The 43,675-nt window shown below is 66.0% G+C and carries 42 protein-coding genes; 27 read left to right on the top strand and 15 right to left on the bottom strand.

The annotated features are described in order from the left end of the window. Nucleotides 1-388: 388 nt before the first annotated feature. The 5 genes from O0J15_RS11130 to O0J15_RS11110 form a co-directional block, all read right to left on the bottom strand. Nucleotides 389-592 carry a hypothetical protein gene (locus O0J15_RS11130; protein WP_019659410.1) on the bottom strand — a complete coding sequence of 68 codons (204 nt, stop codon included), beginning with the start codon at nucleotides 590-592 and terminating at the stop codon, nucleotides 389-391. A gap of 963 nt (nucleotides 593-1,555) precedes the next feature. Next, the gene (locus O0J15_RS11125) at nucleotides 1,556-2,011 is read right to left on the bottom strand and encodes a hypothetical protein (protein WP_134732263.1); all 456 of its coding nucleotides are present in this window, start codon (nucleotides 2,009-2,011) and stop codon (nucleotides 1,556-1,558) included. Further along, complete coding sequence (locus O0J15_RS11120; RefSeq protein ID WP_308305654.1) at nucleotides 1,998-2,921, bottom strand: RHS repeat-associated core domain-containing protein; 924 nt, start codon at nucleotides 2,919-2,921, stop codon at nucleotides 1,998-2,000. The genes O0J15_RS11125 and O0J15_RS11120 overlap by 14 nt, the downstream gene beginning before the upstream one ends. Nucleotides 2,922-3,679: 758 nt before the next feature. Further along, nucleotides 3,680-4,633 (bottom strand): RHS repeat-associated core domain-containing protein, encoded by a 954-nt coding sequence (locus tag O0J15_RS11115; protein WP_308305653.1) that lies wholly within the window; start codon nucleotides 4,631-4,633, stop codon nucleotides 3,680-3,682. A 3-nt stretch (nucleotides 4,634-4,636) separates the two neighbouring features. Next, nucleotides 4,637-9,967, bottom strand: a complete 5,331-nt coding sequence (locus tag O0J15_RS11110; RefSeq protein ID WP_308305652.1) for a wall-associated protein — start codon at nucleotides 9,965-9,967, stop codon at nucleotides 4,637-4,639. A 241-nt stretch (nucleotides 9,968-10,208) separates the two neighbouring features. Here O0J15_RS11110 and O0J15_RS11105 point away from each other — a divergent pair, with 241 nt between their 5' ends. From O0J15_RS11105 to O0J15_RS11045, 13 genes are all read left to right on the top strand, one after another. Then, nucleotides 10,209-10,748 (top strand): GNAT family N-acetyltransferase, encoded by a 540-nt coding sequence (locus tag O0J15_RS11105; RefSeq protein WP_021202565.1) that lies wholly within the window; start codon nucleotides 10,209-10,211, stop codon nucleotides 10,746-10,748. After that, nucleotides 10,745-11,077 (top strand): non-heme iron oxygenase ferredoxin subunit, encoded by a 333-nt coding sequence (locus O0J15_RS11100; protein WP_010483575.1) that lies wholly within the window; start codon nucleotides 10,745-10,747, stop codon nucleotides 11,075-11,077. Before O0J15_RS11105 ends, O0J15_RS11100 begins: the two co-directional genes overlap by 4 nt. A 204-nt stretch (nucleotides 11,078-11,281) precedes the next feature. Further along, nucleotides 11,282-11,686, top strand: a complete 405-nt coding sequence (locus O0J15_RS11095) for a hypothetical protein (RefSeq protein WP_308305651.1) — start codon at nucleotides 11,282-11,284, stop codon at nucleotides 11,684-11,686. A gap of 148 nt (nucleotides 11,687-11,834) precedes the next feature. Further along, nucleotides 11,835-14,141, top strand: coding sequence for a TonB-dependent receptor (locus O0J15_RS11090; RefSeq protein WP_308305650.1), 2,307 nt, complete (start codon nucleotides 11,835-11,837; stop codon nucleotides 14,139-14,141). Between the two features lie 68 nt (nucleotides 14,142-14,209). Further along, entirely contained in the window at nucleotides 14,210-14,929 is a 720-nt protein-coding gene (locus tag O0J15_RS11085; RefSeq protein WP_134732251.1) for a tetratricopeptide repeat protein, read from the top strand. Nucleotides 14,930-14,939: 10 nt separating this feature from the next. Beyond that, nucleotides 14,940-15,617 carry a Fe2+-dependent dioxygenase gene (locus O0J15_RS11080; RefSeq protein WP_019336499.1) on the top strand — a complete coding sequence of 226 codons (678 nt, stop codon included), beginning with the start codon at nucleotides 14,940-14,942 and terminating at the stop codon, nucleotides 15,615-15,617. A gap of 164 nt (nucleotides 15,618-15,781) precedes the next feature. Beyond that, nucleotides 15,782-16,183 carry a hypothetical protein gene (locus tag O0J15_RS11075; RefSeq protein WP_308305649.1) on the top strand — a complete coding sequence of 134 codons (402 nt, stop codon included), beginning with the start codon at nucleotides 15,782-15,784 and terminating at the stop codon, nucleotides 16,181-16,183. Between the two features lie 146 nt (nucleotides 16,184-16,329). Then, nucleotides 16,330-18,750 carry a TonB-dependent receptor gene (locus tag O0J15_RS11070; RefSeq protein WP_308305648.1) on the top strand — a complete coding sequence of 807 codons (2,421 nt, stop codon included), beginning with the start codon at nucleotides 16,330-16,332 and terminating at the stop codon, nucleotides 18,748-18,750. Between the two features lie 176 nt (nucleotides 18,751-18,926). Further along, nucleotides 18,927-19,565 carry a PepSY-associated TM helix domain-containing protein gene (locus O0J15_RS11065; protein ID WP_224329088.1) on the top strand — a complete coding sequence of 213 codons (639 nt, stop codon included), beginning with the start codon at nucleotides 18,927-18,929 and terminating at the stop codon, nucleotides 19,563-19,565. Between the two features lie 26 nt (nucleotides 19,566-19,591). Then, nucleotides 19,592-20,110, top strand: coding sequence for a DUF2271 domain-containing protein (locus tag O0J15_RS11060; RefSeq protein WP_021202573.1), 519 nt, complete (start codon nucleotides 19,592-19,594; stop codon nucleotides 20,108-20,110). A 74-nt stretch (nucleotides 20,111-20,184) separates the two neighbouring features. Continuing rightward, nucleotides 20,185-20,988 (top strand): DUF4198 domain-containing protein, encoded by an 804-nt coding sequence (locus tag O0J15_RS11055; RefSeq protein WP_134735825.1) that lies wholly within the window; start codon nucleotides 20,185-20,187, stop codon nucleotides 20,986-20,988. Between the two features lie 51 nt (nucleotides 20,989-21,039). Continuing rightward, the gene (locus O0J15_RS11050; protein WP_134735826.1) at nucleotides 21,040-22,011 is read left to right on the top strand and encodes an FAD:protein FMN transferase; all 972 of its coding nucleotides are present in this window, start codon (nucleotides 21,040-21,042) and stop codon (nucleotides 22,009-22,011) included. Then, on the top strand, nucleotides 22,008-23,612 hold the full coding sequence (locus O0J15_RS11045) for a sulfite reductase subunit alpha (RefSeq protein WP_308305647.1): 1,605 nt from the start codon (nucleotides 22,008-22,010) through the stop codon (nucleotides 23,610-23,612). Before O0J15_RS11050 ends, O0J15_RS11045 begins: the two co-directional genes overlap by 4 nt. A gap of 213 nt (nucleotides 23,613-23,825) precedes the next feature. On the opposite strand, the gene O0J15_RS11040 is transcribed toward O0J15_RS11045, so the two are convergent. From O0J15_RS11040 to O0J15_RS11025, 4 genes are all read right to left on the bottom strand, one after another. Beyond that, the gene (locus O0J15_RS11040; RefSeq protein WP_308305646.1) at nucleotides 23,826-24,434 is read right to left on the bottom strand and encodes a HutD family protein; all 609 of its coding nucleotides are present in this window, start codon (nucleotides 24,432-24,434) and stop codon (nucleotides 23,826-23,828) included. A gap of 34 nt (nucleotides 24,435-24,468) precedes the next feature. Beyond that, a complete protein-coding gene (locus O0J15_RS11035; protein WP_019659426.1) occupies nucleotides 24,469-25,194 on the bottom strand; it encodes a murein L,D-transpeptidase catalytic domain family protein in 726 nt (241 codons plus the stop codon). A gap of 17 nt (nucleotides 25,195-25,211) precedes the next feature. Then, nucleotides 25,212-26,297, bottom strand: a complete 1,086-nt coding sequence (locus O0J15_RS11030; RefSeq protein ID WP_111098213.1) for a L,D-transpeptidase — start codon at nucleotides 26,295-26,297, stop codon at nucleotides 25,212-25,214. 351 nt (nucleotides 26,298-26,648) lie between these two features. Next, the gene (locus tag O0J15_RS11025) at nucleotides 26,649-26,975 is read right to left on the bottom strand and encodes a helix-hairpin-helix domain-containing protein (RefSeq protein WP_227844087.1); all 327 of its coding nucleotides are present in this window, start codon (nucleotides 26,973-26,975) and stop codon (nucleotides 26,649-26,651) included. Nucleotides 26,976-27,174: 199 nt separating this feature from the next. Here O0J15_RS11025 and O0J15_RS11020 point away from each other — a divergent pair, with 199 nt between their 5' ends. The 4 genes from O0J15_RS11020 (at nucleotide 27,175) to murU (ending at nucleotide 30,804) form a co-directional block, all read left to right on the top strand. Then, a complete protein-coding gene (locus tag O0J15_RS11020; protein WP_021202579.1) occupies nucleotides 27,175-28,668 on the top strand; it encodes a M20 family metallopeptidase in 1,494 nt (497 codons plus the stop codon). Nucleotides 28,669-28,738: 70 nt separating this feature from the next. Continuing rightward, the gene (locus O0J15_RS11015) at nucleotides 28,739-29,008 is read left to right on the top strand and encodes a GlsB/YeaQ/YmgE family stress response membrane protein (protein WP_019659430.1); all 270 of its coding nucleotides are present in this window, start codon (nucleotides 28,739-28,741) and stop codon (nucleotides 29,006-29,008) included. Between the two features lie 63 nt (nucleotides 29,009-29,071). After that, the gene (locus O0J15_RS11010; RefSeq protein WP_308305645.1) at nucleotides 29,072-30,097 is read left to right on the top strand and encodes a phosphotransferase; all 1,026 of its coding nucleotides are present in this window, start codon (nucleotides 29,072-29,074) and stop codon (nucleotides 30,095-30,097) included. Then, on the top strand, nucleotides 30,094-30,804 hold the full coding sequence (gene murU / locus O0J15_RS11005) for an N-acetylmuramate alpha-1-phosphate uridylyltransferase MurU (protein WP_021202581.1): 711 nt from the start codon (nucleotides 30,094-30,096) through the stop codon (nucleotides 30,802-30,804). The genes O0J15_RS11010 and murU overlap by 4 nt, the downstream gene beginning before the upstream one ends. A gap of 586 nt (nucleotides 30,805-31,390) precedes the next feature. On the opposite strand, the gene hda is transcribed toward murU, so the two are convergent. The 3 genes from hda to O0J15_RS10990 are packed head-to-tail and all read right to left on the bottom strand — an operon-like array spanning nucleotide 31,391 to nucleotide 34,403. Beyond that, complete coding sequence (gene hda, locus O0J15_RS11000; RefSeq protein ID WP_021202582.1) at nucleotides 31,391-32,098, bottom strand: DnaA regulatory inactivator Hda; 708 nt, start codon at nucleotides 32,096-32,098, stop codon at nucleotides 31,391-31,393. Beyond that, on the bottom strand, nucleotides 32,098-33,267 hold the full coding sequence (locus O0J15_RS10995; protein ID WP_111099197.1) for an AI-2E family transporter: 1,170 nt from the start codon (nucleotides 33,265-33,267) through the stop codon (nucleotides 32,098-32,100). The genes hda and O0J15_RS10995 overlap by 1 nt, the downstream gene beginning before the upstream one ends. Then, complete coding sequence (locus O0J15_RS10990; protein ID WP_019659435.1) at nucleotides 33,264-34,403, bottom strand: DUF2066 domain-containing protein; 1,140 nt, start codon at nucleotides 34,401-34,403, stop codon at nucleotides 33,264-33,266. Before O0J15_RS10990 ends, O0J15_RS10995 begins: the two co-directional genes overlap by 4 nt. A 99-nt stretch (nucleotides 34,404-34,502) precedes the next feature. Here O0J15_RS10990 and purM point away from each other — a divergent pair, with 99 nt between their 5' ends. The 7 genes from purM (at nucleotide 34,503) to O0J15_RS10955 (ending at nucleotide 39,419) form a co-directional block, all read left to right on the top strand. Next, nucleotides 34,503-35,561: a phosphoribosylformylglycinamidine cyclo-ligase gene (purM, locus tag O0J15_RS10985; RefSeq protein WP_188250362.1), complete on the top strand. Its 1,059-nt coding sequence runs from the start codon at nucleotides 34,503-34,505 to the stop codon at nucleotides 35,559-35,561. 21 nt (nucleotides 35,562-35,582) lie between these two features. After that, nucleotides 35,583-36,071, top strand: coding sequence for a hypothetical protein (locus O0J15_RS10980; RefSeq protein WP_019659437.1), 489 nt, complete (start codon nucleotides 35,583-35,585; stop codon nucleotides 36,069-36,071). Further along, a complete protein-coding gene (locus O0J15_RS10975; protein WP_155029072.1) occupies nucleotides 36,068-36,490 on the top strand; it encodes a hypothetical protein in 423 nt (140 codons plus the stop codon). The genes O0J15_RS10980 and O0J15_RS10975 overlap by 4 nt, the downstream gene beginning before the upstream one ends. Nucleotides 36,491-36,530: 40 nt before the next feature. Next, a complete protein-coding gene (locus O0J15_RS10970; protein ID WP_155029071.1) occupies nucleotides 36,531-37,190 on the top strand; it encodes a DUF2238 domain-containing protein in 660 nt (219 codons plus the stop codon). Beyond that, nucleotides 37,187-37,846 (top strand): phosphoribosylglycinamide formyltransferase, encoded by a 660-nt coding sequence (purN, locus tag O0J15_RS10965; RefSeq protein WP_021202586.1) that lies wholly within the window; start codon nucleotides 37,187-37,189, stop codon nucleotides 37,844-37,846. Before O0J15_RS10970 ends, purN begins: the two co-directional genes overlap by 4 nt. A 68-nt stretch (nucleotides 37,847-37,914) precedes the next feature. Continuing rightward, nucleotides 37,915-38,733: a DUF3108 domain-containing protein gene (locus tag O0J15_RS10960; protein WP_155029070.1), complete on the top strand. Its 819-nt coding sequence runs from the start codon at nucleotides 37,915-37,917 to the stop codon at nucleotides 38,731-38,733. 2 nt (nucleotides 38,734-38,735) lie between these two features. Then, entirely contained in the window at nucleotides 38,736-39,419 is a 684-nt protein-coding gene (locus O0J15_RS10955) for a DUF3108 domain-containing protein (protein WP_171952374.1), read from the top strand. 114 nt (nucleotides 39,420-39,533) lie between these two features. Here the strand turns inward: O0J15_RS10955 and O0J15_RS10950 are convergent, their stop codons facing one another. From O0J15_RS10950 to O0J15_RS10940, 3 genes are read right to left on the bottom strand one after another with little or no spacing between them, the layout of a single operon-like run. Next, the gene (locus tag O0J15_RS10950) at nucleotides 39,534-39,851 is read right to left on the bottom strand and encodes an EF-hand domain-containing protein (protein ID WP_155029068.1); all 318 of its coding nucleotides are present in this window, start codon (nucleotides 39,849-39,851) and stop codon (nucleotides 39,534-39,536) included. Further along, nucleotides 39,848-41,119 carry a UDP-N-acetylglucosamine 1-carboxyvinyltransferase gene (gene murA, locus O0J15_RS10945; RefSeq protein ID WP_155029067.1) on the bottom strand — a complete coding sequence of 424 codons (1,272 nt, stop codon included), beginning with the start codon at nucleotides 41,117-41,119 and terminating at the stop codon, nucleotides 39,848-39,850. The genes O0J15_RS10950 and murA overlap by 4 nt, the downstream gene beginning before the upstream one ends. A gap of 21 nt (nucleotides 41,120-41,140) precedes the next feature. Next, entirely contained in the window at nucleotides 41,141-41,371 is a 231-nt protein-coding gene (locus O0J15_RS10940) for a BolA family protein (RefSeq protein WP_005408396.1), read from the bottom strand. A gap of 54 nt (nucleotides 41,372-41,425) precedes the next feature. On the opposite strand from O0J15_RS10940, the gene O0J15_RS10935 reads away from it, so the two are divergent. The 3 genes from O0J15_RS10935 to lptC all read left to right on the top strand — a co-directional run bounded on the left by O0J15_RS10935 (nucleotide 41,426) and on the right by lptC (nucleotide 43,614). Continuing rightward, on the top strand, nucleotides 41,426-42,427 hold the full coding sequence (locus O0J15_RS10935) for a KpsF/GutQ family sugar-phosphate isomerase (RefSeq protein ID WP_308305644.1): 1,002 nt from the start codon (nucleotides 41,426-41,428) through the stop codon (nucleotides 42,425-42,427). Between the two features lie 66 nt (nucleotides 42,428-42,493). Continuing rightward, nucleotides 42,494-43,042: an HAD family hydrolase gene (locus tag O0J15_RS10930; protein ID WP_019659446.1), complete on the top strand. Its 549-nt coding sequence runs from the start codon at nucleotides 42,494-42,496 to the stop codon at nucleotides 43,040-43,042. Further along, nucleotides 43,039-43,614 carry an LPS export ABC transporter periplasmic protein LptC gene (lptC, locus tag O0J15_RS10925; protein WP_019659447.1) on the top strand — a complete coding sequence of 192 codons (576 nt, stop codon included), beginning with the start codon at nucleotides 43,039-43,041 and terminating at the stop codon, nucleotides 43,612-43,614. Before O0J15_RS10930 ends, lptC begins: the two co-directional genes overlap by 4 nt. Nucleotides 43,615-43,675 lie beyond the last annotated feature (61 nt).

Raw genomic sequence — 43,675 nt, 5'->3', positions numbered from 1 at the left:
CCCCCTAATTGGGCAACCCCACCCCGCAAGGCGCAATCCCGACCCGTTCATGCCGCAATCCAGGCGCCATACAGGCCACCAGCGCCACTATCGCAAGCACCACTCGAATCAACAACAAAGAGAGTCCATTCATGGCTTAGTCCCAGTTCGGCACACTCTGGGCGACAGGATGGTTGCTCGACCACGGCAAGTAATCTCCTGCATTGCAGGCACGCGCGCGATACTCACGCGCGCGATAGGTCCCGCCACTCGACTGCACGTAGGCCTTGTGGCGAAAAAATGCCGATCACGCCGTCTCCCGTTGCAACTGGCGCTTCAGCAGCCTGCCAGATAGCTACGCTAAAGAAGAGGCCCCATTCGGCGGACGTATCGCGTCCGCGCAAGGCTGCTACGAACTCTTCCCGCGTAGCAAGCCAACGTAAAGAGGCATGTAACCCACCGTGAACGCCGCCAGAAGTATGAGCGCCCATTCAATGAATGAAATCCCTGTATGCCCGTACACGAGACGCAACAATCCATAGCTGGCGATCGTGAAAACAGCAGCTTTCGCGTAATACACGGCGACGCCCTTCAGGATCAATTTGATCTTCATATCCTACTTCGACGTATCGTTCACAAGTGGTTCGAGATCGCCTGATGAACTGACCGCCGCACCGGCGGCATTGGCCGCTGCTTGGGTGGGATTGGAGTATTTAAACCCAGGAGCGGCTTCCTTTATACCCTGCATCATATTTCCTGCCGCAGCTCGCTCAGCCTGTGTCAGATCAGCACTCGCACTTCTAGCCGCAACACTAGGCGCAGTAGAAACAGCTGCCCCTAAGCCAGCCGTTACTCCGCTGAAGGCTGCGCCCTTCGCAACCTCGGATATAGAAGCGGCCTTACCTTCAAGTTGTGCATTTGCTTGGACTGAAAATGCACCGACGGCTGCATATCCAACCACGTTTGCAGCAATGGTTCCACAGGTAGTGGCAGCTGTGCTTGCAACGGCACTTACTCCACCACTTAGCGCGCCAGCCGCTGTTGCGGCAGCAACTTGCCCCATTTTACTTGGGAGAATCTTTCGCCCATCGACCCTTCAGCCATAGCCATCTGAACACCGATTTTCACAACTACGCCTATTGGCGCACCCCACAAGCACCGGGGGCAGCGCCCGGCCGGATCTTTGAACACGACTCCCGAGTACGGACTCGCCCCCGCGAAATTGCACGCCCTTACCCGATACACATAGCTACCCTTATCACGGCTGGCACCAAAGCTGCTCCCGCCGCCGTTATGCAGCACCGTCCAGGCACCACCGTTGGCACTCTCCTCGCTCGAATCAGCAGGAAAGGTTCCAGCTCAGCACGCTACGATTGAAGGCCTGCAAAATCACCAGCGCGGCAGACATCGCAGCTGGAGCCGACATAGGCCTGAACCGGAATGCCCCCTCCGCCATCGGCACCGTTCTCCAGTAGGAAGGGAGTGGCATAACCGTCCCTAACAGTTGATCGACGAACGAGCCTCAACCACCATCATGAGACACTGCCTTCTCAATGCGAAAAACGACATGCGGGCGTCAAGAAACGAATGATGAATCAACAGATACATCATCGTAATCGAGAGATGCAAAATCAGAAACCGACATCTTCCCTTGAATGCGCAGCAAGCCAATGTAGGCTGACTTAGCCAGGAGTGACTCATAATCATTAGAAAGGAGCACCGCCCTGAGCCACTCCTCGATTGAAGCTGCTTCAAGCTTCCCCCGAAGCACTGCAGAAACAAGCGATTCAATCATAAGCCTACGATTATCATCAACAGGTTCCTGCCCCATCGTAACAATTCCAATAAAACAACCAAGAATCAACGGATCTGCCCAACGTAACCCGCCGATGAAAATAGCCCTCTCTCGGATCTCCGGATCACGATGAAACAACGACCTCGACACCAACATGTAGCTTGAGGAATCGGGGTCATCTGTGAGAATACCCGAGATCTTGTAAAGCCTATCAAGCAGCAAGCTATCTTCCACCACCAAGCGCCTCCTTCGTCTTCGCTATGTTTTCATCCGCCTTGTCAAGCGTTCGCTGGATCCTAACACGCTGCCCTCTAGAAAGACTCGGATTATTCAAGCTCCCCCTCAAACTTTTTGCGGCAGAGCTCAGCCCCTTCAGTGAATTTTGCATCTCTGTCACATGATCAAAGCCGGTCTCAATTCCGCGAAGCTCTTTAGCAACTCCGTCAAAGTCGTGAGGCTTTGCATTATTGTCAACAATGTTATTTATTTTCTTAATTGCCTGCTGCTGAGATCGAGTGAGCGACGCAACGCGACTGGCAATATTGATAAATGCACTCTTCGCACCACCGATGACAGCTGCAGTCGCTGCCGGAATACGACTGGCAGCTAGAACTGAAACACCCGCAACGGCTCCGGCCGCTCTTGCCTCCTGGCGAGACCGGCGCTCATCCAACCCCATCTCGCCGTTTATGACAGCCAGATCATCTCTCATCATCTGGCACGTGGATACGCTCTCACAACGGCCGTCAGGGTCTACATGACCGTAGGGATTTCCAAGGGCATATTTATAGCGATTGAAGTTGGATGACGTATGCCCATTGGCCTCAACCGGATCCGCACTTATGAAAGATCCAATAGCCGGATCATAATACCGCTGCTGCATGTAACTCAGCCCGGTCCCGGAGTCCGTCACATGCCCCGTATATCCCGGCCCATCCTTCAACGGCCGGTTGACCACCGCCCCATACGGCTCATACACCGTACGCTCGATGACATTTCCGCTGGCATCGGTGATCGCCACCGGTGAACCCAGTGCATCAGTGTGGATGTACTCGACGACTTCCTGTGCGACCGCCGGAGCCACACAGGCCGCCAGCACCACCACCGCGAGTACCGCCCGAATCAACAGCGAACAGAGTCCATTCATGGCTTAGTCCCAATTCAATACGCCGCGGGTGACGGGGAAGTCTGCGGACCATGCCGAACAGCCACCGGCGTTGCAGGCCCTGACAATGTAGAGACTGGCGCAGTAGGTCCCGCCGCTCGACTGCACGTAGGTATTGGGGCCGGTGTACAGGCGCCGTCCAGTATGCAGTGACCTGTCGGCACCCGCCTCGGATACCATCAGAAAATCCCTGTTATCACGAACCGCTTCATGGGAGCCGCGATTGATACTTGAAACTCACTTCAGATCTTCGAGATCAACGGACACGTCTCCGAAAGTCGCTCTTGGAATCGGACCTGGGACTCTCAACGACTGAACGTCAAGTGGGGCATGCATTTCGCCGAGAAGAAGATCATCCGTCGACCCGTCCGTCCTCCTAAGCCTGAACTCCCCAGTCACTGATACCCACGAATAGGCATACCGATTAAAAACGTCACGCTGGAGATCTATTGGGCCCCTGATGCGAACTTGGGTCTCATCAGTCACTCCAGCTTCGAACAGCTCCTTGCTGGAGTTCAATACAAAGAGCCCTCGACTAACTCCGAGATAGCCTTCCACGCGTATCGATTTCCCATCGAATAGACGGGGGGTCGCAGCCAGCGCCCGGAAGCCGACTCGGCAAGCTGGATTCTGACCGATCCCACAATCCTTTGCGGGCGGCGTCTGCCGTCCTTCCTGATCACCGCAACCGACCACGGAAATCGCCAAGAAGAAGGTCACGAAAAGCTGATAATTTATTCTCATTTCACAACCTCCGACACACCATCCTTGTTCAGCCTATAGACCCCCGACGGATCCGAAACGTAATTAATCGAATTTGTTTTCTTGTACGTTTCAACATCCCAATATGAGAATGGCGAGTAGGCACGATTGTATCCGTCCAATGCTGGATGCGTGTGGATATTGATCCCCCCTACGAGAGGCCTACCGGCAGTCCCACCCAGCCAGTCCACGTCACGAACCTGACTGGATATCCCAATATCGGAAAAGTGAAAGGCACCGCTATTCTTCATCACGATTTCCGCACTCACTTCCCATCCGAATCTAACAGAGTACTTCTGATAAACCTTTGAAAAAATCTTGGCAGCGCTGTCTGAATTCGCGTTCGGAATTGACTCCATCTTTACCTTCGTAGCATCAACAACACCCTTCATGGCATCATATCGAGCCTGTGCATTTTCCTTTGTAAAGCCAGACGGGAGAGCCCCTCCGATTGCCGCCACTCTTACCCCGGCCGCAATGCCATTGTTTTTTATTTTGCTCCCAGTAATAGCCTGCCGAGCATCCTTGGGCTGCCTTCCATCCGGATCAAGGAACCGATACGGGTTCCCCAGCGCATACGCGTAGCGCCCAAAAGCAGCCACTGATGAAGCTATTGGATCGGCGGATAGAAATGCCCCAGTCTCCACATCATAGTACCGCTGCTGCATGTAACTCAGCCCGGTCCCGGAGTCCGTCACATGCCCCGTATATCCCGGCCCATCCTTCAACGGCCGATTGACCACGGCCCCATACGGCTCATACACCGTACGCTCGATGACATTTCCGCTGGCATCGGTGATCGCCACCGGTGAACCCAGTGCATCAGTGTGGATGTACTCGACCACTTCCTGTGCGACTGCCGGAGCCATACAGGCCGCCAGCACCACCACCGCGAGTACCGCCCGAATCAACAGCAAAGAGAGTCCATTCATGGCTTAGTCCCAGCTCAGTACGCCTCGGGTGACGGGATGGTCGGCCGACCACGGTGAGCAACCACCTGCATTGCAGGCACGCACGCGATAGTCACCAGCACAGTAGGCATTGCCGCCTGCACTCACATAAGCGTTCGGCCCGGTATACAGGCGCTTTCCACCGCCACCACTCTCAAGCTGGTACTCGGTCGCATCGGCCACTTGGCTCCAGCCCACCGAGCACTGCACCTGATACGGCGCCTTGCGGGTGGTCAACCATTCGGCAAGGTAGAAGCTGGGCGTGCCAGGCGGAAGTGCGACCACAACCGTCGCAATGCCCGAGTACGGACTGCACCCCGCGAAATTGCACGCCCTCACGCGATAGGCGTAGCTGCCTTTGCCACGGCTGGCACCAAAGCTGTTCCCGCCGCCGTTATGCACCACCGTCCAGCCACCACCGTTGGCACTCTCCTCCAGCACGAAACTCTCGCTGTTGGCCGGCACCGACCAGCTCAGGCTGTACTGCGGCACGTTCACCAGGCCCGGCGCGTTGATCACCGGCTCGATCGTCGGCGGCCCGATCACCGCTACCGTCGCCGTGGCCGACCACGGTCCGCAGCCTGCGCCATTGCAGGCGGCAACCCGATAGCCATAGCTGCCGACCCCGCGCGCAGCGGTGGCATAGGAACCCGCGTTGCCGTCGAACAGCGTGACCCATCCGCCACCATTGCTGCTTTCCTGCAAGGTGTAACGCGTGGCACCAGCCACCCCGTTCCAGCCAATGCCGATACTGCCCGGCGCAGCGCGTGCCGGCGCAGAGAGACCTGGCGCAGTGGCGGGCGGATACACCACCGTCACCGCAGCCGTGGCGCTGTATCCCGTGCATCCCACCGGATTGCATGCGCGAACCCGGTAGTTGTAGCTTCCCGCTGCCTTGCCACTGAAGGCCTTGGATTGACTGATGGCGTTGTGCACCTGGGCCCATGCGCCGCCATTGGCGCTTTCCTCCAGCTCATAGCGCTCGGCACCAGAGGCCGCAGACCATGCCACGCTGAAACTGCCATTGAAGGCCGTGGCAGGCACGTTCAAGGTCGGCACAGTGGATGGCGCCAATGCCACGGCCACTGATGCGACATTGCTCCATCCGCCGCACACCGCCCGGCAGCCGCGCACGCGGAACTGATAGGTTCCCGTGACCAGGCCGGTGCTGGTGAACGATTGCGCCGCGCCATCAAAGACCGTGCTCCAGGTGCCCGCAAGGGCACGCTGCAGCTCATAGCGGTTGGCACCACCGGCCGGGCTCCAGGTCAGGTTCACGCTGCCCTGGGTGATGTAGCCCGGCGCACTCAGCGCGGGAACGCTGGGTGCGGCTTCGCCATGCACCTGGGACACCAGGCTGCCTGACAGGTAGAGATAGTCGGTCTGTTTGCCGGTACGTTCGTTGCGCTGGAATCGCAGCACACCGCCGTTGTCGTAGAACGAGTAGATTGCCCCCTTGCCACTGGCACTGGCCTTCACCCGGCGCCCGTGGGCATCATACTCGTAGCTCTCTGCTGTACCCGCCGCACGCAGCCGGTTGCCGTAGTCAAACGCGAAAGCCTGGCCATTGCGCACCGAAAGATTGCCCTGCACGTCATAGCCAAGACCGGTCACGGTTGCCCCGGTTCCGGTTTCGATCACGTTGACCAACCGATTCGTCGGATCGAAATAGTGCGTACGATCGCGGCTGCCGACCTTCGCACGGCGCAGGTTGTCCAGCGCGTCATACTCATACAAGGCGTTGCCGAAGCCCGGTGCAGTGACCGTCCGCAACCGGTCCAGGCCGTCATAGGTCATGTCCCGGTTACCGGGCGCCCCGGGCAGGCCATCGGAAATGGCCATCACATTGCCGCCGGCATCGTAGTCGTAGCTGTCATCCAGCACTGCGGCCGCTGCAGTGGCATCGCGGCTGCGGTCAGGCAGTCCGCGGGCATTCTGGGTCAACGTGTGCACGATCCCGTTGCCATAGACAAAGCGGGCCAACGCGCCATTGGCAAAGTAACTGGCCTCCTTTGCATAGCCGCCGACCGTCGTCGCCCGACCCAGTGCATCCGGCGCATAGCTGACGACACGCCCCCCCGGATAGGTATTGCTGGCCAGTGTGCCGTTGGCATCGTAGCCATAGGCCAGGCTCAGATTACCCAGATCCGGATGCTGCAGGGTTTCGCCGCTGAGTAGGCGGCGGCGGTTGTATTGGTAGCGGTTGACGACCATCGGCCGGGCCGGATCGTTCTGCGTACTGATCTCGGCAGGCAGACCATCAGGCGCGTAGGACCAGTTCTGATTTCCGCGCCCATCCGGGAAGATCAGGGTCGACAAGCGGTTGGCAGCATCGTAACTGCGCTTCACCGCACGTCCACTGGCCAGCGCTTCATTGCGATTGCAGTCGGTCGCACTGGTCAACCCCGTGCCGGCCGCCGACCACAGCACGTTGCCTGCCGCGTCGTAGTCCTGCACGGTCGCGCCGGTTTCCGGTTCGATGGTCTTGCACAGCTGCTGGTAGCCGTCATAGACGTAGCGGCGGGTCAGCGACTGGCTGCCGTCTGCACTGCGGCGGGTGATCGCCAGCGGCTTGCCCAACGTGTCTCGCTGGATCTCGGTCACTACGCCTTCCGGGTGCTGCAGCGTCAGCGGCATGTCGTAGCTGGGCTGGTCGTAGGCAAGATGACGGGTCGTCGTGGCCTGCCCGCGGGGGTTGGTCACCTTCACCGACAGGTTGCCCACGTACTCGGTGCGGGTAACCAGTGCCCCAAGCTCGGACGATTGACTGACCACGGTGGGGCGGCCCAACGCGTCGTACTGCGTCGTGGTGCCGGTCAGGGTGGCATTGATATCGGAGAACTGCCGGGTGGGATACGAGGCAAACACGGTCTTGCCGCTGGTGTCGTAACGGGTCACCACGGCGCTGTCCAGGACGTTGTTGGCGTTTTCGGTCACCAGCACCGGGCGGAACATCGCATCCAGGTAGGTATCCGTGCGCCGCCCGCCCTGCGTGCGGGAGTGCTTCCACGCACCGGCGGGCACCCCCAGCTGCGCGCCACCCAGCCGCTGCAGGTCCATGGTCACGCCATTCCAGTTAACGCTGTCGCCGCTAGGGAACTGCTGGCTGCGCAGCCTGCCCATGCTGTCGTAGCTGAAGCTGGTGGTTGCGCCGGTTTCGTCGGTCAGCGAGGTGATCCAACCGTTGTCGTCGACGGCAACCGTGCGCACCGCGCCATTGGGCGCTTCGGGCGTGGCCGGCATGCGCAGCTGCTGCGGAACGCCACGCTTCCATCCCGACAGATGGCTGGTATTGCCGCGGCCATCGGCCACCGAGGCAACCGTGCCGTCGGCTGCGTAGGTCACCTGCTGCGCCAGGCGGCCGAATGCATAGGCGCGTAACGGCAGTGCTTTGGCCGTATCGAATTCGGTGCGCGACTGCTCGATGCCATTGAGCACACTGCGCGCCACCTGGCCGTTCACCCATAGCGCGGGATTGTCGTAGTAGCTGGTGCTGCTGGTGCGACTCTGGCCGGCGGAATTCGCTTCGACAACGGAAACTTCGCGGACGAAGGCATCAAAGGCCTGCACCGTACGGGTGAACTGCACGCCGTCCTGATTGATGATCGTGCTCTGCACTGGGCGGTTCAGATGCTCTCCCAGCTCCGTGGCCCCGTACTTGAGATTCCGACCCGCCTCGCGCGGGAACGGTGCGCTGGCAAGCTGCGCGTCCGGGTAGTAGTTACTGCGCTCGGTTCGAACCACCGCGCCACCAGAGCTGGTTGTCGTCGACAGCAGCAGACCGTCGTTATAGCCAACTTCCTTTCCGAATTCGTATGTCCGGATCGTGCCATCCGGCAGGGTTTCAATCGTTATCTTGGGCTCTGCCTGCCCCACCGGGATCGCCGGCCACCCAGCCTGGTCGACTCTCCTGTCGTACTCCCACCCCAGATTGGTGTACTGATAGCTCCACTCCGCCGTGGGCATCCCCGGGCCACTTATCCGCTTTGCCACCAGCGACATCGCGTCCCGATAGATAGGCGTGAGATTCCATCCGTCGGCCAGCAACTGGTCGTCGCCGGAAGTCTGGCAGTTGAACGGAACATTCTTGCGGCCATGCCGGAAGGGTCGGAACACGAAGGTTCCCACCGCGCCTGATGGGTGCGTGATGGAGGCTGCAACCTCGGTCTGCACAATCTTGTTCGTCTTCGCGCAAAGAGCCGGGACCTCCATATAGGCCCAAACGTCCTGCCCGGTGTACTCCTGGTACTTCTTCGTCACATTGACAGGCGGCAGGTTGTAGCTCCACGCCGTCCCGTCCGGCAGCGTCACCGACTGCAACACACCGGCCGGGTTGTAGCCATAGGTCCAGGTTCGACCCGCTGCCGTCGCCGTTGCGATACGGCCCAGGGAGTCATAGGCAAGGCTGATGCTGCGCCCATCGTTGGCAATGATTCGATCCAGCCGCCCGCCGCTCCATTCGTAGCGGACCCAATTGCCGAAACGATCGACAACCTGTGATGGATAAAGGAAGACCTTTTTCCGTTTCAGCGTGGCATGGGTGATGGTGTCGTAGGGCTGGAGAACGGCAGACTCGTTCTCGCGCGCCACCATCCAGTCGAAGTAGTACTTGGTTCCGTCTGGCGCGTGGCCCAGGAAACCCTCGCCCGGCTGGCCGCTCTTGAGTGCACTGAGGCAGGAGAAGAACCATCCCCCTTTTGTGTTCCAGGGCGTTGGCGTGCCAACCTGGGGCGTTGGCTGGCGCGCGTCCCCGCTGCCCGCCAGGACGGTTTCACCGCCTCCACCCGGCAATGAAAGCCTCACCCCCTCCCAATAGGTGTACGGAGCAAAACTGATGGTCTGGGTTTGCTTGTAATTCCAGACATCCAGCGACGGGGGTGCGGAGACTGTCGAGCAACGGGCACTTGGCGTCCAATGTCCGCCGATCGCGGTTTCGGGCTGGTCTCCGTAGATGCCTGAAAGCGATGGGATGTCGAGATCCCAGTTTCCATATTCCTTGTCATTTGCACTGCCGCTGACATCCCCGTAACTGCGGCTGAGCGATACCGCGAGCCCACTGTTGCCCGGAATCGAAATATCCGTGGCTTTGAAACTGATCGAGCCGTCGTAGAGATTGACCTGCTCGCCGAAGATCTCGCCCTTCAGCGGCTCGACGAGGTCCCCATACTTCAGTCGCTTGTCGTACTCCTGCCGCCAGGTGGGAACGATCTGGGCGGAAACGCCGACCGGTGCCAGCACGCACAGGGCAACGACACCGAGAAGAAGACCCTTGGCAGCCATTGCGGCGCGCGGATATGAAATGAGGCCAGACTGCATGCAGATCCTCCCTGGATCGACGTCCCTGTGTGCCCCACCCGCGCCGAACGGCAGTTGACCTTCGACCAGGCGGCACCCACGCCGGCAGACAGCCACGCGTTGCTTCACGGTGGGCGGGTGCTGGTCACAGATATGAACGAATAATGAAGATGGCGTCAAGTCCACGCATTGGCCACACTCGGCAAAGTCACGTCAGCCAGCGGCCTCCCGTGCCCTTCCCCGCTCCACCTAGAATGTCCCCATGAGCACCCTGACCTTCCGCGCCGCCACGCCGGCCGACATCCCCGCCCTCATTGCCCTCGTCACCTCGGCCTACCGCGGCGATGCCAGCCGCGTCGGCTGGACCACCGAAGCCGACCTGCTGGACGGCGCCCGCATCGACGCCGAAGGCATCCAGGCCGACCTGGACCGCCCGCGCTCCACCATCCTGCTGGCCGAGCGCGGGGACCAGCTGGTGGCCTGCGCCCATGTCGCCGATGTCGACGGCAAGGGCTACTTCGGCATGTTCTCGGTCGACCCGGCCCAGCAGGGTGGCGGCGTTGGCAAGCAGCTGATGGACGCCGCCGAAGCGCACGCCGCACGCGAATGGAACGTGCCGGTGATGCAGATGACGGTGATCGACGTGCGCGATGAACTGATCGCCTTCTACGAGCGTCGCGGCTACAGCCGCACCGGCATCAAGAAGCCGTTCCCGTATGGCGACGAGCGTTTCGGCATCCCCAAGCGCGACGACCTGCGCTTCGAGATCCTGGAAAAGCCGCTGACCGGAGCCGTCGCGTGAGCGAGGCCTGGACCTTTGTCTGTGCCGGCGCCGAGCTGTTGCCGGGCGAAATGAAGAGTGTGTTCGACGAGGTGACCGGCACGCCGATCGTAGTATTCAACCTCGACGGCGAGCTGTACGCACTGGAAGACCAGTGCACGCATGAAGAGTTCGAACTGTCCTCGGGCGAGTTCAACACGACCGAAGGCAGTGTGGAGTGCGTGCTGCACGGGGCGCGCTTCGACGTGCGTGACGGGCGCGCTTTGTGCGCGCCGGCCTACAGCCCTGTGCCCAAGTTTCCGGTGAAGCGCGAGCACGACGCCATCTGGACCCGCGACGACCGGGATTGAGGCGGCGCTCCGCCCGGAGAGATCATTCACGGGGCGCCCCGCCAGAGAGCATCAACCCATGGGGTGGATCTATCGGAAGGCCATGAGGACCCTTCCAGGGCGCCCCGTGGCCGCCTCGGGGGGCCGCCACGCCCCGTACATGCGAATCATTATCGTTGATGTTATTCTACGTAACATCTTCGTAACGACTCCGCCCCTCGCGCCATGGCTTCGCCCGCGCCCACCGCCACGCTGTGCCAGCTTGCCCGTCAAGGGTGGCCGCTGCTTGTGGCCGTGCTGCTGACGCTGCTGCTGGGCTGGTCGGCACTGCACGAAGGACGCGACAACGGCCCTGCTGCCAACGGCTGGCAGGCACAGGCTGAAGATCTGCAGCAGGTCATGCCGATGCCGGCCCAGCCGGCGGACGAGTGCCCGCACCCTGCCGCGCCAGCACCGGAGCCGCCGCTGGATGGCGAGGGCACCACGCCCTGTACCGGACTGGCTCCCCCGCGCGCCGCCCTGGTCGTGCATGTTCCGCTGTGGCGCTCCAACGCCCTGCGCTGGCAGCTGCACGATCCCGCACTGCGGTTGAACCCCGGCCACGCACCGCCCGCACCGCACGCCAGCTGAGACGCCCTGCGGCTGTTGCCGTGCGTCTGACGTCATTCGCCCATAGCCGAGCATCGGCTCGGCTCTACAGACGAAGCCCTCCACGTGCCCACGCGCTGCCTGCGCTACGGCTCTCCCCCTTTCCCGATCCACGCCACGACCCATCGCCATGACCTACATCACGTCCCGCAAGCACGCCCCGCGCGTTTCCCTGCTCGCCACCGCCACCCTGGCCGCGGGCTTCGCGCCGCTGGCTGCGCAGGCCGCCGACAGCGCCGACGCCGGCTCCCGCAACGCCACCGAGCTGGACAAGGTGCAGGTGCGCGGCAGCTGGTTCAACCCGTCCTCGCCGAAGTTCACCGCCGAGCTGCTGGACACCCCGAAGTCAGTGTCGATCGTGTCGGAGAAGCTGATCGCCGAAACCGGTGCGACCAACCTGCAGGATGCGCTGCGCATGGTGCCGGGCATCACCTTCGGTGCCGGCGAAGGCGGCAATCCGACCGGTGACCGCCCGTTCATCCGTGGCTTCGATTCGCAGAGCAACGTGTTCGTCGACGGCCTGCGCGACGTCGGCTCGCAGACCCGCGAGATCTTCGACCTGGAGCAGGTGGAAGTGGTCAAGGGCCCGAGCTCGGCCTACGGCGGCCGTGACTCCGGTGGTGGCAGCCTGAACCTGGTGAGCAAGACGCCGAAGCTGAAGAACGAGACCAGCGCCAGCATGGGCATCGGTACCGACAGCTACGCACGCGGCACCGTGGACGCCAACTACGTGCTGGGCGACGGCATCGCCGCCCGCCTGAACCTGATGAAGCACGCGTCGGACATCGCCGGCCGCGACGCCGCCAACGTCAGCCGCTGGGGCATCGCGCCGTCGATCGCGTTCGGCCTGAACGGCCCGGCGCAGCTGATCGCCAGCCACTACCACATGCAGAGCGATGACCTGCCCGATGCGGGTGGCTTCCCCTACAACAATCCGTTCTCCAGCGGCCCGAACGTGGCCAGGAACGGTGATGGCCGCCCAGTGGTGCCGGACCGCAACAACTACTACGGCCTGGTCGACCGTGACTTCCAGCGCACCCGCGCCGACATCAGCACTCTGGACGCCAGCTACGACTTCGGTGGCCACAAGCTTCGCAACATCGCGCGCCTGGGCAACACCAGCAACGACTACCTGTGGACCCAGCCGGACGACAGCAAGGGCAACCCCAACCTGTACGGCACCTTGTGGCGTCGCACCAACACCCGTGCGGTCGACGTCAAGAGCTTTGCCGACCAGCTGGGCCTGACCGGTGCGTTCCAGACCGGCGCGCTCAAGCACAGCTACAGCGCGGGCCTGGAGTACAGCGACGAGAAGATGACCCGTGGCAGCTACCTGATGTCGCCGGGCACCGCCAATCCCCTTGAAAACAGCGCCAACAGCACTCGCTGCCAGGTGTCCGGCGCGGCCACCGGCTACAACTGCACCGACTTCAACAAGCCGAACCCGAACGATCCGTGGGCGGCCGGTCAGATCGTCTATCGCAGCGACAAAGCGCTGGACGTCGAGCAGCGCACCAGGACCACCTCGGCCTACGTGTTCGACACCATCGAGCTCAATGAGCAGTGGATGATCAACCTCGGCCTGCGCTACGACGACTTCCGTACCACCCTGACCACGCCGGTGGCCGGCAAGGCACCGACCCGCGTGCGCAACAGCAACGACTTCCTGAACTACCAGGCCGGCGTGGTGTTCAAGCCGGCCGCCAACGGCAGCATCTACCTGTCCTGGGGCACCTCCTCGACCCCGCCGGGCATGGACGGTGGTGACGGTTCGGACGGCCTGAGCGCGGCCGTTGCCGACCTCAAGCCGCAGGACACGAAGAACCTCGAACTGGGCACCAAGTGGGACCTGCTGGACAACCGCCTGAACCTGACTGCTGCGATCTTCCACACCGTGATGAACAACGCGCGCGTGACCGTCGACAACGGCACCAGCCAGAACGCCGGCAAGAAAGAGATCAACGGTTTCGAGCTGGGCTTCAACGGCCAGTTGACCGAGGCCTGGAGCCTGTACGGCGGCTACACCTACCTCGATTCCGAGCTGAAGGACAATGGCTTTGTCTGTGGCGCACCGGTGGGCCGCACCTGCCCGTCCAACGTCTACGTGCCATCGCCGAACAACGGCAACGAATTCCCGAACACCGCCAAGCACAGCGCCAACCTGTGGACCACGTACCGCTTCCCGATCGGCCTGACCGTCGGCGCCGGTGCGTTCTACTCGGACAAGCAGTACGGTGATGTGGCCAACACCAAGTGGATTGCCAGCTACACCCGCTTCGACGCGATGGCCAGCTACGCGATCCAGGACAACATCAGCCTGCAGCTCAACGTGCAGAACCTGACCGACAAGACCTACTTCACCAAGGCCTATGCCTCGCACTACGCGAGCATCGCCCCGGGTCGCTCGGCCACCCTGGCACTGAACGTGAAGTTCTGATGTAACTGCGCTCCACCACGGCGGCAGGCTCTCCTGCCGCCGTTTTTGTTTCCGGCGATACTCACCCCATGGCAACCCGTACCCCCATCGACAGCGACGCTCTGGCCGCGCTGCTGCAGCACGATCCGCAGGCTGCCTTCGCACGCGTGCGCGACGCCGCGCAGGCCGGACAGGTCGAGGCACAACTGCTGCTCGCGCAGATGCACATGGAAGGCAAAGGCACCGCACAGGACGCCTCGGCGGCACGGCTCTGGTACGAAACCGCGGCCAACAACGGCGCGCCGATGGCGATGAACATGCTGGGCCGCTGCCACGAACTGGGCCAGGGCACCGCCCCCGACCCGGCGCTGGCCGCGGTGTGGTACCGCCGCGCGGCCGATACCGGGCTGGACTGGGGCCTGTACAACCTGGCCAACCTGCTGGCCACCGGCCGCGGCGTGCCGCTGGACCGCGCGCAGGCGCTGGCGCTGTACACGCGCGCCGCGCACCTGGGCCACGCCAAATCGATGAACCTGCTGGCCCGCCACCTCGAAGACGGACTGGAGATCGAGCGCGATCCGCAGGCGGCGCTGGACTGGTACCAGCGCGCGGCCGAGGCCGGTGATTTCCGCGGCCAGGCCAACTACGCCTCGATCCTGCTGCAGGCCGGCCACGTCGAGCAGGCCGTGCACTGGCTGCGGCTTGCACTGGCCCACGGCAGCCCGGCGTTCATGGCGCATCTCGTGCCGGAACTGGCCGCATCGCCGCATCCACAGGTGCGCGCCCTGGTCGCACCGCCGTCCCTCTGAGGAGTCCCGCATGCTGCTGCACATCCCCGACATTCTCAGCGCCGACCAAGTGGCCGACTTCCGCCGCCGGCTGGATGCCGCCGACTGGACCGATGGCCGCGAGACCGTCGGCCATCTGGGCGCGCAGGCCAAGCACAACCAGCAGCTGCCCGAGGCCTCACCGCTGCGCCGCGAACTGGGCGAGATCATCCTCGTCGCGCTGGCCCGGCATCCGCTGTTCTTCAGCGCCGCGCTGCCACTGAAGTACCTGCCACCGCGCTTCAACCGCTACAGCGGCGGCGGCACCTATGGTTTCCACGTCGACGGCGCGGTGATGAACCTGGCCAACGGCGAACAGCTGCGTTCGGACATCTCCTGCACCCTGTTCCTGTCGGCGCCGGACGAGTACGAGGGCGGCGAACTGATCATCAGCGACACCTACGGCGAACATGAAGTGAAGCTGCCCGCTGGCGACCTGATCGTGTATCCGTCCAGCAGCCTGCACCAGGTGCGGCCGGTCACCCGCGGCGCGCGCGTGGCCTCGTTCTTCTGGGTACAGAGCATGGTCCGAGACGATGTGCAGCGCCGCCTGCTGTGGGAAATGGACGGCTCGATCGAGCGCCTGCGGCAGACCGGCGGCGACGCCGAGGCGGTGCTGCAGCTGACCGGCGTGTACCACAACCTGCTGCGGCGATGGAGCGAAGTCTGAGCCCCATCCGGCCAGTCCGCGACATTTTGGCAATCATTCTCATTTGCAACAGATAACAGCTCTCATTACAATCACGCCCCGTTGATGCCGGCCGCTGCCGGCAGACCCCTGGGGACCCCTGCTTGCTGCGCCCGCTTCGCCCTCGCCCACTCATCCATCGCAAGATGGGCACCGCCATGCGCGGCCAGCGTCCTGCGCTGGCCAGCCTGCTGGCGTGGGTGGCGATGCTGGCCTTGCTGCTGGGCACCCTGCCACTGCTGCCACACGGGCAAGCCGGAATGGCCATGCAGATGCCGCTGGAAGAGCGCGGTGGCGAAGCCCCTCTGCTGGAAGAGGCACCGGCCAAGCTGCGCCGCTGTGCTGCAGCTCCGGTGAAATCAGCCGAGAAGGCACACCCGCCGCTGGTGCTGGCCAGCCAATGGCTGCGCACCGAGCTTGAACTCGTACCCGCTACGCCGGCCATGCCCGGCGTGCGCCCGGACTGGCCGCTGGCCGCTCCGGACACGCCCTGGGCCGATGCGCCCGGGCGCCGCCAGCAACGCGGCCAGGCGCCGCCGCTGGCCTGATTCACGGCCCCGCGTGACCGCCTGCGCGGTCGCGTCAGCGCGCCGCTGCCTGCTTCATCCCTGCCGCCCCTGACCGGGCCTCCCCGTGCATGCCGCGCCGTTCGCGCCTGGCATCGCACCACCCTGCATCCTTCGAGGTTACTGCCATGGCCCAGCGCCATCGTGTCCGTTCGTCCCTGCCCCGTACCCTGCTGACCAGCGCCGTGCTGGCGGCCATGACCGCCCCTGCCCTCGCCCACGGTGACGCTTCCGGCGCGCCGCAAACGCTGGACAAGGTGGTGGTCACCGCCTCCGGGTTCGAGCAGAAGGTGGTCGATGCACCGGCCAGCATCAGCGTGGTCAGCCGCGAGGAACTCAGCAAGCGCCCCTACACCAACCTGGTCGACGCGCTGCGCGACGTCGAAGGCATCGACGTCGGCCTGGAGGCCACCGACAAGAACGGCCGCGCCACCATCTCCATGCGCGGCCTGCCGTCCGAATACACCCTGGTGCTGATCGACGGCCGCCGCCAGAGCAATGTCGGCCAGCTGTATCCGAACAACTTCGGTGGCGGCCAGTTCGCCTACCTGCCGCCGCTGGACGCGATCGAACGCATCGAAGTCGTGCGCGGCCCGATGTCCACGCTGTACGGCTCGGACGCGATGGGCGGCGTGATCAACATCATCACCCGACGCAACCAGGACCGCTGGCACGGCGCCGTGACCCAGGGCTTCACCGTGCAGCAGGATGACCAGTTCGGTGATGCGCGCACCACCGACCTTTACTTGAGCGGCCCGCTGCTGAAGGACCGCCTCAGCCTGGCGGTGCGCGGCAGCTACTACGACGCCAAGGCCTCCAACCCGGAGTGGGATGCACTGACCCTGCCCGACGGCAGCCTGTGGGAGCGCAGCATCGGCTTCGGCGGCGGTGGCAAGTCGGTGGCCAACACCAACTGGAATACCGGCGTGCGCCTGGACTTCCGGGTCAACGATGACCACGAACTGTGGCTGGACTACGACGTGTCGCGGCAGAAGTACGACAACAGCGAAGGCCAGACCGGCACGCTGGACAGCCTGGCCAGCCTGTGGCGCGTCGGCAATGCGGTCATCCCCAGCCCGAACGGCAGCGGCACCGTCACCCGCCGCGTGGTGCAGCCGCGCGTGGGCTACACCGCCTACCAGCGCTACGAGCGCGACCAGCTGTCGCTGACCCACCAGGGCCGCTACAGCTTCGGCACCTGGCAGACCTCGCTGACCCGCAGCAAGAGCAGCAACCTGGGCCGCTCGCTGCCGCTGACCCTGGACGAGCGCGCCAACCTGCAGACGCTGTGGAATGACGTCTGCCGTCGTACCGGTGCCGCCAACAACTGCGCGGCCGGCGGTGGCAATGCGCTGACTGCGCTCAATCCCAGCGAGATGGCGCGCCTGCAGGCGTTCCTGCCGCGTCCGCTGCGCACCATGGAACTGGAAGGCTACGTGCTTGACACGATGCTCGACCTGGACTTCGGCGCGCACACGCTGACCGTTGGCGGCCAGTACAACGACACCGACATGATCGATGGCGTGTTCGGCATGGATGGCGCCGGCTACCGCAGCAACACCAAGCAGAAGCACCGCATGTGGGCGCTGTTCGCCGAGGACAACTGGGCGCTGACCGATACCCTCACCGCTACCTTCGGCCTGCGCTACGACGACCACAACGTGTTCGGCAGCCATGTCAGCCCGCGCGGCTACCTTGTGTGGAACGCCAGCGACGCGTGGACCTTCAAGGGCGGCGTCAGCACCGGCTACAAGACCCCGCGTCCGGACCAGCTGTTCCCGGGCATCACCGGCTTCGGTGGCCAGGGCGTGCTGCCGCTGGTGGGTTCGCCGAACCTGAAGCCTGAAACCAGCACCAACTACGAGTTGGCCGCCTACTACGAGGGCCAGCGCTGGGGCTTCAACGTGACCGGCTTCTTCAACAAATTCGAGGACAAGATCGCCAGCGGCGGCACCTTCCCCAACTGCGAAGTGGCGCCGGCCGGCAGCGGTTACTGCGTGGACATCGGTCCGGGTTGGGCCGCGCTGGGCTACAGCACCTTCACCCAGAGCGTGAACATCGACAAGGCTGAAACGCGGGGTGCCGAACTGGCCGCCCACGTCGACCTGCTCGACACCCTGCAGCTGCGCGGCAACTACACCTGGACCAGGAGCGAGCAGACCAGTGGCGCACAGAAGGGGCTGCCGATCAGCGGCACCATGCCGGCAAAACACATGGCCAACGCCAGCCTCAACTGGCAGGTCAACGAAGCGGTCAGCCTGTCGCTGATCGGCGAGGGCCGCTACGACCGCTACCGCGACACGCTGCTGGACGCCAACGGCGCCAGCCACACCCGCTACTACGAGGACTACACCATCTTCCATCTCGGTGGCAGCTGGAAGGCCACGCCCTGGCTGACGGTGAACGCACGGGTCAACAACCTGCTCGACAAGGATTTCGTCTCGCAGTCGTGCCTGTTGATCAGCCAGAGCGAGTTCAACTGCGTGGACGACTACGCGACCAAGGACCAGCGCCGCAGCTACTGGATTTCGCTGAACGCGAAGTTCTGACCGCCACGCACCGGTAGTGCCGGCCGCTGGCCGGCAATCCGACGTTGTTTCCCGGAACCCCGGTAGTGCCGGCCGCTGGCCGGCAATCGCCCTCCAGGGATACAGAACGACACGCAATTGCGAGCTATTCTCATCAATGATGTAATGGGCAGTCCCCGTCCGCCTCGAACCGTGCCGTGAGCCGTCCTGCCTCTTCCACCGTGCAGCAGCAACAGAACCGTGGCTTCTGGCTGCGGACGCTGCACCAGTGGCACTGGATCAGCTCGGCGGTGTGCCTGATCGGCATGCTGCTGTTCGCGGTGACCGGCCTGACCCTCAACCATGCCGCGAAGATCGAGGCCAAGCCCGAGGTGCAGAACCAGCATCTGGAGCTGCCGGCCGAACTGCTGGGCCAACTGGGCACCCGCGAAGACGGCAACGCGCCGATCCCGCGCCCGGCGCGGCAATGGCTGGATACACAGCTGGGCATCGCCATTGGCGGCCGCCCGGCCGAATGGTCGGCCGAAGAGATCTACCTGTCGCTGCCGCGCCCCGGTGGCGACGCCTGGCTGAGCATCGACCGCGAGACCGGCGCGGTGGAATACGAATCGACCTCGCGCGGCGCGGTGTCCTACCTCAACGACCTGCACAAGGGCCGTAACGCGGGCCCGGCGTGGGGCTGGTTCCTGGACCTGTTCGCCGTGGCCTGCCTGGTGTTCTGCATCACCGGCCTGTTCCTGCTGCACCTGCATGCGCGGCAGCGGCGCATGACCTGGCCGCTGGTCGGCCTCGGTCTGATGATCCCGCTGCTGATCGCCCTGCTGCTGATCCACTGACTTTCCTTCGTTTCCGGAGCCGCCCCATGCGCGTCACCCTGACCATCGCCCTCAGCGGCCTGCTGGCCACTTCGCCGGCCTATGCCACCACGCTCGACATCAACGTCGAAGTGCCCAAGCTCAACGTGGCCGAGTACCACCGCCCGTACGTGGCGGTGTGGCTGGAAGGCGCCGACCAGAAGGTCGCGGCCAATCTGTCGGTCTGGTACCAGCAGACCAGCAACAGCGAAGGCCACGGCACCAAGTGGCTGCCCGACCTGCGCCAGTGGTGGCGCAAGAGCGGCCGCACCCTGCAGGTGCCGGTGGACGGCGTGACCGGCCCGACCCGCCCGGCCGGCAAGCACGCGCTGTCGTTCAACGACAAGCAGCCGGCACTGAAGCAGCTGGCCCCCGGCAACTACACCCTGGTGGTCGAGGCGGTGCGCGAAGTCGGCGGCCGTGAACTGCTGAAGATCCCCTTTACCTGGCCGGCCACCGCCGCGCAGAACGGCAAGGCGCAGGGCGCCACCGAACTGGGCCAGGTCACCCTGTCCGTCAAACCCTGAGAGGGGACGGAGGGGATTAAGTCGTAATCCCCTTCTCCTTGCCGCATCACCCCGCATCCACTGGAGTCCTCCGCATGAAGCGCACGCTCGTCCTCGCCGCCGCCCTGGCCGCTGCCCTTCCCTTCTCCGCCCTGGCCCACAAGGCCTGGCTGCTGCCCTCGCAGACCGTGATCGCCGGCAACGCACCGTGGATCACCGTCGACGGTGCGGTCTCCAACGACCTGTTCTACTTCAACCACGTGCCGCTGCGCCTGGAATCGGTGGTGATCACCGCGCCGGACGGCAGCACCGTGCAGCCGCAGAACGCAGCGACCGGCAAGTACCGCAGCGTGTTCGACATCGAACTGAAGCAGCCCGGCACCTACCGCATCGCGTCGGTCAATGACGGCCTGTTCGCCACCTACGAGCAGAACGGCGAGCGCAAGCGCTGGCGTGGCAGCGTTGCCACTTTCGGTGAACTGCCGAAGGATGCGAAGAAGCTGGAAGTGAGCCAGTCGGTCGGCCGCGTGGAGACCTTCGTCACCAACGGCGCGCCGAACGACACCGCGCTGAAGCCGACCAACCGCGGCATCGAGCTGGTCGCGGTCGGCCACCCGAACGATCTGTTCGCCGGCGAGGAAGCCACCTTCCGCGTGCTGGTCGACGGCAAGCCGGCCACCGGCCTGGAATTCGAGATCGTGCGTGGTGCCACCCGCTACCGCAACGCACAGGACGAACTGAAGGTCACCAGCGATGCCAAGGGCGAGATCAAGGTGACCTGGCCGGAAGCCGGCATGTACTGGCTGGAGACCGGCACCGAGGACAACAAGACCTCGGTGAAGCAGGCCGCCAAGCGCCGCCTGAGCTACGTCGCCACGCTGGAAGTGCTGCCGCAGTAATGTGGACCGCGATGCCGGGCAGCCCCGGCATCGCATCTGCAGCACACCACCATGACCGATCCCCAGCTCGACATCGCCCGCCTCGGCGGCACCACCATGGGCACCACCTGGAGCGTGTCGCTGGTTGCGCCGCGCCAGCGCGACCTGCACCTGCTGCATGCCGGCATCCAGGCGCGGCTGGATGCGGTGGTCGCGCAGATGAGCACCTGGGAGCCCGGCTCGGACCTGAGTCGCTACAACCGCGCCAACGCGGGCCAATGGTGCGTGCTGCCGGCTGAAACCCGCCAGGTGCTGGCCTGCGCACAGGCCATCGCCGCCGCCAGCGATGGTGCATTCGATCCCACCGTCGGCCCGTTGGTGGCACTGTGGGGTTTCGGTGCACATGCCGGCGAACGCCGCCAACCCGATGCCACCACCGTGCAGGCCACGCGCGAGCGCTGCGGTTGGCAGCGCCTGCAATGGCGCAGCGATGCGCTGCTGCAACCGGGCGGACTGGAACTGGATCTCTCTGCGATCGCCAAGGGGTTCGGCGTCGATCACGTGGCCGCCTGGCTGCGCGATCAGGGTATCGCTGCTGCACTGATCGAGGTCGGTGGCGAACTGGCCGGCTACGGCCGAAAACCGGACGGCCCCCCCTGGCGCGTACTGGTGGAATCCGCACCGGAAGAAGACGCGCACACCGAAACACCACCGCGGGTGCTGGCGCTGGAGGACAAGGCGGTGGCCACCTCCGGTGATCGCTGGCACCAGTACCAGGCCGATGGCCAGGCCTTCAGCCATAGTCTCGACCCGCGCACCGGCATGCCGGTACGCCAGGTCGCCGCAGCGGTCACCGTGGTCGCCGACGATGCCATGCACGCCGATGCCTGGGCTACCGCACTGACCGTGCTCGGCCACGAACAGGGCATGGCGCTGGCCGAACGCGAAGGCCTGGCTGCACGCTACCTGCAGCGTGCAGCAGACGGCCCGCGGGAATTTCTCAGCAGCGCCTTCCAGCGCCTGCTCGACGAGCAGGACGCATGAGCGCACGTCCATCGCGCGCGTGGCTTGGCAACGCACTGGTCCTGCTCCCGCTGGCGCTGATCGCCTGGGCGCTGCTGCGACTGCATCTCGGCGAAGCCTGGTGGCAGGGCGCGCCGCCGGCACGGCAAACGCAGATCGCGATCATCGCCACCGCACTGTATGCGCTGGCCTGCGCCGCACTGCGGTGGCGTGGGCGACCGCGCGACGATGCTGCCTCTGGCGACGTCGCACCGATCCTGATGGTCTGGTCCAGCCAGACCGGTTTTGCCCGCGAACTGGCCGAACGCAGTGCCGAGGCATTGCGCGGTGCCGGCGTGCCGGTGCGTGTGCGCGGCCTGCATGAGGTCGACGCCACGCTGCTGGCCGACAGCCAGCGTGCATTGTTCATCGCCAGCACCACTGGCGAAGGCGACCCACCCGATCATGCGCTGCCGTTCCTGCGCGGCGTGATGGCCTCACCGCCTGCGCTGCAGCACCTGCAGTACGGCGTGCTCGCACTGGGCGACCGCAGTTACGGCCACTTCTGCGGATTCGGCCACCAGCTCGACCAGTGGCTGCGCCAGCACGGTGCGCATCCGCTGTTCGATGCGATCGACGTCGACAACGCCGATCCGGCCGCGCTGCGCCATTGGCAGCAGTTGCTGGGCCAGCTCGGCGGCGGCGCCAGCGAACTGCCCGACTGGAGCCCGGCCGAGTACCAGCCGTGGACGCTGCTGCAACGTGAGCATCTGAACCCGGGCAGCCCCGGCGGCGCGGTGTATTGGCTGCGCCTGCAGCCCCCGGCCGATGCAGATGCGCAGTGGCAGGCCGGTGACATCGCCGAAATCGGCCCGCAGCATGCACCGCACACCGTGCGTGCCTGGCTGGACGCACAAGGCTTCGATGCGGACATCGCGCTTGATGACGGGCAGACGTTGCTGGCACGCGTTGCGCGCTCACACCTGCCCTCATTGGTTGCTCCGGGTGATCTGCCCGCATTGCTGGCGACCCTGCAACCGCTCCCGCATCGCGAGTACTCGATCGCCTCGGTGATGGCCGACGGTGCGGTCGAGCTGCTGCTGCGCCGCCAGCTGCGCGCCGACGGAACACCCGGCATCGGCAGTGGCTGGCTGTGCGACCACGCGGCCATTGGCGAGCCGGTGCAGCTGCGCCTGCGCCGCAACGACAATTTCCACGGCGTCGCCGCCGAGGTACCGCTGCTGCTGATCGGCAACGGCACTGGCATCGCCGGCCTGCGCGCACACCTGCACGAACGCGTGCGCAGTGGCGCCCGCCGCACCTGGCTGCTGTTCGGTGAGCGCACCGCCACGCACGACTTCCACTTCGGTGAAGAACTGCAGGCGATGCTGGCCGACGGCACGCTGGCGCGGCTGGATGCAGTGTTCAGCCGCGATGGCGGTGCGCATCGCTACGTGCAGGACCGGTTGCTGGCCGAAGCGGCAACGCTGCGGCAGTGGGTGGATGAAGGCGCCACGATCCTGGTCTGCGGCAGCCTGCAGGGCATGGCCCCGGCGGTGGATGCGGTGATCGAACAGGTGCTGGGTGTTTCGGGCAAGGAAGCGCTGTTGCTGGCCGGTCGTTACCGGCGCGATGTGTATTGAGGTTGCCGCATCCACGCATGGCGTGGATCTACTGAACGCACCGACGCCTGCGAACCGCCTTCTGGTGGGTGCGAACCTTGGTTCGCACCATGACGCAGCATTGGCGGCCGTATCCACGCATGGCGTGGATCTACTGCGCGGCGTGTCCAGGCATGGCAACTACACCCCAGTAGATCCACGCCATGCGTGGATTGAGCCACCGGCGCCCAGGAATCATCCCGCCGCCGCACTGACCCGTATCGCCAACAACTCGCCACCGCCCTGCAACGCGTGCCGCTGACGTTCGCCGGCCGCCAACCACGCGGTATCGCCGGCCTGCAGCGGCGGCAGGCCACTGTCGGCACCGAACGCCGCCTGACCGGACAGCAGATGCAGCGCCCAGGCCACGCCCGGTTCGCAGAAGAAGAACATCGCGCCCACCAGTGGCCGGTGCAACAGTTCGGCCTGCAGCAGCTCGCGCTTCCACATCAGGTTGAAGTCGTGGGTGGTGCCATCGACCAGTTCACCATGCAGGGTTTCCTCGCCGGCAAAGCGCACCCGTCCATGCGGCGGCAGCACCTCGGCCACACGGCCACCGTCGAAGCGCAGGCGCACACCATTGCCCTGCAGCAGCACCAGCTCGCGCTCCACGCCGGGGAAGGCGGAGAACGCGGCGTCCTGCTCGATCTCGGCCACCGACAGGCGCAGCGCCCAGTCATCCCCCTGCGCAGGCATGCGCAGGATCTCGCGGGTCCAGCCAAGTCCATTCCGCCAGCGTTCGCGGCGGTAGTCCAGGCGGGAGATCACCTGGCTCGGAGTGTGCAGCAGGGAGTCGATGTTCATCCGCGCATTGCATCATGCCGCGCGCCGTCGTGCATCACCGCGTGGCGAGCGTGCCCTGTCCACCGCACCCGCCGGCCAGCAGCTGCGAGTGCTTCAGCCAATCCTGGTCGGGGTAGTAAGCAAACACCATCGTGCCACCACGCAACGCATCGATCAGCGGCTTGGCCACCGACAGCCGCACCGCCGGGCAACCCAGGCTGCGTCCCAGCCGCCCCTGCAGCTGCGCGGTAGCCGGGTTCACGTACGGCGCACCATGGATGACGATCGCGCGATCGCGCGCGCGGTCATTGAAGCCCGGTTCCAGGCCGGCCAGGCGCAGCGAATATCCATTGCCGCCCATGTAGGTTTCCTGCGCGGTGAACGCGCCGAGGCTGGACATGAAACTGCCGTCGCGGTTGGAGAAGTGCTCGGTGCGGTTCTCGCCGCTGTTGCGGCCATGCGCCACCCATTCCTCGAACAGCAGGCGCTGGTGGGCCAGGTCGAACACCCACAGGCGCGGCTCGGTGGACGGGCGCGAGTAATCGATCACGCTGAGCCGATCACCGTTGATGCCCAGCTCCGGCCGCTGCAGCGCGCAGCGCATGGCGCGCGCCGCCAGCTGCAACACGTGGCGGTCGGCCTTGGGCGCACTGCGCGACAGCAGGGCAGCCAGATCATCGGCAGAGGTGGCGAGGGCGGGCGTCTGTGCCAGCGCCGGGGCGCTGGCCGAGGTCGCCAGCAGGCCGAACGCGGCCAGCCGGCACAGGCGGGATGCAGTCATGGGCACAACGAGGGGACTCAGTTGCCCTTGAGGGTGGACCCTGGCGGCTCGGATTCCAAGACCGGCTGCATTCCGGATTCAGCCGGGCTTGGGCGGACCGCCGGCAGCGAGGTCACCAGCAGGGTCGTGCCCGGCACCAGCACCTGGTACAGCTGGCGGGCGAAATCGGCCGGCAGCGCCATCGGCAGCGAGGGCGTGGCCAGCAGGTCCGGCGTGGCCTGGGCGCGGTCCTGGCCCAGCAACGGGTAGGCCGTCCACTGGTGCAGGCGCTGGTTCACGTCCAGCGGGCTGGGGGTGTCGCTGTAACCCTGCCCCATCACGAACAGCGTGGTCCCCTGGAAGGCCGGCAGCGCGTCCGCCTTCAACGGCGACTCGCCGATCATCACGCCATCGCGCAGCACGTACAGGCGCTGGTCGTGCAGGCTGACCAGGATGCCGACCTGCCCGGCCGGGGCCACGCTGTCGTTCCACCACGCCTGCGCCGGCGCTCCGCCCTCTGCCTCCGGCAGGGCCTGCCCACGCGCATTCACGGGTGCCAGCACCGACGGATAGGCCAGGGTCATCGGCGAGCTCTTGGCGTCGGCCACGACCACGGTATCGCCACGCTGGGTTTCGCTGAACAGCTTCTGCGCGAAGGCCTGCGGCAGGCGCACGCAGCCGTGCGAGGCGGGATGCCCGGGCAGGCTGCCGCCATGCAGAGCGATACCGTCCCAGGTCAGCCGCTGCATGTACGGCATCGGCGCGCTGTTGTAGAGGTTGGACCTGTGGTCCTTGTCCTTCTGCAGGATGGTGAACACGCCGGTCGGCGTCTCGTGCCCGGCCTTGCCCGAGCTGATCGTGGTCAGGCCGATGGCGATACCGTTGCGGTAGACATAGGCGCGCTGCTCATCGAGGCTGACCACCAGCACGATCGGGCCGGTCGGCGAGATTTCCGGATGCCACAGGTATTCGCCCGGCTTGAGGTCGGTCGGTCCGCGTACCTCGGCGGTGGCCGCAGCGGCAGCTGCAGGCTTGGCGGCCGGCGTAGGCGCAGCGGCGTGGGCCTGCAGTGGCAGGGTCAGTGCCAAGGCGAGCATCAGGGTGGTGGGGCGGTGCACAAGCATCCAGCGGGGTCCTTTCCATGCGGAGCGGCCACCGTACACCATCGGCCCGTGGTGGCCGCGGCAAAACCAGGCGCCGGAAATGAAATTGCCCGGCGACACAGCCATGTGTCGTACCGGGCAATCGTTACGTCCTTGTCGGCCTGCTGCCGCCCCCTCGCATCCTGCGCTGTGGGGGTAGCGTTGCATCCTGCACGCGGCCGCGTCTGTCCTGTTTGTATCTCAGCCCCTTCCACAGGTCTGTGATGCCACCATCCTGGTGAGTGGTGCCGCGTCCTGCGGCGGTCGGTGGTCACGGGCGTCCTGTCCGTGACCGGTGAACCAGCGTCCTGCCGGTTCCGACGATTCCTGCTGTCAGCGCCTCGGTACGGTTCGCACCGGTACCGATCCGGGTACCGGATCCGCCGGCAACAACCTGTTGCCTACGGTGATCCGCTGTCGATTCCGTTCGACGATGGCTTTCCCTATCCCCTTCACCTGCGCCAAGTCCTCGACGCGATGAAACGGGCCGTGTCTGCGCCGGTGCTCGACGATCGCCTCGGCCTTGGCGGCTCCGACCATCGTCAATCCCTGCTGCAGCGCCTGGGCATCGGCGCGGTTGATGTCGATCGGTTCGGCGGCACGCGCCCCAGCGATCCACACGACCAGCACCAGTGCCCTCAACACGACACTCCAAGGCACGACGTGTATCTCCTTGTGATTCTGGACGTCCCGACCGGCAATCCCGTCGGTAGGAACAGTGTCCGTCACCACATGCACACAGCCTATCGGTTTCCTGGATTTCTAAAAGCCAGCCAAATACCCGACGTGATGTAGGAAAAACCCTACCCGTGGCACAGGCGTAGAATGGCGGGATCAGCCCATGCAACCGGAGTTTCAGATGGACAGCGCCAAGCTCGGCCAATTCGTCAATGACAAGTGGGACAGTGAAATCGTCCCGCAGTTGGTCGACTACATCCGCATTCCCAACAAGTCGCCGATGTTCGACGCCAATTGGGTGCAGAACGGCTACATGGAACAGGCGGTCACGCTGATGGAGAACTGGGCCAGGGCCCAGCAGCTGCCCGGCCTGAAGGTTGAAGTGGTGCGCCTGGAAGGCCGCACCCCGCTGATCTTCCTGGAAATTCCGGCCTCCGGCCCGGAAACCGGCGACGACACCATCCTGCTCTACGGCCATCTGGACAAGCAGCCGGAAATGACCGGCTGGGACGACGATCTCGGCCCGTGGACCCCGGTCCTGCGCGGCGACAAACTGTATGGCCGCGGCGGTGCGGATGACGGCTACGCCATCTTCGGCTCGCTGGCCGCGGTGCTGGCGCTGCAGGCCCAGGGCCTGCCGCACGCCCGCTGCGTGGTGCTGATCGAAGCCTGTGAAGAATCGGGCAGCTACGACCTGCCGGCCTACGTCGACCACCTGGCCGACCGCATCGGCAAGCCGTCGCTGGTGGTCTGCCTGGATTCGGGCTGCGCCAACTACGACCAGCTGTGGTGCACCACCTCGCTGCGCGGCCTGACCGGCGGCAACTTCACCGTGAAGGTGCTCAACGAAGGCGTGCATTCCGGCGATGCCTCCGGCGTGGTGCCGTCCAGCTTCCGCCTGCTGCGCCAGCTGCTGTCGCGCATCGAGGACCAGGACACCGGCCGCATCCTGATCGACGGCATGAACGTGGAAATCCCAGCCGAACGCCTGGAACAGGCCAAGCGCGCGGCCGAAGTGGTGGATACCGAGATCTTCGAGAAGTTCCCGATGGTCGACGGCCTGCGCCCCATGAACGAGGACCTGACCGAGCTGGTGCTCAACCGCACCTGGCGCCCGGCGCTGTCGGTCACCGGCGTCGGTGGCATGCCGCCGCTGGAATCGGCCGGCAACGTGCTGCGTCCGCAGACCTCGGTGAAGCTCTCGCTGCGCCTGCCGCCGACTGCCGATGGCAAGACCTGCGGCGAACTGTTGAAGGAAGCACTGCTGCGCGACCCGCCGAACGGCGCGCAGGTCACCCTGGACCTGGAAAAGGCCTCCACCGGCTGGAACGCACCGGCCATGGCGCCGTGGCTGACCCAGGCCATTGACGACGCCAGCCAGGCTTTCTTCGGCAAGCCGGCGATGTACATGGGCGAAGGCGGCTCGATCCCGTTCATGGGCATGCTGGGCGAGAAGTTCCCGGGCGCGCAGTTCATGATCACCGGCGTGCTCGGCCCGCATTCCAATGCACATGGCCCCAACGAGTTCCTGCACATCCCGATGGGCAAGAAGGTCACCGCCTGCGTGTCCAAGGTGATCAGCGAGCACTATGCCGCCAGCCTGCGCGGCGAGACCAGCGGTTCGCCGGTGGCTGCCGACAGCGGCACCCGCCACGGCGACCACGGCTGCTGCTGATTACGGCACACCGTGACGGACGCAGCCTGGCCTTGCTAGGCTGCGTCCACCCAAAGCGGAACACATGCACATGAATGGTCTGTTCGGCAGCAGCAGCTGGCTGTACATCCTGCTGGTCGGCTTCGTCGTCGGCCTGCTCGGGCGCTTCTTCATGCCCGGCAACAACCGCATGGGCTGCCTGCTGACCATCGTGCTGGGCATCATTGGCGCGCTGGTGGCCGGTTGGTTCGGCCAGTACATGGGCTGGTACGCTCCCGGCGAACCGGCCGGTTTCCTCGGTGCGGTAGTGGGCGCGGTGGCCGTGCTGGCCGTCCTGCGCCTGTTCAGCGGCCGCCGCTGACCCCGTCCCTCCTTCCCCCCTGCTCCCGACGTTGGCGCGCCCGGCGCGCCCGGATATGCCCGCATGACCGAACCCGCCTCCGATCCCCAGCGCAGCGCGCAGCGCCTGCAGTGGGCCCGTACCCAGCTCGATGACGCCAACGCGGTAGTCGAACGCGCTTCGGTGGATGCCGGCATGCGCAGCTACTGGCGTACCACCAGCACGCGCGGCAGCCACATCGTGATGGACGCTCCGCCGGGGCTGGAAGATCCGCGGCCGTGGCTGCGCATGCGCGGCCTGCTGCACGACAACGGCCTGCGCGTGCCTGCATTGCTGGCGCAGGACCTGGAAGCCGGCTTCCTGCTGCTGGAAGATCTCGGCGGCCCGACCCTGGCCAGGATCCTCGACGAGCGCAACGCCGATGAATGGTTCGGCCGTTCGATCGAACAGCTGCTGCGCCTGCAGGCGATCCCGGTACCGGCCGACTTCGGCCAGTTCGGCGAAGCGCTGCTGCAGCGCGATGCCGGCCTGTTCGACGAATGGTTCCTGCAACGCCACCTGCAGCTGGGACTGGACTGCGGCGAGATCGAAGGGCTGCAGCTGGTACACCGCCGGTTGATGGACAACGCATTGGGCCAGGCCCAGCTGATGACCCACCGCGACTACATGCCGCGCAACCTGATGCCGGTCGACGACGGCCCCGCGGTGCTGGATTTCCAGGACCTGGTGCGTGGCCCGATCGCCTACGATGCGGTGAGCCTGTTCAAGGACGCCTTCCTGAGCTGGCCGCTGCAGCGCGTGGACGAGTGGCTGGCGCAGTACCACGAGCGCGCACGCGACGCCGGCCTGCCGGTACCCGACCGCGCCACCTTCCTGCGCGATGCCGACTGGATGGGTGTCCAGCGCCACGTGAAGATCCTTGGCCTGTTCTGCCGCCTGCGCTACCGCGACAACAAGGGCCATTACCTGGACGACGCGCCGCGCTTCATCGGCTACCTGGATGAAGTACTGCCGCGCTACCGCGAGCTGGCACCGCTGCAGCAGCTGCTGGACGAGCGCATCAAGCCGGCGCTGGCCGAGCTGGGTGCACCGATGCGCGTGGCCCGATGAAGGCGCTGGTCTTTGCCGCCGGCCTCGGCGAGCGCATGCGCCCGCTGACCCTGCACACGCCCAAGCCGCTGCTGGAAGTGGCTGGCAAGCCGCTGATCGTCTGGCACCTGGAACGCCTGGCCGCACTCGGCGTGCGCGAGGTGGTGGTCAACACCGCGTGGCTGGCCGAGCAGTTCCCTGCAACGCTGGGCGATGGCAGCCAATGGGGCGTGCGCCTGCATTTCCTGCACGAAGGGCCGACCCCGCTGGAAACCGGCGGCGGCATCCTCAACGCATTGCCGGTGCTGGGCGATGCCCCGTTCCTGGTGGTGAACGGCGATATCTGGACCGATTTCGATTTCGCCACGCTGCCGCGCGAGCCGCAGGGCCAGGCACACCTGGTGCTGGTCGACAATCCGGCGCAACACCCCGACGGTGACTACCGCCTCGATACGCAGGGGGTGCTGCACCATGACCGCGAAGGTCCCTGCCTGACCTATGCCGGCATCGGCGTGTACCGTCCTTCGATCGTGGCCGACTGGCGCGCGGTGATCGGCGATGCGCCGGGCAGCGAGCGGCTGCCGCCGAAGTTCTCGGTGGTGCCGCTGCAGAAGCATTTCATGGCGCAGGGGTTGATGACGGGGCAGCACCATCGCGGGCGTTGGACCGATGTGGGTACCGTGGATCGCCTGCGCGCGCTGGATGCTGAGTTGGCGGCGAACGGCTGAGCCCCTCGTGGCTGGACTCATTGAAAGCAGAAGCCGTGCTTGGCCGGTCGGCGTGGGCTGCGCAGGGGACGCTGCAAGTCCCCCTCCGGGGCCCGGCCCAGCCGCTGGCGGCTGTGCGTTCAGGCGCTTGCGAAGCAGTGCTTCGCAAGCAAAGCGCCCTCACCCCTGTAAGCTCGGTCGCCGCATCCATGCGGCTCACGCCCCTGCGCAGCCCACGCCGACCGGCCTCTGACAGTTTCCGTGCGCGTCCAGCCACGGAAAAGACAAAGAAAATCAAAAGCGGATCGCTTCGCTGCGCTCGCTCTGGTGACGGCCAACGGTCGTCACCCACCAACAGCAGTCAGTAGTCAGGAGTGCAGTGCGCAGTCCCGGCAGATCGCGGGAACCTGTCGAAGGCGGGGTGGGTCCGGTTGCGGGGGCGTGAGCGCCATGGATGGCGCGATCGAGGCTACATGGACGTACTTGCGCCGTCCCCCGCAACCTGAGCCACCCCGCCTCCCCTCAGGAAGCCAGCCTTTGAAGTTGACGTTGACGTTGCTTCGGCTTCGGCGGGTGCAGGGCGCAGCCCTGCAAACAAACCCCACCCTCAGTAACGGGGCCGGCCTTCTTCCAGCACCTGGCGCAGGAACGGCACGGTGATCCGCCGCTTCGCCGCCAGCGATTCGCGGTCCAGCCAGTCCAGCAGCGTGATCAACCCACCCAGCTCGCGCCCGGTGTGCGACAGCAGCCACTCGATGGCCGCTTCGTCGATGGCCAGGCCGCGTCGCAGCGCGCGCTCGCGCAGCACCGCAGCACGACCTTCCTCATCCAGCGGCTGCAGCAGCACGCGCACGCACTGGCCCAGCCGCGAACGCAGGTCCGGCAGTACCAGGCCCAGTTCTTCCGGCGCCTTCTGCGCCGTGTACAGCACGGTCACGCCTGCTGCACGCGCGCGGTTGTGGAAATCAAACAGCGCGATCTCGTCCTCGCGGTTGCCGGCAACCTCGTCCAGCCCGTCCAGCGCCACCAGTTCGCGTGCGTCCAGCCCGTCGAGCGCTGCACGAACGCGGCCGGCGGCGCTGGCCAGTGGCACGTACGTCGGCAGGCGCCCGGCCTGCTCGGCGCTGGAGCACGTCGCCAGCGCCTGGTGGGTCTTGCCGGTTCCCGCAGCGCCTTCCAGGTAGACCCAATCGTGGCTGGCACCGACCGCGATCGCGCGCAGCTGCGCCAGCGCGCCATCCGGCGCGCCGATGAAGGTCTCCAGGCGCTGGTCCCGCGGGTAATGCAGGGCCAGCGGCAGTTGCGGCACGCCCATCACTTCAGGTCGGGGCCCTTGTCGGTCGGAACGATGATATGGGGGGCGTCGACCACGCCATCAAGCACGATCGCCGGCTTCTCGCCCACGTACAGCTCGCTCTGGCGGTAACGCTGGTGGGCATAGCGCAGCAGCACGTTGGTCACCGCCGCCACCGGCAGCGCCAGCAGCATGCCGAGGAAGCCGAACAGCTGGCCGCCGGCCATCACCGCGAAGATCACCGCCACCGGATGCAGGCCGATCTTGTCGCCGACAATGCGCGGGGTCAGTACGTAGCTCTCCAGCAGCTGGCCCACGGTGAACACCACGCCGACCAGGATCAGCAGCTTCAGGTCGAAGCCCTGTGCCTGCACCAGCGCGGCAATCACCGCCATCAGCACGCCGGTGGTCGCGCCCAGGTAGGGGATGAAGCTGATCAGGCCGGCAATCAGGCCAATCAGCAGGCCCAGCTTGAGGCCTACCAGCGACAGGCCGCCGGCGTAGATCACGCCCAATGCCAGCATCACCAGGAACTGGCCGCGGATGAACGCCCCCAACACCTCGTTGGACTCACGCGCCAGCGCAGTGATGGTGCCGATGTGGTTGCGCGGAATCACCGAGGCCACCCGCTCGACCAGCTTGTCCCAGTCGCGCAGGAAGTAGAACGCCAGGATCGGCAGCAGCAGGATGTTGACCACCCAGGTCACCATCGCAAAACCCGAACGCGAGACGTAGCCCATGAACGTGGTGGCGACGCCGCCGGCCTGCTGCCAGTGGCTGCGCACCCACTCGATCAGGCGGTCCGGATCCAGCCACTGCATCACTTCCAGGCCGGTCTTCTGCTCGAACCAGGGAATCCCCTTTTCCATCAGCCACGCCTGCGCCTGCGGCGCGACCGCGATCAGGGTGGTGATCTGGCGCTCGATCATCGGCACCAGCACCAGCAGCAGCGCCACGATCACCAGCACCATCGCCGCGAACACCAGCACCACGCCGGTCATGCGCGAGCGGCCGGTGGCCTCGATGCGGTCCACCAGCGGGTCGCCCAGCCAGGCCAGTGCCAGCGCCAGCACGAACGGGGTCAGGATCGGGGCCAGCAGCCACACCACCCAGCCGACCAGGCCGGCGAACAGGATGTACTTCAGCCGGCGCAGGAACTGCGCGATTTCCGCTTCCGGGGTCAGGGTCATCGCAGGCGGTACTCATTGCTGACCGGTGCTGCGACCGGGGCACCGGTGGTGTCGTCGATCGGCGTCGGCAGGGCCGGCAGCGGCGCGCTCGGCACCAGTACACCGTTGTCGCCCAGCATGCGGTTGAAGCCGGCCAGGCCGGTGGTCATCTCCAGGCTCAGCTCCAGCTGGCCGGCCGAAGCATGCAGCGGGGTGACGTTGCGCACCACCGGCACCTCGCGCAGGCCGGCGGCCAGGCGCAGGTAGTCGTCGGCACTGTTGATGCCGGTGACCACCACGCGGTAGGTTCCGGCCTGGCCGACGGCGGCGCCGGCCTTCGCATAGCGCCTGACCAGCGCATCGGCGGCGCCATCGGCGCCGGCCGCCATCGCCCGCATGGCGTTGGCGTCCTTGCTGGTCCACTTGTTCAGCTCACGGCCGTTGTCGACGAACACCCAGTCCGCCTGCCAGCCGCCGTTGGCGCGGTAGAGCTTGCCGATCAGCTGCATCGGCGGTGAGTAGCGCGAGGAGGCGCGGGCCACGGCGGCACTGTCCTGGCGCCAGATGGCACCGGCCAGCGCCTGCTCGGCGGCACCGCCGCTGGGCAGGCCGAGCTTGTAGCCGCGCTCGATGGCGCGGTTCAGCAGTGGGCGGGCGGCATTGGCCTGCTGCACGCTGACCAGGCGCGGTCCGCTGCCGTCATCCACGGCCAGCCACACCACCGGCTTCGGTCGCGGCTGCGGCCACAGCGGCAGGCCCAGCGCCGAGACCAGCGAATCGACGTCGTCCTCGCGGAAACGGGCCACCAGCAGGGTCCGGAAGCTCGGCGCGCCGCTGGCGCCTACGCTCTGGTCCTGCTTGTAGTCGTAGCTGGCCACGTAGTCCTTGGCATTGCGCAGTGCCTGCACCACACCGGGGCGCGACATCACGTTGCGATCACCGGACAGCTTGCCCAGTACCACGCTCAGGGCGCGGGCCAGGGCGCCGTTGCGATCGGCTTCGGCTTGGCTGTTGACGGGCACTTCGGCCTCGTACGCGCCACTGGCGGTGGCGACATCACCCTCGGTGCGAAGGCCGCTCTGGGCCATCGTGGCCACCGGCAGGCTCAGCGCAAGGAGCAGGGTCAGAATCAGGCTGCGGCGCATCAGGACATCCATTGGCTCGACGTATCCGGGGGAATTGTTGCCCGAATACGGCCTTTGCGCCAATGCGGCCTGTTAAAATCGCCCGTTCAACCCCTGCCAGCGCCGACGCCCGTGACCAACACCCCGTCTTCCGCCCCCTCCCCCCTTACCTATCGTGACGCGGGTGTCGACATCGACGCCGGCAACGAGCTGGTCGAGCGGATCAAGCCCCTGGTCAAGCGCAGCTTCCGGCCGGAAGTGATGGGCGGCCTGGGCGGCTTCGGCGCCCTGTTCGACCTGTCCAACAAGTACCGCGAGCCGGTGCTGGTGTCGGGTACCGACGGCGTGGGCACCAAGCTGAAGCTGGCGCACCAGCTGAACCGCCACGATACGATCGGCATCGACCTGGTCGCCATGTGCGTGAACGACGTGCTGGTACAGGGTGCCGAGCCGCTGTTCTTCCTGGACTACTTCGCGACCGGCAAGCTGGACATCGACACCGCCGCGGCGGTCGTGGGCGGCATCGCCAACGGCTGCACCGAGGCCGGCTGCGCGCTGATCGGTGGTGAAACCGCTGAAATGCCCGACATGTATGCCCCGGGCGAATACGACCTGGCCGGCTTCACGGTGGCCGCGGTCGAGAAGAGCGAGCTGAAGGACGGCGCCAGCGTGGCTGCCGGCGACGTGCTGATCGGCATCGCCTCGTCCGGCCCGCACTCCAACGGCTACTCGCTGGTGCGCCGCATCTACGACCGTGCCGGCCGCCCGGCCGATCTGGAGCTGGAAGGCGGCGTGAAGCTGGTCGATGCGCTGATGGCGCCGACCCGCCTGTACGTCAAGCCGATCCTGGCGCTGCTGAAGTCACACGGCGAGGCCATTCACGGCATGGCCCACATCACCGGTGGCGGGCTGACCGAGAACATCATCCGCGTGGTGCCCGACGGCCTCGGCCTGGACATCCAGGCCTCGTCCTGGACCCTGCCGCCGGTATTCCAGTGGCTGCAGAAGGAAGGCGCCGTGGCCGACAGCGAGATGTGGCGCACCTTCAACTGCGGCATCGGCTTCGTGCTGATCGTCGCGCCGGACCAGGAGGCTGCCGTGTCCGAGGCGGTCAGGGCGCAGGGCCTGGAGCACTGGACCATCGGCCAGGTGGTCACCGCCGAAGGCGCCGAGCGCGTCCACATCGGCTGAGCCCGGCAACCAGGAGCCCGCATGGACGCAACGCCCCCCCTGGCACCCACCCCGGTACCACCGCCGTTGGCGGCGGTGCCGGTCTTCAGCAGGCAGGACGCTGACCACCTGCGCGCGCTGTCCATCGCCCACTATGTGTTCGGTGGCCTGATTGCGCTGCTCTCGCTGTTTTTCATTCTGTACATCGTGCTCGGCATCAGTGCGCTGAGCGGCCATCTGCCGATGAACTCCGGGGGCCAGCCCTCGTCGCCGGCCGAACAGCGCCTGTTCGGCTGGGTGTTCACGGTCCTGGGGACCGTGTTCGTCGCCGGCGGCCTGGGCATGGCCGCATTCGTCATCCATGCCGGCCGCTGCGTGGCCCGGCGGCGTCGTTACCTGCTGTGCCTGATCGTGGCCGGCCTGCTCTGCCTGTTCGCGCCGCTGGGCACCGTTCTAGGGGTTTTCACCCTGGTCACACTGCTGCGCCCGCAGGTGAAGGCCGCCTTCGATGCAGCTGGCACGGCTGCATGACGATGCCGGGCGCGCCTCCGCCATTGCCACAGCAGACCCTGGCGCAGCTGCAGTTGGCCAGCCACCTGCAGACGCTGAAGGTGCTGTTCTACGCGCTGGCAGGTTTCCACTGGCTGGCCGCGTTGGCCTTCCTCGGTTTCATCGGCCTGGTCGCCAGCTCACGCGGGCTGGCCGATGGCGCGGTACTGGCCACGGTGTACGGGGTCATTTCGCTGTTGGCAGCCGCGCTTGGCGTCGTGCAGCTGCACACCGCACGCCTGCTGTCGCGCCGCACCGGGCTGGCCTGGTGCCAGCGCGCGGCCTGGCTGGCGGTACTGGCTGGCCCGCTGGGCATGGCCCTGACCGCCTATGCCTGGGTGTTTCTGTCCAAGCCTGACATGGCCGCATTGTTCGACCGCGGCGACCACCTCAGTGCCTGAGCCCGCAGGCAACCCATCGCTTCCTCCTGACCGATCCGACATGTCCGCGCCCGCCACCGCCGCAAACGCCACTGCCCGCGGCTATCGTGTTTCACTGCCCAAGAAGCTGGCCTTCGCCGCCGTACTGGCCGTGTTCCTGGTCAGCTGGATCGATCCGCTGTGGCCCGTCGAACAGGCCCTGCACAGCTCGCTGACCGTCGTCGGCCTGGCTGCCCTGCTCTGGGTGGACCGGCGTGGCTGGCTGGGCAATGGCGCCTTCATCGCGATCTGTGGCTTCATCGCACTGCATTGCGTGGGCGCGCGCTGGCTGTACTCCAACGTGCCCTACGACGCTTGGGCACAGGCGCTGGCCGGCTGGTCGCCGAATGCCGCCTTCGGCTGGCAGCGCAACCACTTCGACCGTCTCATCCACTTGTTGTTCGGCGTCTGCTTCACCCCCGCGCTGCTGCAGCTGGCCCGGCATGCCTGGCCGGCGCTGCGCCTGGGCCAGGCCTTCAGCCTGGCGGTGATGACGGTGATGTGCGCCAGCCTGGTCTACGAGTGGTTCGAGTGGGCCATCGCGCTTGCCCTGTCGCCCGACGCCGCCGAGGCCTACAACGGGCAGCAGGGCGACATGTGGGACGCTCATGCCGACATGCTGCTGGCGACCTCGGGCAGTCTGCTGACCTGGCCGTTGATCCGCCGGAGTGCCCGGCAATGAGCACGCCCACCCGCATTGCCGTGCTCGCCTCCGGCCGCGGCAGCAACCTGCAGGCCATCCTTGACGCAATTGCTGACGGCCGCCTGCCCGCCGAGGTTGTCGGCGTGTTCTCCGACCGCCCAGCCGCAGCCGCGCTGCAACGGGTCGGCGACAGCCTGCGCTGGGCGCATGCACCGAAAGAATTCGGTGACCGCGCCGCCTACGAGCAGGCCTTGGGCGATGCACTGGCCGCGGTCGCGCCGGATCTGATCGTCTGCGCCGGCTACATGCGCATTCTCGGCGCCGACTTCGTGCAGCGCTTCAATGGCCGGCTGGTCAACATCCACCCCTCCCTGCTACCGCTGCACAAGGGGCTGGACACGCATGCGCGGGCGCTGCACGCCGGCGATGCGGAGCATGGGGCCAGCGTGCACCTGGTGGTGCCCGAGCTGGATGCCGGCGCCGTGCTGGCCCAGGCGCGGGTGCCGGTGATGCCCGGCGATGACGCCGACAGCCTGGCGGCGCGTGTGCTGGCGGTGGAGCATCCGCTGCTGATCGCCACCCTGCAGCTGCTGTGCGCCGGCCGCCTGGCTGAACGGGAGGGCCAGCCACTGCTGGATGGTCACCCCCTGTTTAGCCCACTGGTCCTAGATTCCGCCGGGAACCTGAACCGGTAACGCCCACGCACACGCCCCGCTGACTGCGGGGCTGGCATCCTGCCCCCCTCCTGCAGCTCCTGTCCTCCATGAAGACCACGACCCTGCTGTCCACTTCATTGCTGCTGTCGCTTGTCGTGCTTCCCGGCGTGGGTTGGGGCCAGGCACAGGCGCCTGCCTCGCCGGTTCCGGCGCCAGCGGTGCAACCGCCGGCCGAAACGACGGCCCCGGCCCTGCCGGCATTGGCGTGGGAACCGCCGCCGCTGCAGCCGTTCAGCGCCACCTACCAGGCCTTCTACAAGGGCAAGGAGGCCGGCGACGCCAGCATGCAGGTCACCCACACCGGCGGCAACCAGTGGCGGGTGGACATGCAGGTGGTCGGCCGCCGCGGGTTCGCCAGCGTGCTGGGACTGAACATCGAGCAGAGCACGGTCTTCGAGGAGCGCGCTGGCACCTATGCACCGCTGAGCCAGAGCACGGTGCGCAAGGGCCTGTTTCTCGGCAAGAAGGCGGTCGGCACGTACAACTGGCAGGCCGGTACCGCGCAGTGGAGTGGCGATGTCGAGAAGAAGCGCGCACAGCCGATTCCGCTGCAGCCGGGCGACCAGAGTGCGCTGCTGATCAATCTGGCAATCATGCGCGACGCCCGCCCAGGCGCCGCGATGCACTACCGCTACGTGGACATGGGCAAGGTCCGCCAGCATGACTACCAGGCCGCGCCGCAGACCGAGAACGTCGAGGTCGGCGACCTGTCCTACAACGCGCTGCGGGTCTACCGGACCAACGGCGGCAAAAATGAAACCATCCTCTGGATCGCCAACGGGGTCCCCACCCCGGTGCGCATCCTGCAACGCGAAGACGGCGAAGACCGCGTCGATCTGCGCCTGATCGAATACCAAGGAGTCTGAGCATGAGCATCCCGACCCGCCCCCTCGCCTGGATCGCGGCCGCTGCCCTGTCCGTGGCCAGCCTGCCGGCCATGGCCCTGCAACCTTTCAAGGCGGATTACCTGGCCAGCTACATGGGCATGCAGGCCAACGGCACGATGACCCTGTCCAACGAAGGCAGCAACAAGTGGCGCTACAGCCTGCAGGTGAAGAACCAGCTGGCCGACCTGAGCCAGAGCACCGTGTTCGAGGAAGTGCGTGGGCAACTGCGCCCGCTGAGCAGCCAGGACCGCTCGGCGCTGCTGGTGAAGAAGCGCAACGTGCAGGCCAATTACAACTGGACCAGCAACCAGGCCACCTGGACCGGCGACATCAAGCCGGACCGTGCCGGCCCCATCGCGCTGAAGGCCGGTGACATGGATGCGCTGCTGATCAACCTGGCGATCACCCGTGACCTGGCCGCCGGCAAGCCGCTGACCTATCGCATGGTCGACGAAGGCCGCATCAAGAACATGACCTACCGCGTGGTCGGCAAGGAATCGATCAGCGTGGGCGGCAAGAGCTACGAGGCCACCAAGGTCTCGCGCGCCGACGGCAACAAGGAGCTGATCGCCTGGATCGTGCCGGAGTTCCCGGTGCCGGCGCGCATGCTGCAGCGTGAGGGCGGACGCGATGCGCTGGACCTGACCATCAAGGCGCTGAACTGACCGGAGATCCACGTCATCCACGCATGGCGTGGATCTACTGGAAACCTGGAGTAGATCCACGCCATGCGTGGATGGACGCCCCGGGAAAAACGCCCGCTTTCGCGGGCGTTTTTCTTACTTCTTTTCCTCGGCCGCAGCGGGCTTGAACTCGGTGCGGCAGTCCACGCGGATCTGCTCGCCGGTGCTGCGCCAGACGAAGGTGCGGCAATGGCGGTTGCCGTCCTGGCTGTCGTTCACCGCGACCGCGTAGAACGATTCGATGATCTCGTCACGCGAGACCGTGCCGTCGCCGTTCCAGTCCATGTCCTTCTGCTCGATGCCCTGGGTGATGGCGATGTTGGCGTACCAGGCATAGCCCAGCCACGCCAGCACGATCAGCACCAGGACCAGCAGCGCCTTGCGGCGCGGGCTGAACTTGCCGCGCAGGATCATGGCACGCGCCGGATGGTGGCGCCGAGCGAAGACAGCTTCTCTTCGATGTTCTCGTAGCCACGATCAAGGTGGTAGATGCGGTCGATGGTGGTCTCGCCGCTGGCCATCAGGCCGGCCAGGATCAGCGAGGCCGACGCACGCAGGTCGGTGGCCATCACCGGCGCACCGCTCAGGTGCTCGCTGCCACGCACGATGGCGGTGTGGCCTTCAACCTGGATGTCCGCGCCCAGGCGCAGCAGTTCGTTGACGTGCATGAAACGGTTCTCGAAGATCGTTTCGTTGATCACGCCCACGCCGTCAGCCACGCAGTTGAGCGCCATGAACTGGGCCTGCATGTCGGTCGGGAATGCGGGGTACGGCGCAGTGGTCAGGTTGACCGCCTTCGGCCGCTTGCCCTGCATGTCCAGGGTGATGGTGTCTTCGGTAGACTCGATCTTCGCACCGGCCTCGACCAGCTTGGACAGCACCGCGTCCATGGTGTTCGGGCGCGCACGGTTGACCGTGACCTTGCCGCCGGTCATCGCCGCAGCGACCAGGAAGGTACCGGTTTCGATGCGGTCGGGCAGCACTTCGTGGCGGCCGCCGGACAGGCGCTCGACGCCTTCAATGACCAGGCGGGCAGTGCCCAGGCCTTCGATCTTCGCGCCCAGCGCGATCAGGCAATGCGCCAGATCGGTCACTTCCGGTTCCATCGCGCAGTTGTCGAGGATGGTGGTGCCTTCGGCCAGCACCGCGCCCATCAGCACGTTCTCGGTGCCGGTGACGCTGACCATGTCGAAGGTGAAATGGCCGCCCTTCAGCCGCTTGGCAGTGGCCTTGATGAAGCCGTTCTCGACCACGATCTCGGCACCCAGCGCCTGCAGGCCCTTGATGTGCTGGTCGACCGGACGCGAACCGATCGCGCAGCCGCCGGGCAGCGACACTTCCGCCGCGCCGAAGCGGGCCAGCAGCGGGCCCAGCACCAGGATCGAGGCGCGCATGGTCTTGACCAGCTCGTACGGTGCAACATGCTGGTTGACCGAGCGCGGGTCGACCACGATCGCACTGCCACGCGACAGCGTGCCCTGGTCGATGGTGACCTTGGCACCCAGTTCGCCCAGCAGCTTGACCGTGGTGACCACGTCGTGCAGGTGCGGCACGTTGGTGATCTCCACCGGCTCATCGGCCAGCAGGGTCGCGCAGAGGATGGGGAGGACGGCGTTCTTGGCGCCGGAGATGCTCACTTCACCGTGCAGCGCAGCGCCGCCGGTCACAACGATCTTGGCCATGTATTCGGGATCTTCTGCGGTTCAGCCGGCTTCGGCCGGGGTCACGGTTTTCAGCGCCAGCGCGTGGATCGCGCCGCCCATCAGGTCGCCCAGCGTGGCATAGACCATGCGGTGGCGGGCCAGCGGCATCTTGCCGGCGAACGCCTCGCAGACCACGGTCGCTTCGAAATGCACGCCATCATCGCCCTGCACGTCGGCGCGGGCGCCAGGCAGGCCGGTTTCGATCAGATTGCGGATGGTGTCGGCGTCCAACGGGCTTTCCTAATAAAATGTGCCTCCATTCTACTTCCGCTGCGTGGCGTCCGCATGGCCGAATCCCTGTTGCCCCCCCGTTCCGTCGACCCTGCCGGCCTGGTCGCCAGTGGCCGCCGCGTGTTCGAGATCGAGCGGCAGGCGCTGGATGCCGTCGCCGACCGCCTTGGCGAGGCTTTCCAGCAGGCCTGCGAGGCGATCCTGGCCAGCCGCGGCCGGGTGGTCGCCACCGGCATGGGCAAATCCGGCCACATCGCCCGCAAGATCGCCGCCACCCTCGCCTCCACCGGCACCCCGGCGTTCTACGTGCACCCTGGCGAGGCCGGACACGGTGACCTGGGCATGATCACCGAGGACGATGTGGTGCTGGCGCTGTCCTATTCGGGGGAGTCGGACGAGCTGCTCATGCTGTTGCCGGTGCTCAAGCGCCAGGGCAACCTGCTGATCTCCATGACCGGCCGCCCGCAGTCCAGCCTGGCCACCGCCGCCGATATCCACCTGGACGTCAGCGTGCCGGCCGAGGCCTGCCCGCTGGCGCTGGCGCCGACCTCCAGCACCACCGCCTCGCTGGCGATGGGCGATGCGCTGGCCGTGGCCCTGCTCGACGCACGCGGCTTCACCGCCGACGATTTCGCCCGCTCGCACCCGGCCGGCAGCCTCGGCCGCCGCCTGCTGCTGCACATCACCGACGTCATGCATAGCGGCGAGGACCTGCCCAGCGTGGGTGCCGACGCCAGCCTCAGCGAGGCGCTGGTGGAAATGAGCCGCAAGCGACTCGGGATGACCGCCGTGGTCGACGCCGATGGCGTGCTGATCGGCCTGTTCACCGACGGCGACCTGCGCCGCGCGCTGGACAGCGCGCTTGACGTGCGCACCGCGAAGATCGCCGACGTGATGACCCGCAACCCGCGCACCATCGGGGCCGACCAGCTGGCCGTAGAGGCCGCGCGGCAGATGGAAACCCAGAAAATCAACGGCCTGATCGTGGTCGATGACCAGGGCCGTGCGGTAGGCGCCCTGAACATTCATGACCTGTTGCGGGCCCGGGTGGTTTAACCGACAGTCCGTAGACCCCATTCAGTCTGTAATGCCCCACCCGACCCCACCGAGCCTGCTGCCCTGATGCCCTGGTCCCCGCTGCCCGCCTTCCCTGCCCACCTGCATGCCGCTGCGGCCCGCGTCCGCCTGGCCTGCTTCGACGTGGACGGCACCCTCACTGACGGTCGGCTGTACTACGACAAGGAAGGGAACGAGAGCAAGGCGTACTTCGTGCAGGATGGCCTGGGCCTGAAACTGCTGCAGCAGCACGGTATCCACCCCGTGCTGATCACCGCGCGCAACAGCCAGTCCGCGCTCAAGCGCGGCGCCGACCTCGGCATCGACACCCAGATCGCCGTGGGCGACAAGCTGGCCAGCGTGCAGGCGCTGTGCGCGCAGCACGGCGTCGGCCTGGAGCAGGTGGCCTTCATGGGCGACGACCTGCCGGACCTGGCGCCGCTGGGCGCGGTCGGCCTGGCAGTGGCCCCGGCCAACGCCCACCCGTGGATCGCCGAGCGCGTGCACTGGCAGACCCGCGCCGACGGCGGACGTGGCGCCGCCCGCGAACTGTGCGACATCCTGCTGGCCGCACAGGGCCACGTGGATGCGGTGCTGGCGAGGTTCGGCGCATGAGCCTGCCGACACTGAACTGGCGCACCCTGCTGGGCGTCGGCCTGCTGCTGGCGGCGCTGCTCAGCAGCTGGGCCGCCCTGCGCAACCGCGACAAGGGCCCGGCCAACGACAGCCAGGAGCCGGGTGTGGACTACGTTCTGCACGACTTCCAGATCGTGGCCCTGGATGAGCACGGCAAGGAGTCGACCACCCTGCGTGCGCCGCGGCTGGAGCGCCAGCGTGGCGACCAGACCATCAACATCGCCACGCCGCTGTTCGAGATGCCGGACAAGGATGGCAAGCACTGGACCCTGCGTGCCGAGACCGGCTGGCTCAGCGCCAAGGGCGACCAGATGAAGCTGCGCGGCAATGTGGCCGGCGACAGCCCGGCCGATCCGGGCGTGGTGCCGACCACCTTCCGCACCGACCATCTGGACGTGTTCCCGAAGGAGAACCGCGCCCGCACCGACGCCCTGGTGACCATGACCCGCCCGGGCATGGAACAGTCCGGCGTCGGCTTCGAAGTGGATTCGAAGAACAACACGTATCATTTCCTCAGCCAGTCCAAGGGCCGTTACACGCCCAAACGCTGATTCCGCCGCCAGCCCGCGACGTCTCCGGACAGGCGCAGGGCCGGCAGCCCCACCCTCCGCC

Origin of the sequence: Stenotrophomonas sp. Sm10, from assembly GCF_030985515.1 — a bacterium.
GTDB classification, from domain to species: Bacteria; Pseudomonadota; Gammaproteobacteria; order Xanthomonadales; family Xanthomonadaceae; genus Stenotrophomonas; species Stenotrophomonas hibiscicola.
The sequence above is the reverse complement of the archived record's forward strand: the minus strand, read 5'-3'. Positions and strand labels throughout refer to the sequence as shown.

Coding starts and splice junctions, on each gene's coding strand:
- O0J15_RS11130 (WP_019659410.1), bottom strand. CDS start 592: ATGAAGATCAAATTGATCCTGAAGGGCGTCGCCGTGTATTACGCGAAA.
- O0J15_RS11120 (WP_308305654.1), bottom strand. CDS start 2,921: ATGAATGGACTCTGTTCGCTGTTGATTCGGGCGGTACTCGCGGTGGTG.
- O0J15_RS11115 (WP_308305653.1), bottom strand. CDS start 4,633: ATGAATGGACTCTCTTTGCTGTTGATTCGGGCGGTACTCGCGGTGGTG.
- O0J15_RS11110 (WP_308305652.1), bottom strand. CDS start 9,967: ATGCAGTCTGGCCTCATTTCATATCCGCGCGCCGCAATGGCTGCCAAG.
- O0J15_RS11105 (WP_021202565.1), top strand. CDS start 10,209: ATGAGCACCCTGACCTTCCGCGCCGCCACGCCGGCCGACATCCCCGCC.
- O0J15_RS11095 (WP_308305651.1), top strand. CDS start 11,282: ATGGCTTCGCCCGCGCCCACCGCCACGCTGTGCCAGCTTGCCCGTCAA.
- O0J15_RS11090 (WP_308305650.1), top strand. CDS start 11,835: ATGACCTACATCACGTCCCGCAAGCACGCCCCGCGCGTTTCCCTGCTC.
- O0J15_RS11085 (WP_134732251.1), top strand. CDS start 14,210: ATGGCAACCCGTACCCCCATCGACAGCGACGCTCTGGCCGCGCTGCTG.
- O0J15_RS11080 (WP_019336499.1), top strand. CDS start 14,940: ATGCTGCTGCACATCCCCGACATTCTCAGCGCCGACCAAGTGGCCGAC.
- O0J15_RS11075 (WP_308305649.1), top strand. CDS start 15,782: ATGGGCACCGCCATGCGCGGCCAGCGTCCTGCGCTGGCCAGCCTGCTG.
- O0J15_RS11070 (WP_308305648.1), top strand. CDS start 16,330: ATGGCCCAGCGCCATCGTGTCCGTTCGTCCCTGCCCCGTACCCTGCTG.
- O0J15_RS11060 (WP_021202573.1), top strand. CDS start 19,592: ATGCGCGTCACCCTGACCATCGCCCTCAGCGGCCTGCTGGCCACTTCG.
- O0J15_RS11055 (WP_134735825.1), top strand. CDS start 20,185: ATGAAGCGCACGCTCGTCCTCGCCGCCGCCCTGGCCGCTGCCCTTCCC.
- O0J15_RS11050 (WP_134735826.1), top strand. CDS start 21,040: ATGACCGATCCCCAGCTCGACATCGCCCGCCTCGGCGGCACCACCATG.
- O0J15_RS11045 (WP_308305647.1), top strand. CDS start 22,008: ATGAGCGCACGTCCATCGCGCGCGTGGCTTGGCAACGCACTGGTCCTG.
- O0J15_RS11040 (WP_308305646.1), bottom strand. CDS start 24,434: ATGAACATCGACTCCCTGCTGCACACTCCGAGCCAGGTGATCTCCCGC.
- O0J15_RS11035 (WP_019659426.1), bottom strand. CDS start 25,194: ATGACTGCATCCCGCCTGTGCCGGCTGGCCGCGTTCGGCCTGCTGGCG.
- O0J15_RS11030 (WP_111098213.1), bottom strand. CDS start 26,297: ATGCTTGTGCACCGCCCCACCACCCTGATGCTCGCCTTGGCACTGACC.
- O0J15_RS11020 (WP_021202579.1), top strand. CDS start 27,175: ATGGACAGCGCCAAGCTCGGCCAATTCGTCAATGACAAGTGGGACAGT.
- O0J15_RS11015 (WP_019659430.1), top strand. CDS start 28,739: ATGAATGGTCTGTTCGGCAGCAGCAGCTGGCTGTACATCCTGCTGGTC.
- O0J15_RS11010 (WP_308305645.1), top strand. CDS start 29,072: ATGACCGAACCCGCCTCCGATCCCCAGCGCAGCGCGCAGCGCCTGCAG.
- murU (WP_021202581.1), top strand. CDS start 30,094: ATGAAGGCGCTGGTCTTTGCCGCCGGCCTCGGCGAGCGCATGCGCCCG.
- hda (WP_021202582.1), bottom strand. CDS start 32,098: ATGGGCGTGCCGCAACTGCCGCTGGCCCTGCATTACCCGCGGGACCAG.
- O0J15_RS10995 (WP_111099197.1), bottom strand. CDS start 33,267: ATGACCCTGACCCCGGAAGCGGAAATCGCGCAGTTCCTGCGCCGGCTG.
- O0J15_RS10990 (WP_019659435.1), bottom strand. CDS start 34,403: ATGGATGTCCTGATGCGCCGCAGCCTGATTCTGACCCTGCTCCTTGCG.
- O0J15_RS10980 (WP_019659437.1), top strand. CDS start 35,583: ATGGACGCAACGCCCCCCCTGGCACCCACCCCGGTACCACCGCCGTTG.
- O0J15_RS10975 (WP_155029072.1), top strand. CDS start 36,068: ATGACGATGCCGGGCGCGCCTCCGCCATTGCCACAGCAGACCCTGGCG.
- O0J15_RS10970 (WP_155029071.1), top strand. CDS start 36,531: ATGTCCGCGCCCGCCACCGCCGCAAACGCCACTGCCCGCGGCTATCGT.
- purN (WP_021202586.1), top strand. CDS start 37,187: ATGAGCACGCCCACCCGCATTGCCGTGCTCGCCTCCGGCCGCGGCAGC.
- O0J15_RS10960 (WP_155029070.1), top strand. CDS start 37,915: ATGAAGACCACGACCCTGCTGTCCACTTCATTGCTGCTGTCGCTTGTC.
- O0J15_RS10955 (WP_171952374.1), top strand. CDS start 38,736: ATGAGCATCCCGACCCGCCCCCTCGCCTGGATCGCGGCCGCTGCCCTG.
- O0J15_RS10950 (WP_155029068.1), bottom strand. CDS start 39,851: ATGATCCTGCGCGGCAAGTTCAGCCCGCGCCGCAAGGCGCTGCTGGTC.
- murA (WP_155029067.1), bottom strand. CDS start 41,119: ATGGCCAAGATCGTTGTGACCGGCGGCGCTGCGCTGCACGGTGAAGTG.
- O0J15_RS10935 (WP_308305644.1), top strand. CDS start 41,426: ATGGCCGAATCCCTGTTGCCCCCCCGTTCCGTCGACCCTGCCGGCCTG.
- O0J15_RS10930 (WP_019659446.1), top strand. CDS start 42,494: ATGCCCTGGTCCCCGCTGCCCGCCTTCCCTGCCCACCTGCATGCCGCT.
- lptC (WP_019659447.1), top strand. CDS start 43,039: ATGAGCCTGCCGACACTGAACTGGCGCACCCTGCTGGGCGTCGGCCTG.